Source organism: Burkholderia ubonensis subsp. mesacidophila, from assembly GCF_002097715.1.
Taxonomy (GTDB): domain Bacteria; phylum Pseudomonadota; class Gammaproteobacteria; order Burkholderiales; family Burkholderiaceae; genus Burkholderia; species Burkholderia mesacidophila.
This window is the reverse complement of the sequence record NZ_CP020737.1, coordinates 2,895,577-2,949,140: the sequence shown is the minus strand read 5'-3', so window position 1 is coordinate 2,949,140 and position 53,564 is coordinate 2,895,577. Positions and strand designations below refer to the sequence as shown.

Sequence of the window (53,564 nt, the reverse complement as noted above, 5' to 3'; positions counted from 1 at the left end):
GTGCAGATGGTCTGGATCCCGTTCTGGGCGGCGGGCGTCGTCAACGGTTTCGGCCACTTCTGGGGCTACCGCAACTTCAACTCGGCTGATGCGAGCACGAACCTGTTCCCGTGGGGCATCGTGATCGGCGGCGAGGAACTGCACAACAACCACCACACGTTCGCGACGTCCGCGAAGCTGTCGAACAAGTGGTACGAGTTCGACATCGGCTGGATGTACATCCGCATCATGTCCGCGTTCGGTCTCGCGAAGGTGAAGAAGGTCGCGCCGACGCCGCGCCTGAACAAGCCGAAGACGGTGCTCGACCAGGAAACGCTGCAGGCCGTGCTGTCGAACCGCTACGAGGTGATGGCGCGCTACGGCAAGGCCGTCAAGCGGGCGTACCGTCAGGAACTCGTGCGTCTGAAGGAACTTGGTTCGGGCGAGAAGTACCAGCTGATGCGCGGTGCGCGCAAGTGGTTCCACAAGGATGCGGACGGGCTCGACGAGCCGCAGAAGAAGCTGCTGCCGGAGATTTTCGCGAACAGCCAGAAGCTGCAGACGTACTTCCAGCTGCGCCAGGATCTCGCGGCAATCTGGGATCGTTCGACCGCGTCGCGCGAACAGCTGCTGGCCCAATTGCAGGATTGGTGCCATCGCGCCGAACAAAGCGGCATCAAGGCATTGCAGGAATTCGCGATGCGCCTGCGCCGCTACGCCTGATTCGAAATCGATTAGAATCTCAGGACGTCACAAACCCCGCGCTGGCGGGGTTTTTTCTTTTGGGCGATCGCAAAGCATGGGGCCGGAGTAAGCGCTAAAGCGCCAACTCTGGTCGACCGCGAAGGATGGGACCAGAGTAAGCGCTAAAGCACTAACTCTGGTCGACCGCGAAGCATGGGGTGGGAGTAAGTGCTAAAGCACTAACTCCCACCGACAGGAGATATGGAGATGCAATCGACGATCAAACCCGTCGAGTACGACCGGCCAGTCGCGGCAGGCGCCGTCTGCGGCGTCGGGCAGGCATGGGCCAAGGTGCCCGAGACGCCGTCCCCCGAGGAGCGCGCCGCGCTGAAGGCGCGCATCAAGGCGTTGCTGGCCCGTGAGAAGGCAGTCCTGGTCGCGCACTATTACGTGGACGCCGAATTGCAGGAACTCGCCGACGAAACCGGCGGATGCGTCGCCGATTCGCTCGAAATGGCCCGCTTCGGCCGCGACCACGACGCGCAGACGCTCGTCGTCGCGGGCGTGCGCTTCATGGGCGAAACCGCGAAGATCCTGAGCCCGGGCAAACGGATCCTGATGCCGGACCTCGACGCCACCTGTTCGCTCGATCTCGGCTGTCCGGCCGACGAATTCTCCGCGTTCTGCGATGCGCACCCGGACCGCACCGTCGTCGTCTACGCGAACACCAGCGCCGCCGTGAAGGCGCGCGCGGACTGGATGGTCACGTCGTCGATCGGCCTCGAGATCGTCGCGGATCTCCACGCCCGCGGCGAGAAAATCATCTGGGCGCCGGATCGCCATCTCGGCAGCTACATCCAGAAGAAAACCGGCGCGGACATGCTGCTGTGGCAGGGTTCGTGTCTCGTGCACGACGAATTCAAGGGCATCGAGCTCGACCTGCTGCGCGCCGAATACCCGGACGCGAAGGTGCTCGTCCATCCGGAATCGCCGGAGAACGTCGTCGCGCTGGCCGACGTCGTCGGCTCGACCACGCAGCTGATCGACGCGGCGGTGAAGCTGGACGCGACGCATTTCATCGTCGCGACCGATCTCGGCATCCTGCACAAGATGCAGCTCGCGGCGCCGGGCAAGACCTTCATCGCGGCGCCGACGGCCGGCAACAGCGCGACCTGCAAGAGCTGCGCGCACTGCCCGTGGATGGCGATGAACGGCCTCGCGAACCTCGCGGACGTGCTCGAGCGCGGCCACAACGAGATCTTCGTCGACCCGGCGATCGGCGCGCGCGCGCGCCTGCCGATCGACCGGATGCTCGAGTTCGCGGCCGCCCACAAGAAGCGCGTGCAGACGAGCGGCGACCTGCAGCGCGACCAGCAACTGTTCGCGAACGTGGGGGCGGCATGACGACCAGCGCCGTTTCCCCGCTTTTCGAAACGATCCGCGCGCAGTACGGCGCCGCGTTCGACGACGCGCTCGCGCGCAACGTCGCCGATGCGATTGCCGAGGACGTCGGCGCGGGCGACCAGACCGGGCGGCTCGTGCCGGCCGGCGAGCGCCGCCGTGCGCGCATCATCGTGCGCGAAGAGGCCGTGCTGTGCGGCGTGCCCTGGTTCGACGCGGTGATGCACCGCATCGATCCGACGATCGACGTGCGCTGGCAGTATCGCGAAGGCGACCGGATGAAGGCCGATTCGACGGTCTGCGAACTCGAAGGCCCGGCGCGCGCGCTGCTGACCGCCGAGCGCAACGGGCTGAACTTCCTGCAATTGCTGTCCGGCGTCGCGACGGCGACGCGCCGCTACGTCGACCGGGTCGAGGGCACGCGCGCGCAGATCCTCGATACGCGCAAGACGCTGCCGGGCCTGCGGCTCGCGCAGAAGTACGCGGTGCGGGTCGGCGGCGGCGCGAACCAGCGGCTCGCGCTGTACGACGGGATCCTGATCAAGGAGAACCACATTGCGGCCGCAGGCGGGGTCGGCGAAGCGCTCGACGCGGCGTTCGCGCTGAACGCGGGCGTGCCGGTGCAGGTCGAGGTCGAGACGCTCGCGCAGCTCGACACGGCGCTCGCGCACGGCGCGCAGTCGGTGCTGCTCGACAACTTCACACTCGACATGATGCGCGAGGCGGTGCGCGTGGCTGCGGCCAAGGCCGTGCTCGAAGTGTCGGGCGGCGTCAATTTCGATACGGTGCGCATGTTCGCCGAGACCGGCGTCGATCGCATCTCGATCGGCGCGCTGACGAAGGACGTGCGCGCGACCGATTATTCGATGCGCATCGTCGACTGACCGCGCGGCGCAATCCGCAGACAAAAAAGCCGTTGGCGTTCGCGCGCCAACGGCTTTTTTCCTGGTGCTGCGCGCGGCGTTATCGGCGCGCCTTCGGCATCAGCACGCTCGGCAGCGCCTTCGGCAGCGCGTGCGGCCAGTCGCGGCTGTAATGCAGCCCGCGGCTTTCGCGTCGCGACTGGGCGCTCTTGACGATCAGCATCGCGACGTCGACGAGGTTGCGCAGCTCCAGCAGGTCGCGGCTCACGCGGAAATTCGCGTAATACTCGTGGATCTCGTCGCGCAACAGCGACAGCCGGTGCTTCGCGCGTTCGAGACGCTTGTCGGTGCGCACGATGCCGACGTAGTTCCACATCAGGCGCCGCAATTCGTCCCAGTTGTGCGCGACGACGACTTCCTCGTCGGGATCCGACACGCGGCTCTCGTCCCACGCGGGCAGCGCGCCCGGCGAGTCGACCTCGAAGCCGGCCGTCTCGATCGCTCCGGCTGCCGCACGGCCGATCACGAGGCATTCGAGCAGCGAGTTGCTGGCGAGCCGGTTAGCGCCGTGCAGCCCCGTATACGACGTTTCGCCGACCGCATACAGGCCGGCGAGGTCGGTGCGGCCTGCCAGGTCGGTGACGACGCCGCCGCACGTGTAGTGCGCGGCCGGCACGACCGGAATCGGCTGCTTCGCGATGTCGATGCCGAACTCGAGGCAGCGCGCGTGGATCGTCGGGAAATGTTCGCGCAGGAACGCTTCCGGCTGGTGGCTGATGTCGAGGTACACGCAGTCGATCCCGCGCTTCTTGATCTCGAAGTCGATCGCGCGCGCGACGATGTCGCGCGGCGCCAGTTCCTCGCGCGGGTCGTGCGCGGGCATGAAGCGCGTGCCGTCCGGCAGCTTCAGCAGGCCGCCTTCGCCGCGCACCGCCTCGGAGATCAGGAACGACTTCGCGTAAGGGTGGAACAGGCAGGTCGGGTGGAACTGGATGAACTCCATGTTCGCGACGCGGCAGCCCGCGCGCCACGCCATCGCGATGCCGTCGCCGGTCGCGGTGTCCGGGTTGGTCGTGTACAGGTAGACCTTGCCGGCGCCGCCGGTAGCGAGCACCGTGTGCGGCGCCTCGATCGTGACCGTGCGGCCGCTGTCGACGTCGAGCGCGTACAGGCCGTGGCAGCGGCGGCCGGGCAGGCCGAGCCGCTCCGACGTGATCAGGTCGATCGCGTGGTGGTTCTCGAGGAACGTGATGTTCGGATGGCGGCGCGCGCGCTCGGACAGCGTCGCGAGCACCGCGTGCCCGGTCGCGTCGGCGGCGTGGATGATGCGGCGGTGGCTGTGGCCGCCTTCGCGGGTCAGGTGAAAGCCGAGCTCGGCGGCGTCGTCCTTCGTGAACGGCACGCCCTGCGAAATCAGCCATTCGATCGCTTCGCGACCATGCTCGACGATGTAGCGCGTCGCGCTCTCGTCGCACAGGCCGCCGCCGGCGACCAGCGTGTCGTCGACATGGTTCTCGATGCTGTCCGCGGAATCGAGCACGGCGGCGATGCCGCCTTGCGCGTTGTCGCTCGCGCCTTCCATCATCGAACGCTTCGCGATCAGCGCGACCCGCCGCGTGTCGGCCAGATTGAGCGCGACCGACAGGCCTGCCAGGCCGCTGCCGACGATCGCCACGTCGAATTTCATTGCTGCATCTCCATCATTGCACGCTTGATCTTGTGTATTCCGGCGGCGCAGCCGCGGAAAGGGGAGAGCATACCGCGTCGGCCAAAAGCGTGCGCGCAAAACAAAAAGCCCCGCGATTGCGGGGCTTTTTGGTCACCGTCAGGCTGGTAGAAACCGGAGATTACTTGATCTTGGTTTCTTTGTATTCCACATGCTTGCGGACGACGGGATCGAACTTCTTGATCGCCATCTTTTCCGGCATGTTGCGCTTGTTCTTCGTGGTCGTGTAGAAATGACCCGTACCAGCGGTCGACTCGAGCTTGATCTTGTCGCGTGCGCCTTTTGCCATGATTGTGCTCCTTGGGCTTAGACTTCGCCGCGTGCGCGCAGGTCAGCGAGCACGGAATCGATGCCGTTCTTGTCGATCAGGCGCAGGCCGGCGTTCGAGACGCGCAGGCGCACCCAGCGGTTTTCGCTCTCCACCCAGAACCGGCGGTTTTGCAGGTTCGGCAGGAAGCGACGCTTCGTCTTGTTGTTTGCGTGGGAAACGTTGTTGCCGCTCATCGGCGCTTTCCCAGTTACTTGGCATACGCGTGCCATGAGAGCACTCCTAATACGCTAAATTCGGGGTTCGATCGCCGGTGAAGGTTCTCATCGAGCAGCCACGTGATCCATAGCTGCACTCAGAACGCCCAAGCCCTTAACAGACAAGGCCCTTCGATGGCTAGAACTGGTTGGAAAAAAGACAGACGGCGATTCTAGCAGAAAAAGTTCAGGAAAATCAAACGTAATTTCATCGTGCCGTCGTGGCGCTCGTGCGCCGCCTGCCGGAGGCCGCTCGGTGCGGGCCCGGCGGGCCCGCCTGCGCGGCCTGGCACAGTTTATAGCAAGCCGGCGCGCGCGAACGAGAACGTTTCGGTCGCGCCGACGACGACGTGATCCAGCAGCCGCACGTCGAACAGGGCGAGCGCGTCGCGCAGCACGCGGGTCAGGCGCCGGTCCTCCGCGCTCGGCTGCACCGCGCCGGACGGGTGGTTGTGCGCGACGACCAGCGCGGCGGCGTTCACCGACAGCGCGCGGCGCACGATCTCGCGCGGGTAGACGGCCATCCGCGTCAGCGAGCCGCGCGCGCTTTCCTCGCTGTCGACGAGGCTGTGGCGCGCGTCGAGGTACAGGGTCATGAACACTTCGTACGGGCGCGTGCCGATCACGAGCCGCAGGTAGTCCTCGACCGCGCCGGGCGAATCGATCAGCAACTGCTCGCGCGCCTTCTCCGCGAGCGCGCGCCGCGCGAGCTCGGCGACCGCGGACAGCCGGGCGATGCGGGCTTCGCCGATGCCCGGGTGGCCGCGGAAATCGGCCGGGGTCGCGTCGAGCAGCCCGCGCAGCGACTTGCCGAAGTGTTCGAGCAGCGCACGCGCGCTGTCGAATACGTTGTGGCCGGGCACGCCGGTGCCGAGCAGCAGCACGATCAGCTCGTCGTCGGACAGCGCGGCCGGCCCGCGCTCGAGCAGCCGCTCGCGCGGCAGGTCGGGCCGTCGCGCGCGCTTGCGCCGCCCGGCCGCGCGCGGCGTGTCGGCGTCGGCGTCGCGGCATTCGCGGAAGGGCGACAATTGTTGCGGCATGGTTGATTCTCCATTGTGGCGGGCAGGCAGGCCTGTGCAACGTCGTCGCACTTTCCGCCTTGCGCGCTCAGGTGACTTACAATGTCGGTTTTGCGCCGGGCCTCGCGGCCGCATCGGGCGCCGACTGAACGAGTAATTCATGAGCCTCATCGATCTTTCCGAAGTGAAGCCCGGTTCGCACGTCACGCTGCACTACCGGCTGGCACTGGCCGACGGCGCCGACATCGTCAACACCTTTTCCGACAAGCCCGCGACGCTGCTGCTCGGCGCAGGGCAGCTGGCGCCTTCGCTGGAACAGATTCTCGTCGGGCTCCGGGTGGGCGACCATTCGACTTATCAGCTAGCGCCCGAGCAGGCATTCGGGCCCCGAAATCCGGACATGCTCCAGCGCGTGACGCTCAAGACGCTGCGCGAGAACGGGATGATCGGCGAGGACTTCACGCCGGGCGACCTGATCGAATTCAACGCGCCGGACGGCGGTCGATATGCAGGGGTGCTGAAGGAAGTCGGCGAAACCTCGGCGCTGTTCGACTTCAATCATCCGCTCGCGGGCCAAGCGCTCACGTTTGAAGTGAAAATCATCGGGATCCTGTAATCATGAGCACCACCGATACGCTGTCCGGACAGACCGTCGCCGCCGACGCCGAAATCCTGCTGGCCCAGCCGCGCGGCTTCTGCGCGGGGGTCGATCGCGCGATCGAGATCGTCGAGCGCGCGATCGCGATGTACGGCGCGCCGATCTACGTGCGCCACGAGATCGTCCACAACAAGTACGTGGTCGAGGACCTGAAGAAGAAGGGCGCGATTTTCGTCGAGGAACTCGAGGAAGTGCCGTCTGGCAACACCGTGATCTTCAGCGCGCACGGCGTATCGAAGGCGGTGCGCGACGAAGCCGGCGTGCGCGGGCTGCGCGTCTACGACGCGACGTGCCCGCTCGTCACGAAGGTGCACGTCGAAGTGGCGAAGATGCGCCAGGATGGCGTCGACATCGTGATGATCGGGCACAAGGGGCACCCGGAGGTCGAGGGCACGATGGGCCAGGTCGAGCGCGGCATGCACCTCGTCGAGAGCGTCGAGGACGTGCAGAAGCTCGAGCTCGCCGATCCGGAGCGCATCGCGCTCGTCACGCAGACGACGCTGTCCGTCGACGACGCGGCCGAGATCATCGCCGCGCTGAAGGCGAAATACCCGAAGATCCGCGAGCCGAAGAAGCAGGACATCTGCTATGCAACGCAGAACCGCCAGGACGCGGTGAAGTTCATGGCGCCGCAGTGCGACGTCGTGATCGTCGTCGGCAGCCCGAACAGCTCGAACTCGAGCCGGCTGCGCGAAGTGGCCGAGAAGCGCGGCGTCGCGGCATACATGGTGGATGCGCCCGACCAGATCGATCCGGCGTGGGTCGCCGGCAAGCGCCGCATCGGCGTGACGGCCGGCGCGTCGGCGCCCGAAGTGCTCGCCCAGGCGGTGATCGCGCGCCTGCGCGAACTCGGCGTGCGCAACGTCCGCGCGCTCGACGGGATCGAGGAGAGCGTGTCGTTCCCGCTGCCGCGCGGCCTGAACCTGCCGCCCGCAGCCTGATCCGCCGTACACAGAGCGGTACACCGAAGCGCGCCCCAGGGCGCGCTTTTTTTTGCACGTGGAAACCGTAATCGCAACCGATATTCCCGCAGATGGTGCAACCGGGTTGCTATTCGCCGCCAAACCCTTGTCTCAAAATTGGTTGCAATGCAGGAAAACCCCATCAAATCAGGAATATTGGCGTTCTATAAATGGAGTTACAATTCGCCCGTTTTCAGGCCTGAATGGCCGTGGAACCCGGTTTTGGCAAGGCGCAGGAGACCTATTTAATGCATGTGAAGTTGGCTTACGCCGTGTCCGTCGCCGCTGCGGTTGCAATGCTCGCCGCCTGCAGCAAAAAGAGCGACGACGGGGCGGGCAAGGAGGCTGCGGCGTCCGCGGCACCGCCGGCCAGCGACGTGCGCGTCGTCAAGATCGGTCATGCCGCCCCGTTGACGGGCAGCATCGCGCATCTCGGCAAGGACAATGAAAACGGGGCACGTTTGGCGATCGAGGAAATCAATGCGCATGGCCTGACGATCGACGCGCACCCGGTGCGGCTGGAACTGGTCGCCGAGGACGACGCGGCCGATCCGAAGACGGGCACGCAAGTTGCACAGAAGTTGGTCGACGACCGGGTCGTGGCCGTGGTGGGACACCTCAATTCGGGGGTGTCGATCCCGGCGTCGAAAATTTACAGCGACGCGGGCATCGTGCAGATTTCACCGTCCTCGACCAACCCCGACTATACGAAGCAGGGGTTCAAGACCACCTACCGCGTCGTGGCGACGGACGCGCAGCAAGGCCCTGCGCTCGCCAACTACGCGCTGCATGCGCTCCACGCGAAGCGCTTCGCGGTCGTCGACGACGCGACCGCCTACGGCAAGGGGCTTGCCGACGAATTCGAGAAGACCGTCAAGGCGGCGGGCGCGCAGATCGTCGCGCGCGAAGCGACCAACGACCGCGCGACGGACTTCAAGGCGATCCTGACGAAGATCAAGCGTGACCATCCGGACGTCATCATGTACGGCGGGATGGACGCGACGGGCGGCCCGTTTGCGAAGCAGGCGATGGCGCTCGGTATCGGAGCAAAAATCCTTGCCGGCGACGGCGTGTGTACCGACAAGGTGGCCGAGCTCGCGGGCAACGCGGTGCAGAACCTGATCTGTTCGGAGGCGGGGCTCGCCCTGTCGCGGATGGAGAAAGGAGCGGACTTCGAGAAGAAGTATGAAGACCGTTTCCACACGCCGGTGCAGATCTACGCGCCGTTCACGTATGACGCGGTCTACGTGATCGTCGATGCAATGAAGCGCGCCAACTCGATCGAGGCGTCCAAGGTGCTGGCTGCGATGCCGTCGACCGACTACCGCGGGGTGATCGGTCACATCGCATTCGCCCCGAACGGCGATCTGAAAGAGGGGGCGATTACGCTCTACGACTTCAAGGAGGCAAAGAAAACCGTCCTCGATGTCGTGACGATGTAGCGACAGGACTCGTGACGGCGCCGGAACAGTGCGGTGCCGTTTCTGTATCCGCTCCGGCGGCAGGTCCGGCCGTACAGGCCGGGCGGCGCACGCCGGGACGATCCACCCTTACCGGTCTTTTCTAGTACACGCAGTGCCGCCGAGACGACGTGATTCTCCGCTTACCCGCGGGGCGCAGCCTCATCCGGCAGCACGGGCCAAGGAGCTTTAAATGGATATTTTCGTCCAGCAGATCCTCAACGGGCTGGTGCTCGGCAGTGTCTACGCCATCATCGCGTTGGGCTACACGATGGTGTACGGCATTCTCGGCATCATCAACTTCGCGCACGGCGATGTGCTGATGATCGGCGCGATGGTCGCGCTTTCCGCGATCACCGTGCTGCAAAACCATTTCCCGCAGCTTGGCAACGTCGCGACACTGACGATCGGCCTGGGCATCGCCGCGATCGTGTGCGCCGTCGTCGGCTACACGATCGAGCGGGTCGCGTACCGGCCGCTGCGCCGTGCGCCGCGTCTCGCGCCGCTGATCACCGCGATCGGCGTGTCGATCCTGCTGCAGACCGCCGCGATGATCATCTGGTCGCGCAACCCGCTGCCGTTCCCGCAGCTGCTGCCGACCGACCCGATCAACGTGATCAAGGCCACCGACACGACGCCGGGCGCCGTGATCTCGATGACCGAAATCGTGATCATCGCCGTCGCGTTCCTCGTGATGGGCGGCCTGCTGCTGCTCGTGCACAAGACCAAGCTCGGCCGCGCGATGCGCGCGATCGCCGAAAGCCCGAACACCGCCAGCCTGATGGGCGTGAACCCGAACTTCGTGATCTCGGCGACCTTCATGATCGGCTCGGCGCTCGCGGCGCTCGCCGGCGTGATGATCGCGTCGGAGTACGGCAACGTGCACTTCTACATGGGTTTCATCCCGGGCATGAAGGCCTTCACGGCCGCGGTGCTGGGCGGCATCGGCAACCTCGCGGGCGCGATGGTCGGCGGGGTGGTGCTCGGTCTCATCGAGCAGCTGGGCGCAGGCTACATCGGCAATCTGACGGGCGGCGTGTTCGGCAGCAACTACCAGGACGTGTTTGCCTTCATCGTGCTGATCATCGTCCTCGTGTTCCGTCCGTCCGGCCTGCTGGGCGAACGTGTCGCGGACCGCGCGTAACGGAAGGGGAGCAAGAACATGACATCCATTCAACCGATCGAAACCTCGACGACGCTCGTCGAAGAACGCAACACCGCGAAGACCGTCACCATCGGCATCCTCACGGCGGCGTTCGTGATTGCCGCGCCGATCATCATCGGCGCAGCGGGCGGCAACTACTGGGTCCGCGTGCTCGACTTCGCGATGCTGTACGTGATGCTCGCGCTCGGCCTGAACGTTGTGGTCGGCTTTGCCGGCCTGCTGGACTTGGGCTACATCGCGTTCTACGCGGTGGGCGCGTACACGGCGGCGTTGTTGTCCTCGCCGCACCTGACCACGCAGTTCGAGTGGATCGCGAACCTCGCGCCCGGCGGGCTGCACGTGCCGTTCCTGCTCATCGTGCCGATCGCGATGGCGATTGCCGCGATGTTCGGGATCCTGCTCGGTGCGCCGACGCTGCGGCTGCGCGGCGACTACCTCGCGATCGTCACGCTGGGCTTCGGTGAGATCGTGCGGATCTTCATGAACAACCTCGATCGTCCGGTGAACATCACGAACGGCCCGAAGGGGATCACGGGGATCGATCCGGTGCACGCCGGCGACTTCAGCCTCGCGCAGACGCACTCGCTGTTCGGCATCCAGCTGCCGTCGGTCTACATGTACTACTACCTGTTCGTGCTGTGCGCGCTGCTGGTGATCTGGACGTGTACGCGCCTGCAGCACTCGCGCATCGGCCGCGCATGGGCGGCGATCCGCGAGGACGAGATCGCGGCGAAGGCGATGGGCATCAACACCCGCAACGTGAAGCTGCTCGCGTTCGCGATGGGCGCGTCGTTCGGCGGCCTGTCGGGCGCGATGTTCGGCTCGTTCCAGGGCTTCGTGTCGCCTGAGTCGTTCACGTTCTGGGAATCGATCGTCGTGCTGGCCTGCGTGGTGCTGGGCGGCATGGGCCACATCCCGGGCGTGATCCTCGGCGCGGTGCTGCTCGCGATCTTCCCGGAATTCCTCCGTTCGACGATGGGCCCGCTGCAGAACGCCGTGTTCGGCCATGAAGTCGTGGATACCGAAGTGATCCGCCAGGCGCTGTACGGCCTCGCGATGGTGGTCATCATGCTGTATCGCTCGGAAGGCCTGTGGCCGGCGCCGAAGCATGAGGACAAGATCGCGAAACTCGCGAAGCGCAGCGCCAAGTCGGCGCGCGCGTAACGGATCGACAGCGGAAGGAGAAACACACATGAGCGACAAGCAAATCCGACTGTCCGTGAAAGGCGTGAACAAGCGCTTCGGCGGCCTGCAGGCGCTGTCCGACGTCGGCCTCGAGATCAAGGAAGGCGAGATCTACGGCCTGATCGGCCCGAACGGCGCCGGCAAGACGACGTTCTTCAACGTGATCACGGGCCTGTACACGCCGGACTCCGGCGAATTCAGGCTGGACGGCGCGGAATACAAGCCGACCGCGGTGCACCAGGTCGCGAAGACGGGCATCGCACGCACGTTCCAGAACATCCGCCTGTTCGGCGGGATGACGGCCCTCGAGAACGTGATGGTGGGCCGCCACGTGCGCACCAAGCACGGGCTGCTCGGCGCGGTGTTCCAGACGCCGGCGGAACGCCAGGAAGAGCGCGAGATCAAGGAGCGCGCGATCGAACTGCTCGAATACGTCGGCGTGCTGCAGTATGCCGACTACACGTCGCGCAACCTGTCGTACGGCCACCAGCGCCGCCTGGAAATCGCGCGCGCGCTCGCGACCGATCCGAAGCTGCTCGCGCTCGACGAGCCGGCGGCGGGGATGAACGCAACGGAGAAAGTGGAACTGACGCGCCTGCTCGACAAGATCCGTTCGGACGGCCGCACGATCCTGCTGATCGAGCACGACGTGAAGCTCGTGATGGGATTGTGCAACCGGATGACGGTGCTCGATTACGGCAAGGTGATCGCCGAGGGTCTGCCGCAGGACGTGCAGAAGAACCCGAAGGTGATTGAGGCATATCTCGGCGCAGGGGTGCACTGATGGCAGCGGCAATGTTGAAAATCAAGGGCTTGCAGGTCAACTACGGCGGGATCCAGGCCGTCAAGGGCGTTGACATGGAAGTCCGCCAGGGCGAGCTCGTGACGCTGATCGGCGCGAACGGCGCAGGCAAGACCACGACGATGAAGGCGATCACGGGCCTGAAGCCGTACTCGGCGGGCGACATCGAGTACGACGGCAAGTCGATCAAGGGCGTGCCGACGCACGAACTGCTGAAGCACGGCCTCGCGATGGTGCCGGAAGGCCGCGGGATCTTCGCGCGGATGTCGATCATCGAGAACATGCAGATGGGCGCGTATCTGCGCAACGACACGGAGCAGATCAAGCGCGACGTCGACCGGATGTTCGGCTTCTTCCCGCGCCTGAAGGAGCGCGCGACGCAGCTCGCCGGCACGCTGTCCGGCGGCGAGCAGCAGATGCTCGCGATGTCGCGCGCGATCCTCTCCAAGCCCAAGCTGCTGCTGCTCGACGAGCCGTCGATGGGCCTGTCGCCGATCATGGTCGAGAAGATCTTCGAAGTGGTGCGCACGATCTCGAAGGAGGGCATCACGGTGCTGCTCGTCGAGCAGAACGCGCGCCTCGCGCTGCAGGCGGCCGACCGCGGCTACGTGATGGATTCGGGCACGGTCACGATGGAAGGCGACGCGAAGAAGATGCTCGACGACCCGAAGGTGCGGGCAGCGTATCTGGGCGAATGAACGGGCCCCGCGCGTCGCCGCAGGCGGCGCGCAAGGGCTTTCGAAAGGCTGTCACGGTTCGCCGTGACGGCCTTTTTTCATGGCGCGCGCCATCCGTGGGGCAAACGGCCGTCCGCAACCGGCCGTCCGCAAATCGACATGCACGCGGCGTAGCATGGGCAGCCCATCGGCACACGGAGAACACGCATGAGCCTGGATTACGGATTCGTGAAGGCGAAGGTCAAGGCGGTGGCAGGGCTGAAGGCGTTGCCGCACGGCGGCGAGATCCAGTATCACATCCACCTGACGCTCGCGCTGCCGGATGGCGACTGGGACGTCGCGATCAACGTCGGCACCAACGACGCCGACGACCTGTTGAACTACAAGCTGGTCTACGACTTCCACCACCCGATCACGCAGACGCTCGCTGACGCCACGGAGGGCTTTGCCGATCTGACGGGGCAGGCCGCGCTGCCTGCGCTCGACTACCTGCGCAGCGACATCCTGAACGAGACCGGCGCGTGGCGCGCGAGCGACGTGATGGACGGCAGCGAGCACCCGGAGCCGATTCCGTCGCTGCTGCGGCTCGTCGATGCCGCGCAGTCGCAGGGGCTCGACGTGGTCGTGTTCGGCCGCACGTACGTCGAAGGCAACGGCATCCACGACACGCACATGAACCAGGGCTCGTCGGGCCCGCACTTCCTGCGTCGCGCGGGCGACGACCACAACGACCACAACGACATCTGGCAGGACGGCGCGCTGATCGTGCGCGTGAGCGCGACGCAGTGGGCCGCGTATTTCGCCGCGTTCGAGCAGCAGGCGGTGCCGACCGACGCGCTCGGCAATCCGCTGCCGGGCGCGGAGCCGATCACGCACTGACGCCGGCCGCCGACGCTGCCGGCGTGCGCGTCACGCCGCCGGCAGCGTCTTGCCGAACGAAATGCGCTCCTCGACGCGATAGCCGAGCGCCGCGTAGAAGCGGCACGCGTCGTCGTTGCCGGGCAGTACCTGCAGGTTGACCTTCAGGCAGCCGCGCGCGGCGAGCGCGGCTTCCGCATGGGCGATCAGCGCGCGGCCGACGCCGAGCCGGCGCGCATCGTGCGCGACGCCGAACGAGTACAGCCAGCCGCGATGCCCGTCGAAGCCCGCCATCAGCGTGCCCACGACGCGTGCGCCGCTGACCGCGACGAAGAACAGCTCCGGCTGCGTCGCGACCTTCAGCTCGATCGATCGCAGCGGATCGCGGTGCAGCGGCGCGCCGGCCTCGTCGTACTGCGGAAACGCGTCATGCCACACCGCGAGTACGGCATCGGTGTCGGCGCGCTCGAACGGGCGGATAGCGACTGCATCGGCGGCGGCATCCATCGCGCGGACTCCTCAGAGCGTGTCGAGAATCGACCGCAGCATCGCCATCATCTGGTCGATTTCCTCGGTCGTCACGTTCAGCGCGGGCATGAAGCGCAGCAGGTTCGGGCGCGCCGCGTTGAGCAGCAGGCCGTCCGGCTGCATCTCGCGCGCCTTCTCGACGATCTGCGGACCGATGTCCTTGCCGAGCAGCAGCGCGCGCAGCAGGCCCTCGCCGCGCTCGCCCTCGAAGCCGCGCTCATCCGACAGATCGAGCAGCTTGCGCTTCAGGTATTCGCTGCGCGCGCGCACGCCTTCGAGGAAGCCGGGCGCGACGAGCTGCGAGATCACCGAATAGCCTGCCGCCGTCATCAGCGGGTTGCCGTTGTAGGTGCCGCCCTGGTCGCCCGCCTCGAACACCGCGACCTCGGCCTTCGACAGCAGCGCCGCGAGCGGCACGCCGCTGCCGATGCCCTTGCCGAGCGTCATGATGTCCGGCTCGATGTCGGCGAGCTCGTACGCGAACAGCGTGCCCGCGCGGCCGCAGCCGCTCTGCACTTCGTCGACGATCAGCAGCAGGTTGTGCTGCTTCGTCAGCGCGCGCAGCGCGCGCATGAATTCGCGCGTCGCGGGGATCACCCCGCCTTCGCCCTGGATCGGCTCGAGCATCACCGCGACGGTCTTCCCGTTGATCAGCTTCTCGACCGACTCGATGTTGTTCAGCTCGGCCTTCGGGAAGCCCGGCACCTGCGGCGCGTACAGCGTGTCCCAGCCCGGCTTGCCGCTCGCCGACATCGTCGCGAGCGTGCGGCCGTGGAAGCCGTGGTCGAACGTGATGATCTCGTATGCGCCGTCCTTGAACTTGCGGCCCCACTTGCGCGCGAGCTTGATCGCGCCTTCGTTCGCTTCGGCGCCGCTGTTCGTGAAGAACACCTTGTCGAACGCGCTGTGCTGCGTGAGCAGGCCCGCGAGCTTCGCCATCGGCTCGTTGTAGAACGCCGGCGACGGGTTCAGCAGCGTTTCAGCCTGCGACTTGAGCGCCTCGACGACGCCGTCGTTGCAGTGGCCGAGGCTGTTGACCGCCCAGCCCTGGATGAAATCCAGATAACGCTTGCCGGTGTGATCGTAGATCCATGAACCCTTGCCGTGCGTGAACACGATGTCGGGGCGGGTCGTGATGTACATCAGCGAGTCGATCGGATAATCGTTCAGGGGCATGGCGGCAGACTCCTGCTGGCGGTCAAAGGGAAACAGGCAATAAAAAAAGCCACGGTAGATGCCGTGGCTGGGTGGTTCGAACAGCTTGTGCGTAACCGGTGAAGCGGGGTAGGGGTTACGCGCGAGTCCGTGACGAGCCGGCGGCATCCGGGCGGAGCGGCGAGCGGCGACGTCGGAGAGTGGACAGGAAGCGGTTCATGTGCGCAAGCATACGGCATCCCGCGTCCCACTGTAAACCGCCGCGATGCAACAAATGTGTCGCGGCGGTGTGCGGGGCGCGGGCGCCGGCCGGGGCTCAGACCGGATGCGCGAGATCGGCGGCGCTCGTGAACGAGTCCGCGTAGAACTCGTCCGCGGGCAGCCCGTGATGCTGCGTGAAGTCGCGCTGCGCGGACTCGACCATCACCGGCGCGCCGCACGCGTAGACCTGGTGCGCCGACAGGTCCGGCAGGTCCTCGATCACCGCGCGATGGACGAAGCCGGTGCGGCCGGCCCACTGGTCGGCGTCGTCCGGCTCGGACAGCACCGGCACGAACTTGAAGTTCGGGATCTCGCTCGCCCATTGCTCGGCGAGCTCGGCGAGGTAGATGTCCTTCTTGCGGCGCGCGCCCCAGTAGAGCGTCATCGGCCGCGTGATGCCCCGGTGCTTCACGTGCTCGATGATCGCCTTGATCGGCGCGAAGCCGGTGCCCGACGCGAGCAGCACGATCGGCTTGTCGGAATCCTCGCGCAGGAAGAACGTGCCGAGCGGGCCCTCGAAGCGCAGGATGTCGCGCTCCTTCATCGCGCCGAACACGTGGTCGGTGAACTTGCCGCCCGGCATGTGGCGGATGTGCAGCTCGACCGGGCCTTCCTCGTGCGGCGCGTTCGCCATCGAGTAGCTGCGGCGCGAGCCGTCCTTCAGGATGAATTCGATGTACTGGCCGGCGAGGTACTGCAGGCGCTCGTTCGCCGGCAGCTGCAGCTTCAGCACCATCACGTCGTCGGCCTTGCGCTCGAGCGCGGCGATGCGGCACGGCAGCTTCTTGACCTGCACCCCGTCGACGCCGGCGATCTCGCGCACGTCGATCTCGAGATCGCATTGCGCCTTCGAGCAGCACAGCAGCGCGAGGCCGCGGGTGCGCTCGTCGTTGGACAGCGCCGACGCGGCGTGCGGGCCCTGCTCGATCTGGCCCGACACGATCTGCCCCTTGCAGGAGCCGCACGCGCCGTTCTTGCAGCCGTACGGCAGATGGACGTTCTGGCGCAGCGCGGCCGCCAGCACGGTTTCGTCCGACTCGACCTGGAATTGCCGGCCGCTTTGCTTGAGAGTGACGTTGAATGCCATAGAACCAACTAGAACAAAATGTGGGGACCGTGCAGGTTGCGCACGGCAGCTACAATGCAAGCCGTTGCGCGTTGCGCAACGGTGGCTACTGATTTCGCAAACATCATGATCGCGACACGAATCCTGCGCCGTCCGCGCGTGCTGATCGTCGGCTGCGGCGACGTCGGCCTGCGCTGCATCGCGCAATGGCGCGCGCGGCGCGGCGACCGGCGGATCGTCGCGCTGACGAGCCATCCGGCCCGGCGTGACGAACTGCGCGCCGCGGGCGCGACGCCGATCGTCGGCGACCTCGACCGGCCGTTTACGCTGGCCCGCCTCGCGGGGCTTGCCCCGCGCACGATCCTGCATCTCGCGCCGCCACAGCCTGATGGCCGCGACGACCGGCGCACGCGTGCGCTCGTTGCTGCATTGACCGTGCCCGGGCGACGGCGGCTCGCGCAGCCCGCGCCGACATCCGGCAGGCTGCGGGCCGCGCGCGCGGCGCTCCAGCAGGCCGGCGCGCCCTTGCGGGCAGCGCGTATTGTACCCGACGGTCTTCGCGCGCCCACGCTCGTCTACGCGAGCACGACCGGCGTGTACGGCGACTGCGGCGGCGCGCGCATCGACGAAACGCATCCGCTCAATCCCGCCAATCCGCGTGCGTTGCGCCGCGTGTCGGCGGAGCGGCAACTGCGCGCCGCGACCGTGCGCGGCGAGCTGTCGGCGCGCATCGTCCGCATTCCCGGCATCTACGCGGCGAACCGGCTGCCGCTCGCCCGCCTCGAACGCGGCACGCCGGCGCTCGCGCCGGCCGACGACGTCTATACGAACCACATCCACGCCGACGACCTCGCGGCGATCCTGCTGCGCGCGGCCGCGCGCGGCAGGCCGTCGCGCGCCGTGCACGCGTCGGACGACAGCGAATTGCGGATGGGGGAGTATTTCGACCGGGTTGCGCAGGCGTTCGGCCTGCCGCCGCCACCGCGCGTGAGCCGCGCCGACGCCGAGCGTCTGCTGGAGCCGACGCTCCTGTCGTTCATGCGCGAGTCGCGGCGGCTGTCCAACGCACGGCTCAAGCGCGAATTGTGCGTGACGTTGCGGTATCCGACCGTAGACGATTTCCTTCAAACGCTCGCACCTGACGGCGCGTCAGGTCAGTGCGGGTAACGCCTCGATCAGCAGGAAGCACAGCAACGCGCCGATCAGCGCGCCGATCAGGTTCGGATGATATTTGTGCGTCGCGCGCATGAAGGCCAGCAACCCGCCGATCGCCAGCGAGCCGACCACGGCGAACGCAATCATCAGGTAGGACAGGTAGATCGAATTGGTCGTATGCATGATGTCTCCCCAGCATCGCTGCTCGTAACAGCTTGTAATTCGAGTATAGCGGGGGATCGGGCGGCTGCCGCGCGGCCGATCGTCGAACGGTCGTGCGGATTTTCCCTTACAGGGTTTTGACGGTATTGCGCAGCGACGCCAGGTCGGCTTCGCTCAACCAGCGCCAGGCGCCCGGCTCGAGGTCGGCCGGCAGCGCGAATCCGCCGATGCTTTCGCGGTGCAGCGCCTCCACGCGATTGCTCGCGGCCGCGACCATCCGTTTCACCTGATGATATTTGCCTTCGAGCACGGTCAGCGCGAGCACGTGCGCGTCGCGCGCGTCGGCCGCGACCGCGGCGATCGGCTTCGGCTCGCCGTGCAGCCGGACGCCCGTGCGCAGCGCGTGCAGCTGCGCGTCGTCGAGCGGGTGGCGTACGGTCGCGACGTAGGTCTTCGGCACCTTGCGCTTCGGCGACGTGTACGTGTGCACGAACTGGCCGTCGTCGGACAGCAGCAGCAGGCCGGTCGTGTCCTGGTCGAGGCGGCCGACGCACTGCACGCCGCGCGCGACGAGCGGCGGCGGCAACAGGCTGAACACGCTCGAATGATGCTGCGGATCGCGCGAGCACTCGTAGCCGGCCGGCTTGTTGAGCGCGAGGTACGCGCGCGCGTGGAACGGCCACGCGACGCCGTCGACCGAAAAGACCAGGCCGGCGGTGTCGAATTCGGCGTCGGGGTCGGTGCAGGGCGCGCCGGCAACCGCGACGCGCGCGGCCTCGACGAGGCCGCGGCACTGGCGGCGCGAGCCGAAGCCCTGGGTGAAGAGAATGCTTTCGAGATCCATAGCGCGCGCATTCTATCAAGCGGCGCCCGGTTCCCGGCACGACGGCGCGCGCGCTGGTAAGCTGCCGGAGCGCCGCGGGCGGCTTGCGCCCCCCGGCATCCGATCCTTCATCACGAACAAGAACATGACCTTCGATCTGCTCTCCCTGGGCCGCAAGGCGGCCGCCGTCGCACTCGCCGCGACCGTGTCGACCGCCGCGTTCGCGCATGCGCGGCCGGCGAAAACCGATCCGGCGGCCAACGCCGCGCTGGCCGCCGCGCCGACCGCCGTCGCGCTCGACTTCACCGAGCCGCTCGAGCCGGCCTTCAGCTCGATCATCGTGGTCGACGGCGCCGGCAAGACGGTGTCGGACGGCAAGGCGAACATCGACGCCGCGAACCGCAAGCGGATGACGGTGCCGCTGTCCGCGCTCGGGGCGGGCGGCTATACCGTCAAATGGGTGGCCGTCGCGACGGACGGGCACCGCACGCAAGGCACGTACCGCTTCAGCGTGAAATGACCGCGGTGGCGGGGCGACGGCCGCTGCCCCGCATTCGATACGGAGACGCTCGCATGAACCCGACGACGCTTGACGCACTCGCCGATTTTCCCCGGCTGCTCGAAGCCCATTACGCGGCGGTGCCCGACGGGTACGCACGCTGGACGCCCGGCGACTGGGAGGGCATTCCGAGCGAACGGTTTTCGCCGCTCGGGCAGCTTTGCCATGTGCGGGACATCGAGATCGACGGGTATCACGTGCGCTTGCGCCGGATGCTCGAAGAAGATCGGCCGCTGCTCGTGTCGCTCGACAGCGATGCGCTCGCGGTCGAGCGGCGCTACGACGATGCCGGCGCGTCCGACGTGCTCGCCGCGTTTCGCGACGCCCGGCGCCGGACGGTCGACATCGTGTCGCGCCTCACGCCGGCCCAACTGGCCCGCACCGGCGAATTCGACGGCTACGGCGCGTTGACGGTGCGCGGGCTCGTCCATTACCTGTGCAGCCACGATCAGCAGCACCTGGCCGGGATGCAGTGGCTGCTCGGCAGGATCGACGCCGAGCGGCACGCGTGATGTGATCGACGTCGCCGGATTGGCTTGAATTTCTGGACAATCCATCCAGCCTCGACCGGCTGACCGGCGCCGCGGACCTGCCTACACTCGGAGCTTCGTTCAACGAGAAAGGAGTCAACCGTGGCCACTCACACGCTAGCAGACAAGGTCGTCCTGATCGCGGGCGGCGCCAAGAACCTCGGTGGGTTGATCGCGCGGGACCTGGCGGGCCACGGCGCGAAGGCGGTGGCGATCCATTACAACAGCGCGGCGACGCAGCCGCAGGCCGAGGAAACGGCCGCCGCGGTGCGGGCGGCGGGCGCCGACGCCGCAACGTTCCAGGCCGACCTGACGACGGCCGGCGCGGTCGAGCAGCTGTTCGACGCGGTGAAGCAGCGCTTCGGCAGGATCGACATCGCGATCAACACCGTCGGCAAGGTGCTGAAGAAGCCGATCACCGAGATCACCGAAGCCGAATACGACGAGATGTTCGCGGTCAACAGCAAGTCGGCGTTCTTCTTCATCAAGGAAGCGGGGCGGCATCTCGAGGATCACGGCAAGCTCGTCACGCTCGTGACGTCGCTGCTCGGCGCGTTCACGCCGTTCTACGCCGCTTACGAGGGCGCGAAGGCACCGGTCGAGCACTTCACGCGCGCGGCGGCGAAGGAGTACGGCGCGCGCGGGATTTCGGTGACGGCCGTCGGGCCGGGCCCGATGGACACGCCGTTCTTCTATCCGGCCGAAGGCGCCGACGCGGTTGCGTACCACAAGACGGCGGCCGCGCTGTCGCCGTTCAGCAAGACCGGCCTGACCGACGTCGAGGACGTCGTGCCGTTCATCCGCCACCTCGTGACCGACGGCTGGTGGATCACGGGCCAGACGATCCTGATCAACGGCGGCTATACGACCAAGTAATCGGCCGGGGGGGAGCCGCGCACCGCAATGGCCGGTTTGCGTGGACAATGGACAGGCGCGCGGGCATCACGGCCGCGCGCCTTTTTCGCATCCGGCACGCCGGACGACGGCGGCAGTTCGAACCTACGCTTCTTGCCGATGGACAAGCTGGACCAGGTCAGGATCTTCCTTCAGGTTGCCGAGATGGGCAGCTTCATCAAGGCGGCGCGTGCGCTCGACGTGCCGCGCGCGACCGTGTCGGCGGCCGTCCAGCAGCTCGAGGCGGGCCTCGGCACGCGGCTGCTGCATCGCACGACGCGGCAGGTGCAGCTGACCGCCGACGGCGCGCTGCTGCTCGAGCGCGGCCGGCGCCTGCTCGCCGAGGCCGACGAGCTCGACCGCCTGTTTCACGGCCGCGACCGGGACGTGGTCGGGCGGCTCAACGTCGACGTGCCGAGCCGGATCGCGCGCCGCGTGATCGCGCCCGCGCTGCCGTCGCTGTTCCGGCGTCATCCGAAGCTGCAGCTGGCGCTCGGCTCCACCGACCGCTCCATTGACCTCGTGCAGGAGGGCGTCGACTGCGCGATCCGGGTCGGGCGGCTCGCGGACAGCAGCCTCGTCGTGCGGTCGCTCGGGCAATTCGTGCTGATCAACTGCGCGAGCCCCGGCTACCTGCGCGAATGCGGCGTGCCCGAGCATCCCGATGCGCTCGCGCACGGGTACCATGCGGTCGGCTACGCATCGCCGACGACGGGGCGCGAGCTGCCGTGGGAAGTGTGCGAGCACGGCGCGACGCGTCAGTTCGCACTGCCGAGCCGCGTGATCGTCAACAACGCGGAGACCTACATCGCAAGCTGCATCGCGGGGATGGGACTGATCCAGATTCCGCGCTTCGACGTCGCGCATCTGCTTGCCGGCGGTGCGCTCGTCGAGGTGATGCCGGGCCACCGGGCCGCGCCGATGGATGTGTCGGCGGTGTATCCGCACCGCCGGCACCGGTCGCGCCGGCTCAATGCGTTCGTCGATTGGTTCGCGGAGTTGATGGGCGATGCGCTGGAGGAGCGGGCGCACGGCGGCTGACCGGCGTAATGCGGCAGGCGCGTGCGCCGCGCGCTCATTCGGTGCGATGCGGGACGTTGTCCGGGAACGGATACGGGGCGTGCGGGCCCGGCCAGTCCGGCACGGGAGGCTGGCTCAGGATGTCGCAGCCGTACAGCGCGAACCAGAGCGCGGATGCCAGCATACCCGCGCAGATCCGTTTCGAAGTTGCTCGCAGGGACATAGGCCGCCTCCGTGCTGCGTTGTGCCTGTTGCTTGGACTATCGGGCAAGCCGGTGCGTTGCGCTGCGAGCGCCTGGGACGTCACTGTCTTTCAGTGCCGCGCGCAGTGGCAGCGGAGGAGGGGCGTTTGATTTCGGTGGAAATGTGCTCTCTTACGACGCCGATCGCCTGCTTGAGCGCGTACAGGTCCCGAAAATAGCGCTTCGGCATTCGCATCTGACTGGCGTGCGCATCGATGTCATCGATTTCCTGGTTCCAGCGCGCGATCTGCTCGCGGCTTGGCTGCCGGTCGGCCCAGATTTCGTCATCCAGCAGTTTGAGCTCCCCGTAGCAGATCAGCAGCCGCTTCTTCAAATGCGCCTCCACCATGCGTGGCAATGCCTGCAACAGGGCAAGGAGCAACGCCGCGAAAGGAACCAGGACGAGCAGGCGTCGTTCGATAAAGCTGGCCAGCCAGAATGGCAGGTAGCGCTGCAGGAAGGGGCGGCCGGACTTGAAGTAGCGCGTGCTTTCGTCCGCAATCGGAAATTCCTCGGTATTCAGGTTGGGGAACGTGCCGATCGGCGTGAAGTAGTCCTCGTGGCCGTGGACCACTTTGGCGACCTCAAGCAGCAGATAGACGAAGGCAGGATGCAGCGTGTCTTTCGCGACGAGCAGCGCCGTGGCGGCCAGCAGGGTGACGTCTGCCTGCGGCCGATCGTCGGCGACGCTGGTCGAGGCGCGCGGATAGACGATCTTGGACAGGGATGGAAACTTCTGCGCGAGGGCGTCTGCCTGCGCGAAACTCATGAGCTTCAGGTCGCTGTTGAGCAAGGTCTGCTGCATCGGGGCGTCGGGTCGGCCGATGAAAAAAGCGGCATCCAGCTCCCCGTGCTCGAGGCGCCGATAGGCGGTGGCCGCATCCACTTGATCGAGGGTCGTATTGTCCCGAGTGATGCCGCTATAGCCGAGCAGGACAAGGGAGACATTGAGCAGTCCGCTGCCGGGCACACCGATGCCCACCCGTTTGCCGCGCAGTTGCGACAACCGGTTGACAGTCGTGGCGCCGCGATAGAACACCCAGATCGGCTCGTACGAGACGGCCGCGATGGTCTGCAGGTGATCCATCTCCTTCGGCGTCGTCGTGCCCGATTGAATGAAACCCACTTCGTACTCGCTGTCGGGCTTCGTCAACCGCTCGTAATTTTCGATCGAGCCGGACGAGCTGCGGATATCGAGCGTGATGCCGTCGCGCTTGAGGATCGCGGCGTAGCGATCCGCGAAGCCGCGATAGATGCCGTTGTCAGCGCCCGTTGTAATGACGATCGTATGGCGCAACGCAGGCTGGATGACGCCGACGAGCACCCATCCCAGCCCGGCCAGGATCAATGCAGTACCGGCCACGACGAGGTACCGGCGTACCGGCGACGCGGGCGGTTTCTCGTGCCGGCGCAGCGCTCCGTGATCTCTGGGCATCGTTGGGTCTTCTCTCGTCGGGCCTCGCGTGGGCCGCCTGGCCAACGTCAGAGGTCTTGAGGTTGATCGTGACGGTTTTCTTGCGCTGCGGCGCCGGACATGCCGGGCGCGCTCGCGCGGACGACGGTTCTTCAGGATGAAGGTGCGCGGGCCCAGGCGTTGCTTCGCAGGACGGCAACTACCGCTGAAATTACCACAGAAACGCGTGCTGGAAGGCTGGGAAGCCTTGGCTGATAAGGCTTTGAAGGGATTTGATGGTGCCCAGGGCCGGAATCGAACCGGCACGCCTTGCGGCGGGGGATTTTGAGTCCCCTGCGTCTACCAATTTCACCACCTGGGCTTTTCCGGACCGCGTATGCAATTGCTCGCGGCGAAAACGCAAATTATCGCTGAAAACTCGGCACCGGGCAAGCAGCCCGGTCGCCGGCCACGGGCCGACATAGAGACGAACGCGCCGTGCCGGACGATCCCCATCATGCTCGCGCGCTGGTCGAGCTCGACGTGATCCTTGTCGCAGACAAAACCCCTCGTTCCGAAAAACGACGGGTTCGTCGGCAATCCGGGGGCGCAGCGTGCGCCCCCTGTCGCGATACGCCGCTCAAAGCTCGTACGATTCGGCTTCGCCCTTGAGCGCCTGCTCGATCAGCTTGCGGTTCAGCGTCGGCGACAGCAGCTCGACGAGCGTATATACATAGCTGCGCAGGTACGCGCCCTGCTTGAGCGCGACGCGCGTGACGTTGCTGCCGAACAGGTGGCCAACCGGAATCAGCCGCAGATTGCGGTCGCGCTCCGGGTTGAACGCGATGTCGGCCATGATCCCGACGCCGAGGCCGAGCTCGACGTAGGTCTTGATCACGTCGGCGTCGATCGCCTCGAGCACGATGTCCGGCGACAGCCCGCGCAGCGCGAACGCATGGTTGATCTTCTTGCGGCCGGCGAACGCGTCGTCGTAGGTGATCAGCGGGAACTGCGCGAGATCGTCGAGCGTCGGCGTCTTGCGCTCCAGCAGCGGGTGATCGACGGGCACCACGGCCGCGTGATGCCACTGGAAGCAGGGCAGCGACACGAGTTCCTTGTAGTCGGCGATCGCCTCGGTCGCGATCGCGAGGTCGGCCTGGTCGTGGATCACCATCTCGGCGACCTGCGTCGGGCTGCCCTGCAGGATCGACAGGTGCACCTTCGGGAAGCGCTTCTTGAATTCGGCGATCGCGGCCGGCAGCGAGTAGCGGGCCTGCGTGTGGGTCGCCGCGATCGTCAGGTTGCCCTGGTCCTGCGCGGCGTAATCCTTTCCGACCCTTTTCAGGCTTTCAACCTCCTGGAGGATCCGCTCGACCGACGCGAGAATGATCCGCCCCGGTTCGGTGAGCGACCGCACGCGCTTGCCGTGCCGCGTGAAGATCTCGACGCCCAGCTCGTCTTCCAGCTCGATGATCGCCTTCGAGACCCCCGGCTGCGACGTGTACAGCGCCTTGGCGGCCTCGGTGAGGTTGAAATTCTGCCGGACGGCCTCGCGCACGAAGCGAAATTGGTGCAGGTTCATTTATAACCCTTCCGCATATCAACAGAATTTTTTAGTCGTTTGAAATATAAGGGGAGTTTATTACGATTCACCGGAGTTTTTCAAATATGGATATCTGTTTTCGTCATTAGCAATCCACCGGCCCGCGGATGGCCGGGCGCGGCGGCGAAACGGAGATTCGGGCGCGACGTGGCTAGGACGTCGCGCAGTCAACACGAAAACCCTGGGGTCCCCGAATGTATCAGTACGACCAGTACGACCAGACGATCGTCGACGAGCGTGTCGCGCAGTACCGCGATCAGGTGCGCCGCCGCTTGTCGGGCGAGTTGAGCGAAGACGAGTTCCGCCCGCTGCGCCTGCAGAACGGCCTGTACATGCAGCGTCACGCATACATGCACCGCATCGCGATTCCGTACGGCAACCTGCGCAGCGACCAGCTGCGGATGCTGGCGCGCATCGCGCGCGAGCACGACCGCGGCTACGGCCACTTCTCGACCCGCTCGAACATCCAGTTCAACTGGGTCCAGCTGGAAGACACGCCCGAGATCCTCGCGAAGCTCGCGTCGGTGCAGATGCACGCGATCCAGACCTCGGGCAACTGCATCCGCAACATCACGGCCGACCAGTTCGCGGGCGTCGCGCAGGACGAGGAGATCGATCCGCGTCCGTGGTCGGAAATCCTCCGCCAGTGGTCGACGTTCCACCCCGAATTCGCCTGGCTGCCGCGCAAGTTCAAGATCGCGGTGTCGGGCTCGCAGGCCGACCGCGCGGCCGTGCAGATCCACGACCTCGGCGTGTACCTGAAGAAGAACGCGCAGGGCGAAGTGGTCGCGAGCATCCTCGCGGGCGGCGGCCTCGGCCGCACGCCGATCGTCGGCGCGGTAATTCGCGAAGACCTACCGTGGCAGCATCTCTTGACCTACTGCGAAGCCGTGCTGCGCGTGTACAACCGCTACGGCCGCCGCGACAACCTGTACAAGGCCCGCATCAAGATTCTCGTGAAGGCGCTGTCGCCGGCGAAGTTCGCGCAGCAGGTCGAGGAAGAGTGGCAGCACCTGAAGGACGGCCCGTCGACGCTCACGCAGGCGGAGCTCGACCGCGTGTCGCAGTATTTCAAGCCGCCGGTCTACGAAAAGCTCGCCGACACCGACGCGTCGTTCGAGCAGCACCTGCTCGAGAACAAGGCGTTCGCGCGCTGGGTCGAGCGCAACGTCGCGCCGCACAAGGTGCCGGGCTATGCAGCCGTCACGCTGTCGCTGAAGAACCATCGCGTCGCGCCGGGTGACGCGACCGATGCGCAGATGGAACAGGTTGCCGACTGGGCGGACGCCTACTCGTACGGCGAGCTGCGCGTGTCGCACGAGCAGAACCTGATCCTCGCGAACGTGAAGAAGCGCGACCTGTTCGCCGTGTGGGAAAAGGCGAAGGCGGCCGGTTTCGCGACGCCGAACATCGGCCTGCTGACCGACATCATCGCGTGCCCGGGCGGCGACTTCTGCTCGCTCGCGAATGCGAAGTCGATCCCGATCGCGCTGGCCATCCAGCAGCGCTTCGACGATCTCGACTACGTGTACGACCTCGGCGACCTGTCGCTGAACATTTCCGGTTGCATGAACTCGTGCGGCCACCACCACGTCGGCAACATCGGCATCCTCGGCGTCGACAAGGACGGCGCCGAGTGGTACCAGGTGTCGCTCGGCGGCGAGCAGGGCACGGGCCACAACGGCGCGCGCCTCGGCCGCGTGATCGGCCCGTCGTTCTCGGCGGAGGAAGTGCCGGACGTGATCGCGAAGCTGATCGACACGTTCGTCGAGTCGCGCGCCGACGGCGAGCGCTTCATCGACACGTATGATCGCATCGGCATCGCGCCGTTCAAGGAGCGCGTCTACGCGGCGCGCCAGACGGTGAACGCGTAACCAACCGGGTAGAAGGAATTTGCAGATGGCTTCGATTATCAAGAACCGCGCAGTGCTCGACGACGCATGGCAGGTCGTGCGCGCGGCGGAAGACGGCGCGCTGCCCGCGGTCGACGCGTTGCCGGCCGGCAAGGTGCTGGTGCCGTTCTCGCTGTGGCAGGCCGAGCGCGCGGCGCTCGTTGCCGCGAAGACGAAGGACGAGCTCGGCGTGTGGCTCGCGCCGGACAGCGAGCCGGCGGATCTCGCCGCCGACTTCGACGCGATCGCGCTGATCGGCGTCGAATTCCCGCGCTTCGCGGACGGCCGCGGCTACAGCATCGCGCGCCTGTTGCGCGAGCGCCATGGCTGGACCGGCGAGCTGCGCGCGATCGGCGACGTGCTGCGCGACCAGCTGCTGTACATGTCGCGCTGCGGCTTCGATGCGTTCGCGGTGCGCGCGGACAAGGACATCCATGACGCGCTGAACGCGTTCGGCGAATTCTCGCAGCGCTACCAGGGCGCGTTCGACGAGCCCGCGCCGCTGTTCCGCCGCCGTGAAGCGGCCGCCGACGTAGCGACGCCCGCTGCAAAGGTGAACGCATGAGCGACGCCAACGCCACCGCGCTGACGCCGGAACTCGCCGCGAAGGTCGAGCGGCTCGACGCGCTGCTCGCGCAGATCGCCGCGCGCCATCCGAACGTGAAGTTCGCAAGCAGCCTTGCGGCGGAAGACATGCTCGTCACGCACGCGATCCTGTCGAAGGGCGTGTCGGTCGGCATCTTCTCGCTGAACACGGGCCGCCTGCACGCGGAGACGCTCGGGATGATCGACCGCGTGCGCGAACGCTACGGCTACGAGATCGAGCAGTTCCACCCGCAGCAGGACGCGGTCGACCAGTACGTCGCCGACCACGGGCTGAACGCGTTCTACGAGAGCGTCGAGCTGCGCAAGGCGTGCTGCCACATCCGCAAGGTCGAGCCGCTGAACCGCGCGCTCTCCGACGTCGATGCGTGGGTCACCGGCCAGCGCCGCGAGCAGTCGGTCACGCGCGCGGAGCTGCACGAGGAAGAGCGCGACGACGCGCGCGGCATCGCGAAGTACAACCCGCTCGCCGACTGGACGGAGAGCGAAGTGTGGGCGTACCTGAAGGCGTTCGACGTGCCGGTCAATCCGCTGCATGCGCGCGGCTACCCGAGCATCGGCTGCGAGCCCTGTACGCGGGCGATCCGCCCCGGCGAGGACAGCCGGGCTGGCCGCTGGTGGTGGGAGTCGCGCGATTCGAAGGAATGCGGGCTGCACATCACGATCACGCCGATTCCCGCGACGTCCGACGCAAGCGCCGCGCACTGAACGACACAAGACCGAATATTGCGCCGCCCGCGAAAGCGGGCGGCACGAACCCAGAAGAGAAGGACTGAAACCATGAGCACGACGCTCGAGCAATCCGCCTTTGCCCCGCCCACCGGCGACAGCAGCCGCATGGGCCACCTCGACTGGCTCGAAGCCGAGTCGATCCACATCCTGCGCGAGCTGGTCGCCGAGTGCAGCAAGCCGGCGCTGCTGTTCTCGGGCGGCAAGGATTCGGTCGTCGTGCTGCATCTCGCGCTGAAGGCGTTCGGCCTCGGCGCGAACCGCAACACGTCGCTGCCGTTCCCGCTCGTGCACATCGACACCGGCCACAACTATGACGAAGTGATCGACTTCCGCGACCGCCGCGCGAAGGAGATCGGCGCCGAGCTGGTCGTCGGCCACGTCGAGGACTCGATCAGGCGCGGCACCGTCGTGCTGCGCCGCGAGACCGATTCGCGCAACGCCGCGCAGGCCGTCACGCTGCTCGAGACGATCGAGCAGCACGGCTACACCGCGCTGATCGGCGGCGCGCGCCGCGACGAGGAGAAGGCCCGCGCGAAGGAGCGCATCTTCTCGTTCCGCGACGAGTTCGGCCAGTGGGACCCGAAGGCGCAGCGCCCGGAACTGTGGAGCCTGTACAACGCGCGCCTGCACAACGGCGAGCACCTGCGCGTGTTCCCGATCTCGAACTGGACCGAGCTCGACGTGTGGCAGTACATCGCCCGCGAGAACCTCGAGCTGCCGTCGATCTACTACGCGCACGAGCGCGAGATCGTGCGCCGCAACGGGCTGCTCGTGCCGGTCACGCCGCTTACGCCGATGCGTGAAGGCGAGACGAGCGAACTCGCGCAGGTGCGCTTCCGCACGGTGGGCGACATCAGCTGCACGTGCCCGGTCGAGAGCGACGCGGACGACGTCGAGAAGATCATCGCCGAGACGGCGGTGACCGAGATCACCGAGCGCGGCGCGACCCGGATGGACGACCAGACCTCCGAAGCCGCGATGGAACAGCGCAAGAAGCAAGGTTATTTCTGAAGCACACGAGGACATTCACATCATGAGCATCATCGAGAACAACGAAGACCTCGGCGTGCTGCGCTTCATCACCGCGGGCAGCGTCGACGACGGCAAGAGCACGCTGATCGGCCGCCTGCTGTACGACAGCAAGGCCGTGCTGTCCGACCAGCTGTCCGCGCTGTCGCGCGCGAAGAACAAGCGCACGGTCGGCGACGAGCTTGACCTCGCGCTCTTGACCGACGGCCTCGAAGCCGAGCGCGAGCAGGGCATCACGATCGACGTCGCGTACCGTTATTTCGCGACCGCGAAGCGCAAGTTCATCATCGCGGACACGCCGGGCCACGAGCAGTACACGCGCAACATGGTGACGGGCGCGTCGACGGCGCACGCGGCGATCATCCTGATCGACGCGACGCGCGTGACGGTGGAGAACGGCGTCGCCGAGCTGCTGCCGCAGACCAAGCGCCACAGCGCGATCGTCAAGCTGCTCGCGCTGCAGCACGTGATCGTCGCGATCAACAAGATGGACCTCGTCGACTACAGCGAAGCGCGCTTCAACGAGATCCGCGACGCGTACGTCACGCTCGCGCAGCAGCTCGGCCTGGCCGGCGTGCGCTTCGTGCCGGTGTCGGCGCTCAAGGGCGACAACATCGTCGGCGCGAGCGAGCGCATGCCGTGGTACGCGGGCGAGCCGCTGCTCGACGTGCTCGAGTCGCTGCCGGTCGAGACGCAGGCGCATGACGCGCTGCGCTTCCCGGTGCAGTGGGTTGCGCGCCAGGACGGCAGCTCGGCCGACGATTTCCGCGGCTACATGGGCCGCATCGAGTCGGGCGAGGTGAAGGTGGGCGACGAGATCGTCGTGCTGCCGTCGAACCGCCGCGCGACGGTCGCGGAGATCATCGCGCCGGTGCCGGGCGGCACCGCGGCCGTCGAACAGGCGTTCGCGGGCCAGGCGGTGACGATCCGAGTCGCGGAAGACGTCGACGTGTCGCGCGGCGACATGTTCGTGGCGACGGGCGAGGCGGTCGCGCCGGCGAAGAAGCTCGAGGCGGACCTGTGCTGGTTCGACGAGGCGCCGCTGTCGCCGCAGCGCAAGTACCTGCTGAAGCAGACCACGAGCACGGTGTTCGCGAAGATCGGCGCGGTCAGGCAGGTGCTCGACGTGCACACGCTGTCGCACGCGACCGACCGTCACGAGCTGAAGATGAACGATATCGGCCGCGTCGCGCTGACGCTGCAGAAGCCGATCGTGTGCGACACGTACGACGCGCATCCGGGCACGGGCGCGTTCGTGCTGATCGACGAGACGACGCATCACACGGTCGCCGCGGGCATGATCCGGGCGTTCTCGGCGTAATCGGTAAACTGCGCGGCGAACCGCGCCGCCACTCGGGCGGCGCGGGCCGATGCCGACGCACGCGGACAAGCGAAGCGACAAATATGGGCAAGGTATATCTGATCGGAGCCGGGCCGGGCGCGGCGGACCTCATCACGGTGCGCGGCGCGCGGCTGCTCGCCGAGGCCGACGTCGTGCTGCACGACGCGCTCGTCGAGCCCGCGATGCTCGACTACGCGCCGAACGCGCGCCGGATCGCAGTCGGCAAGCGCTGCGGGCAACGCTCGACCGCGCAGCAGTTCATCAACAAGCAGATCGTCGATGCGGCGCGCGAGCATGCGTGCGTCGTGCGGCTGAAGGGCGGCGACCCGATGCTGTTCGGCCGCGCGGATGAGGAAATGCGCGCGCTCGAAGCGGCGGGCATCGACTACGAGATCGTGCCGGGGATCACCGCGGCGCTGGCCGGCGCGGCGACGCTGAAGCGCTCGCTGACGCTGCGCGGCGTCGCGCGCAGCGTCGCGTTCGCGACGCACAGCCGTGCACCGGGCAGCGACGAGATCCGCGAAGCGGCGCGCGCCGATTCGATCGTCTACTACATGGGCCGCGACAGCGCGCCGGGCATCGCGCAGGAACTGATCGACGCGGGCCGCGCGCCTGCCACGCCGGTCGCGATCGTCGAGGCGTGCAGCACTACGCGCGAGCGCACGCTGACGCTGACGCTCGCCGAGATGGCGGCGGGCGCGGCGCAGGCGTGGCTCGATCCGGCGCAGCCGAGCCTGCTGATGATCGGCGACGCGTTTGCCGAGCGCGGGGCGTCCGCGAAGCAAGCCGGCGGGATGCGCGACGCGGCCTGAGCGGAGCAGGGCGTCGGAAATAAAAAAGCGCTGGCTTTCACAAGCCAGCGCTTTTTTCTCGTGCGGTTCGCGCAGCGCTTACGCGCCGTCGTCCAGCTGATCGAGGCAATAGCGCGCGATCGCGTCGAGCACGCCGTCGTCCTCGCCCACTGCGGTCGCGCAGCGGATCTCGACGCCGGGATGCGCGGCGCGGCATGCATCGACGAGCTGCGGCAGGTCGCCCCGGATGTGGCCGCCTTGGCCGAAGAACACCGGCACCACGGTGACGCGCGTGCAGCCGGCCGCCACTTGTGCGGCGACCGCGGTGTCGAGCGATGGCGTCATCAGCTCGAGGAACGCGAGCGACACGGAAGAAGCGGGCGCGCCGCGTGCGGCGCGCAGCCGCGCGGCGAGCCGCTCGAACGGCTCCGCCCAGCGCGGATCGCGGGCGCCGTGAGCGAACAGGACGATGCCGTGCGAACCCATGTCGAACTCCGTCGCGAAGCCGGCGCTCAGTGCCGGTCGACCCATTTGAGCGCGAACAGGCCGAGCCCCAGGTAGAGCAGGCCGGGGAGCGCCGCCGTCAGCGGCGCGGGCCATGTGTTCAGCGTGCCGATGTGCGAGAACAGCGTGTTGAGCAGCTGGAAGCTCATGCCGAGCATGATGCCGCCGAACACCTTCACGCCGACCACGCCCGCGCGCGTATGCAGGTACGCGAACGGCAGCGACAGCACCAGCATCACGAACACCGCGAACGGATACAGCAGCTTGCGCCACAGCGCGATGTCGTAGCGCTGCGTGTCCTGCTGGTTCTCCTTCAGGTGCTGGATGTAGCGGAACAGGTTGATCAGCGACATCCGTTCCGGCGACACGAGCAGCACCGACAGGATCTGCGGCGTCAGGTCCGAGCGCAGCCGGAACTCGGGCAGCGTGACCTGCTGTGACCGGTACACGGGGTTCAGCGCATCGGCGGGCTGGCCGCTGATCGGCTTGATCGGCGTGAGCTCGGTCTCGGTTACGCCTGTCAGCAGCCAGTGGCCGGGCGCCTCGTAGCGGCCCGTCTGCGCGATGCGCACGTTCTGCAGCTGGAATTTCGAGTCGAATTCGTAGATTCGCACGTTGCTGATCGTCGAATCCGGCGACAGGCTGCCGACGTTGACGAAGCGCGTGACCTGCTCGCCGTTGTCGCGCGCGGCGAGCGTGTCCTTCACCCACACGCCGGACTGGAAGTTCGACGACACCGACGCGCCGAGCGCCTGCAGTCGCACGCGCTCGGACAGCTGGTCGGCGTAGGGGCCGACGAACTCGCCGATCAGGTAGGTGACGATCACGAGCGGCACGCCGATTTTCAGCAGCGAGCGCAGCGCCTGGTTGGTCGCGAGGCCCGATACGCGGAAGATCGTGAATTCCGAGTTCGCGGCCATTTGCGCGAACACGTAGATCGCGCTGATCAGCGCGGCGACCGGGATGATCTCGTAGAAGCGCGACGGCGTCTGCAGCGCGACGCGCAGCACCGCGTAACCGAACTTGTAGTTGCCGTGCCCGACCGAGTTCAGCTCGCTGATCAGGTCGAAGAAGAAGAACAGGCCCGAGAACGCGAACAGGATGAAGACGAACGTGACGTAGATTTGCCGCGCGAAGTACTTTTCAAAGATCCGCATCGATCATGCTCCCGTCGAGCGGCTGAACAGCGCGCGTGTAAACAGCGGGCGGTTGCGCACCCGCAGCCAGAAGATGACGCCGACGATCGCCGCAACGATCACGTGCAGGCCGACGAGGCCGACACCGAACGACAGCTTGCCCTGCTCGATCTGCGCCTGCACGACGTTCAGCAGGTTCGAATAGGTCAGGTAGATCAGCACGGCCATCACGAGGTTGATCGTGCGGCTGCGGCGCGGGTTCTGGTACGCGAGCGGGATGCCGAGCACCATCAGGTTGATCGCGATCAGCGGCAGCCCCGCGCGCCACGCGAATTCCGCGAGCTTTTCGCGCGTCGGGTCGCGCAGCAGTTCGAGCGTCGGCGTGCTGTTGGTCGTCTGCACGTTGACGACCGGCTTGCTCGTGATCTTCACACCGTAGCGCTCGAACTCCATGATCTTGAAGTTCGGCTGGCCGGGCGAGCCGTCGTAGCGGCGGCCGTCCTCGAGCACGACGAAGCGGTCGCCGTTCTTCGTGGTTTCGGTATGGCCCGTCTGCGACACGACGACGTTGACCTTGCCGTTCTCGGTCGACGTGACGAACACGTTCTGCACCTTGCTCTGGTCTGGCGTCATCTTCTCGATGAAGAACACGCGGTGGCTCGCCGCCGATTCGCGGAACTGGCCGGGCGCGAGCAGCGAGATTTCGTCGCGCTGCTGGAAGCGCGCCTTGATCATCTTGCTCTGCTGGTTCGACCACGGCCAGCCGACGAACGCGAAGAACGCGATCAGCAGGATGATCGGCGTCGCGAACACGCCGATCGGCTTGATGAGGCGGGTCAGGCTCACGCCGGACGCGAGCCAGACGACCATTTCGGAGTCCCGGTACCACCGGGTCAGCACGAACAGGATCGATACGAACAGCGTGACGACGAGCATCACGGCGAGGTAGCCGATCACGGTGAGGCCGATCAGCACGAGCACGTCCTTCGGATCGATTTCGCCGGACGCGGCATAGCCGACGATGCGGATCATCATCGTCGTGAGCATGATCGTGAGCAGCACCATGAACACGGCGCCAGCCGTATACGCAAGCTCGCGCTGGAGGGAGCGTTCGAAGATCATTCTTGAAGAGAAGAGGGCGGGACGCTGCGCACGCGTGGGCAGGCGCTCGCGCCGCCACGGGAAAAATAGCGGATAATTGCGGCTTTCATCCTTAGCCCAGATTTTATCCGAGGACAAGCGCGATGGACTTTAGCATAAAAGGCTGTGATTGGAGCAAGGGCGAGTCGAAGGGGTTCCTGACCGGCAAGTCGGACTGCATCGTGCTCGGCATCTTCGAGGCGCAGACGCTGTCGGGCGCCGCGCTCGACATCGACACGGCCACCAAGGGGCTGATCTCGCGCGTCGTGAAGGCCGGCGACATGGACGGCAAGCGCGGCAAGACGCTGTTCCTGCACGAGGTGCAAGGCATCGGCGCGTCGCGCGTGCTGCTGGTCGGCCTCGGCAAGCAGGATGCTTTCAATCAGAAAGCCTATAACGACGCGGTCACCGCCGCATGGCGCGCGCTGCTCGCGACCAAGGTCGTTCAGGTCACCTTCACGCTGGCCCAGCTGCCGGTCGACGAGCGCGGCTCCGACTGGGGCGTGCGCGCGGCGATCCTCGCGCTGCGCAACGAGACCTACCGCTTCACGCAGATGAAGAGCAAGCCGGAGCCGGCGTCGCATGCGCTCAAGCGCATCGTGTTCAGCGTCGATCCGGCCGACGAGAAGACCGCGAAGGTCGCGGTCAAGCAGGCCGTCGCGCTCGCGAACGGGATGGATCTGACCCGCGATCTCGGCAACCTGCCGGGCAACGTCTGCACGCCGACCTATCTCGCGAACACCGCGAAGCAGCTCGCGAAGGACTGGGGCCTGAAGGCCGAGGTGCTCGGGCTCAAGCAGGTCCAGGCGCTCAAGATGGGCTCGTTCCTGTCGGTCGCGCGCGCGTCGGTCGAGCCGGCGCAGTTCATCGTGCTGCACTACCAGGGCGCCGCGGCGAAGGCCAAGCCGGTCGTGCTGGTCGGCAAGGGCATCACGTTCGACACGGGCGGCATCTCGCTGAAGCCGGGCGAGGGCATGGACGAGATGAAGTACGACATGTGCGGCGCGGGCTCGGTGCTCGGCACGATCCGCGCGGTCGCCGAGATGGGCCTGAAGATCAACGTCGTCGCGATCGTCCCGACCTGCGAGAACATGCCGGGCGGCAACGCGACCAAGCCGGGCGACATCGTCACCAGCATGAAGGGGCTGACGATCGAGGTGCTGAACACCGACGCCGAGGGCCGCCTGATCCTGTGCGACGCACTGACCTACGCGGAGCGCTTCAAGCCGGCCGCGGTGATCGACGTCGCGACGCTGACGGGCGCCTGCGTGATCGCGCTCGGCGGCCACAACAGCGGCCTGTTCTCGAAGGACGACGCGCTCGCGGGCGAACTGCTCGACGCGTCGCGCGAGGCGAACGATCCGGCATGGCGCATGCCGCTCGACGACGAATACCAGGACCAGCTGAAGTCGAACTTCGCGGATCTCGCGAACATCGGCGGGCGTCCGGCCGGCGCCGTGACGGCCGCGTGCTTCCTGTCGCGCTTCACCGACAGCTACCCGTGGGCGCACCTCGACATCGCGGGCACCGCGTGGAAGGGCGGCGCGGCGAAGGGCGCGTCCGGCCGTCCGGTGCCGCTGCTCACGCAGTTCCTGATCGACCGCGCCGGCCAGTGATGGCACAGTGGTCGACACTGCGGGTGTGCGGGCGATGACGCGGATCGATTTCCACTCGAACGTCGGCGATTCGCTCGCTTACGCGTGCCGGTTGCTGCGCAAGGCCTACCAGGCGGGGCAGCCGGTCGTCGTGCTCGCGGAGCCCGCGCGCCTGCGGGCGCTCGACGAGCAGCTCTGGACGTTCTCGCCGCTCGATTTCATCCCGCATTGCGGGATCGACAGCCAGCACGCGGCCGACACGCCGATCGTGCTGGCCGCCGATCTCGACAAGGCGCCGCATCACCAGGTGCTGCTGAATCTCGGCGCGGCGGTGCCGGCGCAGTTCGCGCGCTTCGAGCGGCTGCTCGAGGTGGTCGGCAACGAGCCGGCCGAACTGGCCGCGGGCCGCGAGCGCTACCGCTTCTATCGCGATCGCGGCTATGCGCTGAACAACTACAAGCAGGGCAGCTAGCCCGGCAGTCGACGGAGTATCACCGTGGGACAAGCCGAAACCTCCTCCATCCCGATGCTGACGGACGTGCTGGTGCCGGGCCATCCGGCGCCCGCGCGCCGGCCTGAGGCCGGGTTGCCGCAGGACGACGTGGCGATTCCGGTGCTTACCGACGTGATCGCGCCGGGCAAGCCGGCCGTGGCGACGCCGGAGGGTGCGGCGGAGACGGCCGAAGAGGCCGAAGCGGCCGCGCCTGCTGAAATCGAAGCCGACCCCGCGACGGTCGTGGTCCAGCCGGTGCCGACGCCCGAGGTGCCGGTCGTCGAGCTGGCGCCGGTCCAGCGGGAGGCGGATGCGCCCGGGATGGCTGCGGTATCGTTGACGCCGGAAGACGCGCAGCATATTGCCGAGCGATTGCGCGATCGTCTGACGAATTATCTGACCGGGGAAGGGCGGGAAGCGATCGAGGCGCGCTGCCGCGACGCGCTGCACGACCATACGGCGTGGCTCGTCAGCCAGATCACGCGCGAAGTGGCGCTGGCGCTCGAGACCGAAGTGATGGATTGGGTGCGGGACGCGGTCGACGACGAGATCGCGCGCCGCCGCACCGGACATGCGGGCTAAGGGGCCTGCGCGCCTTATTTCAGCGACATCACCCAGTTGGCCAGTGCGTGCGCTTCGGCGCCCGTCAGCTGGGTATTGGCGGGCATCGGTACACCGCCCCACACGCCGACGCTGCCCTTCACGATCGTCTGCGCGAGGTAGTCGCTCGCATCGCCGCGCGGCGCGTACTTGCTCGCGATATCGTGGAATGACGGGCCCATCAGCGGCTTGCTGACCGCATGGCAGGCCATGCAGTTCTTGCGCTGCGCGAGCGCGAGGCCGTCCGCCTCAGCGGCGCGCACAGCCGTGCCACCGAGCAGCAGGGCCAGGAGCGTCGTGCGCAAAATCATCTGTTTCATGCCGTTCTCCGCCGGCAGGCACCGCCGGCTTGACTCCCGGGCATTATAAAAGCAAAGGGAGCGCGAGTTTTTCGCGCTCCCTTTGCGTGCGGTCAATCAGGGCCGCATCGCGGCCCGGCCGGGCGTCAGCCGGTGACGGCGCCCTGGTTCGCCGGGCGGGCGAGCGCGGCGAACTTCGCGAGCACGCCGCGCGTGTAGCGCGGCGCCGGCTGCTTCCACGCGGCGCGGCGGCGCGCCAGTTCGGCGTCGTCGACATTGAGCTGCAACAGCAGCTTGTGTGCGTCGATCGTGATCGAGTCGCCTTCCTGCACGAGCGCGATCGTGCCGCCGACGAACGCTTCCGGTGCGACGTGGCCGACCACCATCCCCCAGGTGCCGCCCGAGAAGCGGCCGTCGGTGATGAAGCCGACCGACTCGCCGAGGCCTTTGCCGATGATCGCCGAGGTCGGCGCGAGCATCTCCGGCATCCCCGGGCCGCCCTGCGGACCGAGGTAGCGCAGCACGAGGATGTCGCCCGCGTGGATCCGGTCGCCGAGGATCGCCTCCAGCGCGCTTTGCTCGTCGTCGAACACGCGCGCCGGGCCCGTGATGACCGGGTTCTTCAGGCCGCTGATCTTCGCGACCGCGCCGTCTTCCGCGAGGTTGCCCTTCAGGATCGCGAGGTGGCCTTCCTTGTACAGCGCCTGCCCGATCGGGTAGATCACCTTCTGGTCCGCGCGCGGCGTGCTCGACACGTCCTTCAGCTCCTCGGCGAGCGTGCGGCCCGTGATCGTCATGCAGTCGCCATGCAGCAGGCCGGCGTCGAGCAGGATCTTCAGCACCTGCGGAATGCCGCCGGCCTGGTGCAGGTCGGTCGCGACGTACTGGCCCGACGGCTTCAGGTCGCAGATCACCGGCACGCGCTTGCGGATGCGCTCGAAATCGTCGATCGTCCAGTCGACCTCGGCCGCGTGCGCGATCGCCAGGTAGTGCAGCACCGCGTTGGTCGAGCCGCCCGTCGCCATGATCAGCGACACCGCGTTTTCGATCGACTGCTTCGTGATGATGTCGCGCGGCTTCAGGTCCCGCTTGACCGCTTCGACCAGCACGCGCGCCGATTCGGCGGCGGAGTCGACCTTTTCCTCGTCGGGGTTCGCCATCGTCGACGAATACAGCAGCGACATGCCGAGCGCCTCGAACGACGAGCTCATCGTGTTCGCGGTGTACATGCCGCCGCACGAGCCCGTCGTCGGGCACGCGTTCTGCTCGACCCCTTCGAAATCCTCCTGCGACATCCGGCCCGCGGTGAACTCGCCGACCGCCTCGAACGACGACACGATCGTCAGGTCCTTGCCTTTCCAGTGGCCCGGGCGGATCGTGCCGCCGTACACGTAGATGCCCGGCACGTTCAGGCGCGCGAGCGCGATCATCCCGCCCGGCATGTTCTTGTCGCAGCCGCCGACGACGACCACGCCGTCCATCCACTGGCCCTGCACGCAGGTCTCGATGCAGTCGGCGATCACTTCGCGCGATACGAGCGAGTACTTCATCCCCTCGGTGCCCATCGACATGCCGTCCGAGATCGTCGGCGTGCCGAAGATCTGCGGATTCGCGTCGGCGGCCTTCACGGCCGCGACCGCCGCGTCCGACAGGCGCTGCAGGCCCGCGTTGCACGGCGTGATCGTCGAATGGCCGTTGGCGATGCCGATCATCGGCTTGTCGAAATCTTCCTTCCGGTAGCCGAGCGCGTAATACATCGAGCGGTTCGGCGAACGGGCCACGCCCTGCGTGACGTTCTTCGAGCGACGGTTGTATGACATGGGGGACTCCATCCTTGTTGGTGGGGACGTCGGCGGGTGCGTCCGACGGCGACGCATCGACGCGGCTGAGGCAAGAATGCAATGTCCGTTTGAGCGTGTCCAATATATTATTCATCGCCTATTAGGTCGATTCTTATATCACTGATCGATGCCTGACCTGACCCCCGATCTGCGCCAGTGGCGCTATTTCATGACCGTCGCCGAGGAACGCCATTTCGGCCGCGCGGCGGCGCGCCTGTCGATGACGCAGCCGCCGCTGTCGCAGGCGATCCGCGCGCTCGAGGAGCTGCTCGGCGTCGCGCTGTTCGTGCGCACCAAGCGCTCGGTCGCGCTGACCGCGGTCGGCGCGGCGCTGCTGCCGGACGTGCGCAAGCTGCTCGAAGCGGCCGATGCGCTGCCGCCGCGCGCGCAGAGCCTCGCGCGCGGCGAGACCGGCTCGCTCGCGCTCGCGTTCGTGTCGACCGCCGACTACGGGCTCTTGCCATCCCTGCTGCGCGCGTTCGGCGCGCGCTATCCGCAGGTGCGGCTGCAGCTCGAGGAAGCGACGAGCGACGTGCAGATCGAGGAGCTCGCCGCGGGCCGGATCGACGCCGGGCTGATCATTCCGCCGGTGCCGCCGCGTCATGCAGCCGAGCTGTCGTACCTGCCGGTCGTGCGCGAGCCGCTCGTGCTGGCGATGCCGGCCGCCGGAGCGCCGGCCGACACGCCCGAGGACGCGCCGGTGCGGCTCGCCGACGTCGCCCCGCTGCCGCTCGTGATCTTCCCGCGTCGTTTGGCGCCCGGCTTTTATGACATCATTACGGGCTGCTACGGCGCGGCGGGGGTGACCCCGCGCATCGGCCAGGAAGCGATCCAGATGCAGACGATCGTGAGCCTCGTGTCGGCCGGCATGGGCGTCGCACTGGTGCCGCAATCGCTGCGTAACCTGCGGCGCACCGGCGTGGTCTACCGGCCGCTCGCGGACGTCGCGCCCGTCGTCGAGACGGGCCTCGTGTGGCGCACCGGCGACGTCAGTCCTGTGCTGGCCGGCTTCATCGACATCGTGCGCGCACGGGCGTTCGTCCGCGCATGACGCGAACGATGGCGCGCCGGCGCCGTCCAATGCGCGACGCGACGCAGGTGTGCGCGCCGTGCCGAATTCGAAAACTTCACCGCTAACCCATGATCATTCACCCGAATTTCGACCCCGTTGCGATCCATCTCGGGCCGCTGGCCGTGCGCTGGTACGGGCTCATGTATCTCGTCGCGTTCATCGCGGCGATCGTCGTCGGCCGGCTGCGCCTGAAGCTGCCGCATGTGGCCGCGCAGGGCTGGACCGCGAAGGACATCGACGACATGATGTTCTACGGCGTGCTCGGCACGGTGCTCGGCGGCCGGCTCGGCTACGTGCTGTTCTACAAGGCGGGCTACTACATCTCGCACCCGCTCGACGTCTTCAAGGTATGGGAAGGCGGGATGTCGTTTCACGGCGGCTTTCTCGGCGTGACGCTCGCGATGATGCTGTTCGCATGGCAGCGCAAGCGCCACTGGCTGCAGGTCACCGACTTCGTCGCGCCGATGGTGCCGACGGGGCTGGCGGCGGGCCGGCTCGGCAACTTCATCAACGGCGAGCTGTGGGGCCGCGTGACCGATCCGAATTCGCCGTGGGCGATGCTGTTCCCGGGCGCGATGCGCGACGATGCGGCCTGGCTGCCCGCGCATCCGGAGCTCGTCGCGAAGTGGCATCTGGCCGATGTGTTCATGCAATACCAGATGCTGCCGCGCCATCCTTCGCAGCTCTATGAAATCGCGCTCGAAGGCGTCGTGCTGTTCTTCGCGCTGTTCTTCTTCTCGCGCAAGTCGCGGCCGATGGGCGCGATCTCCGCGCTGTTCCTGATCGGCTACGGTCTCGCGCGCTTCACGGTCGAGTTCGCGCGCGAACCGGACGACTTCCTCGGGCTGCTTGCGCTCGGCCTGTCGATGGGGCAGTGGCTGTCGCTGCCGATGATCCTCGCGGGCGTCGCGCTGATGGTCTGGGCCTACCGCCGCCGCGCGGCGACCTCGGCCGCGTGATGCGATCGCGCGACTGACGCACCAACGAAAAACGCCGGCCACTGGGCCGGCGTTTTCGCATCCGATGTGCTCGAGCGTCGTGCGTTACTTCATCTGCACCGAGCCGTTGACCGTGACCGACACGGTCGCCTTGCCGCCTTCGACCGCGATCGGTGCACTCATCTTCGCGCTGTCCATCGGTGCCGCCGCCATCGCCATCATGCGCGGGTACGGCTGCACGTTGCGGCCGCTGCCGACATTCACGTCGCGAATCGAATAGTTGTTGTAGCCGAACGCCTTCGCGGCTTCGTCCGCGCGCACGCGGAACGACTTGATCGCTTCGGTCGTGAGCTTCTGCTCGGCCGCGCGCTGCGCTTCCGGCGACAGCGAGAACTCGACGTTCGCGACCTGCATCTGGTTCGACAGCTGGCCCGCGAGCTTCGACGCCGCGGCGAAATCGCGCGATTCGAGCACGACCTCGGTGCGGCCGCGCCATGCGGAGATCTTGCCGTCGCGATCGGTGCTCGGATAAACGGAGAACGCGCCCGTGTGCGCGGTGACGCCCGACACGCCCTTCGCCTGCGCGAGCGCGGCGTCGGCGCGCTGGTTCAGCGCCGACGTCAGGCTGCCCGGGTCCTTCGCCTGCTGCTCGTAGAACAGCGTGATGTGGATGATGTCCTGCGGCACCTCGGCGCTCGCCTGCGACGACAGCGACAGCACGCCCGACGGTTCCGGAAAGTGCGGGTTGACGGCTTGCGCGCGCGCGGCGGGCGACGCGAGCGTCAGCGCGACGGGAACTGCGGCGGCGAGAACGAGCGACAGCGCGAGTGCGGATTTCTTGGTCATTGTTGGACTCCTTGTGCGAGGGCGCGCACGCTGATCACGCGTGCGCGACGCGGGCGGGCCGCGCGACGAAAAAACGACAGCCGGCCCGATTGGCCGGCAGCGGTTGCTTAGGCTGCGCGACCGCGCCGCGAGTTCCGGACGGGCGGTCGCGTGTTGACCAAATTTGACGTTCGCCCGTTTATGCTCACTTCATCAGCCGTTCGGTGATGAAGCGCCATTCGGCGCGCGTGACGGGCGTGATCGACAGCCGGTTGCCTTTCGCGAGCACGCGCATGTCGGCGAGCTCGTCGTATTCGCGCAGCGCGGCGAGCGGCACGAGCGACGCCTTCTTCACGAAGCGCACGTCGACGAGCAGCCAGCGCGGCGTTTCCTGCGTCGACTTCGGATCGTAATAGGGGCTCTTCGGATCGAACTGCGTGGGATCGGGGTAGGGTGTCGACGACACTTCGGCGAGGCCCGCGATGCCGGGCTCAGGGCAGCTCGAGTGATAGAACAGCACGCCGTCGCCGATCTGCATCGTATCGCGCATGAAATTGCGCGCCTGATAGTTGCGCACGCCGGTCCACGGCAGCGTGCGCTGCGGCGCGCTCGCGAGATCGTCGATGCTCGCTTCGTCCGGTTCGGACTTCATCAGCCAGTATTGCATGGATCGTGATCGACGCAGAAAGAGGCTGCTGCAAAAGGAAACGGCATCGGGTCATGTACCCGATGCCGTTGGATAGGCCCCCGCCTTAGCCGCTAGGCCGGCATCCTGAACCTGGGGTTCAGAATTGGTCGCAGTTAGCAGCACTTCGGGTACATCAGACAGAGTGACGCGCGCGCCCGTGCTACAAATTTCCGCAACCGTGCACATGGCATTGGTTCAAGGAATATATGACCTTGGCGAACCAGGCAGGGAAGCTGACAAAGCTGTGAAACAGTGAATCTATGCGTCCAATTTGACCACTGTTGACCGTGGAGATCAAGGGAAATCGACGCATCGATTCGGGTTACTGTGTCTCGTGCTGTGCGAGCACCGCACCGAGCTGTTCATTCATCTGGCGCATTGTACGCCGGATTTCTTCCGCGGGAAATGCTTCACCGTGACGCACGCTCTGCTGCAGCCGCAGCAACTCCGACGCGAGCGACAGCGCCGCCATCACCGCGATGCGGTCGGTGCCGCGCACCGAGCTGTTCGAGCGGATCTTCGTCATTTCCGCATCGACGCGCGCGACCGCCTCGAGCAGCGCCGCTTCGGTCTCGGCCGAACAGGCGAGCCGGTAGGCCTGGCCGAGAATCGAGACTTCGATCTGCTTGGTGCTCATGCATGTTCTCCGTGGCTGGCCGCGTCGTTGCTATCGGCGCGCGACTGCGCATCCAGCAGGTCCAGCTGGTTGTCGGCTTCGGCCGCGCTCTTCGTGCGCGGCAGCTTCTCGAGAATCGCGTTCAGCTTGACCTGTGCGTCGTCGATCTTCGCCGACAGCGTATCGCGTTCTTCCGCGAGCGCGTTGCGTTCCTCGCGCAGCTGCGTGAGCTCGCCGCGCACCGTGTCCGCTTCCGCGCGCAGTTGCGCGACCTGCTCCTCGAGCGCGAGCCGTTCCGAGTGATAGCGCTGGTTCAGCGCAATCAGTCGGCCAATATTTTGAGATAAGGTTTCGAGTTCGTTGAGCATCTGCTGCGTCCTCTAAAGACCCAGCATTTTAGCGCGGAATAACGCACATTCCGACATATGTAACGTTTCCAGTCGTAACACCCCCGCTTCATGCCGCGAATGCGCGGGTCGCGCGCCGCGCGGACCGCTTTCTTGACGCTCTTGCGGCCCGCTCCTAAACTACGCGCCGCCTCGGTGCTCGCGCGTGCAACGCGCGGTTAAACGGGAAGCAGGGCGCGGGCTCCGCCAGGAGCCGCCAACCTGCGCTGCCCCCGCAACGGTAAGCGGCCGCATCGAACGATGCAGGCCGGCTCGGATGCGCTCGGCGTGTGCGGTTCGCACGCGGGCGCAGGCCACTGCGCATGTCGCGCGGGAAGGCGAGCCGGAACGCCGCCAGCCCGGATACCGGCCGAGGCGGGGAGCCCGTGCGCGGGCTTCGTGACGCGCGGCCTGCGGGGAAGCGGGGCGCGCTGCGGTTCACAGGACTTTCTTCGATGCTGACCCCAATCGCTCGCACGGCGCTCGGCGCGCTTTGCGGGCTGCCGCTCGCCGCCGCCGCGCAGACGGCCGCTGCCGACGGCAAGGCCCCCGCTGCACCCACGGCCGCATCCGCCGGCCATACCGTCGACGACGCCGCGCCGCTCGCGCCGGTCGTCGTCACCGCGCAGCGCGCGCCGCAGGCGCTCGCCGACGCGGTCCCGCAAACCACCGTGTTCGATGCGCAGGACATCGCCGCGCATCCCGGCGCCGATTTGCCGACGCTGCTCGCGCTCGCGCCGGGCGCGCAGATCGTGCGCAACGGCGGCCCGGGCGCGACCGCGACACTGTTCCTGCGTGGCGCGCAATCGACGCAGTCGCTCGTGCTGATCGACGGCGTGCGGGTCGATTCCGCGAGCCTCGGCGCCGCGCAACTGAGCCAGTTGCCGCTCGACCAGATCGAGCGCGTCGAGGTCGTGAACGGCAACGTGTCGTCGCTGTACGGCTCCGGCGCGATCGGCGGCGTCGTGCAGGTGTTCACGAAGCACGGCGGCAATCATCCGCCGCGGTTCAATTTCGCGGTCGGCCTCGGCAGCTACGGCACGCAGACGCAGCAGGCGGGCGTGTCGGGCCGGCTCGACGGCGACGGCAGGACGACCTTCAGCGTGTCGGTCGCGCGCGAGAAGGACAACGGTTTCTCCGCGCTCGATCCGGCGAAGCGGCCGAATGCGAACCCGAACGCGAACGGCTATCTGAACGAGAGCGTCACCGCGTCGCTGCGGCACCGCTTCGATGCCCGCTGGGACGCGGGCGTCAGCTATTTCCAGTCGAACGGCAACAACAGCTACGACAACGCGTCCGGTGCGCCGACCGACCTGAACAACCTGTATTCGCGCGTGCAGCAGGCGCGCGCATTCGCGAACGGCAAGCTGTTCGACTGGTGGACGACGCACGTGAGCGTCGCGATCGGCAACGATCGCAGCCAGCCGGAACTGAACGGTGCTTACACCGACCACTTCAATACCGACAGCCGTCAGTACACGTGGCAGAACGATTTCCGGATCGCGCCGGACCACGTGATCCAGGCCGGCTACGAGCGGCTCGACCAGCAGTTCATGTCGAACGTCTATTCGGCGCCGCAGCGTCACGTGAATTCCGGTTGGCTCGGCTACACGGGGCGCGTCGGCCGCCAGCAGTTCCAGGCGAACGCGCGGCGCGACCAGTATTCTGATTTCGGCGGCGCGAACTCGTACTATCTCGGTTACGGTCTCGATCTCACCGACCGGTGGAAAGTCACGGCGAGCTATTCGAGCGCGTTTCGCGCACCGACCTTTAACGACCTCTACTACCCAATTTTCGGTAATCCGTCGATCCAGCCCGAACGAAGTCATTCGGTTGAGGCCGCGTTGCAGTATGCGTCCGACGCGGTGGGCGTCATGCGCTTGACTGCATTTCAGACTCGTTACTCGAACCTCATCGACTATGCGGTCGTCGCGGGCAGCGCCTTGCCCGTCGCCCAGAACGTCGGCCGTGCAAAGGTGCAGGGGCTCGAAGCATCGTGGCAAGGGCGCGTGGGCGCGACCGACGTGCGGGTGGCTGGCACCTTGCAGAACCCGGTCAACGAATCGCAGAATCAGGACCTGGACCGTCGCGCGCGGCGTTTCGCGTCGGCTGCGGTGAGCCGCGCGTTCGGTCCAGTGCGTGTCGGCGGCGAGTGGTTCGTCAGCGGCGCGCGCAACGATCGGTACGGCGGGCGGCTCGGCGGCTACGGGCTCGTCAACCTGTCCGCGCGCTACAACATCACGAAGGCGTGGTACGTCAGCGCGCGCATCGACAACCTCTTCGACAAGGACTACGAGCTTGCCTACGCCTACAACACGCCGCGTCGCGGCGCCTATGTCACGCTCGGCTGGCAGCAGCAGTAAGCGGCCGGGCGGCGCAGCCGCGCGCGCGGGACGGGCCGCCGCATGAGCCCGGCGCGCGCCGCCGCGATCTGGGCCGCGCTCGCGGCCGCGGTCGCCGCGCTGTTCGTCGCGTCGCTGACGATCGGCAGCGTGCCGATCTCGCCGCTGCAGGCGCTCGCGTCGCTCGTGCCGCACGGCGGCGACGCGTCGGGCGGCGCGGCGCTGTTCGCCGACATCGTCCGTACGCTGCGCCTGCCGCGCGCGCTCGCGGGCTTTGCGTGCGGCGCGCTGCTCGCGCTTGCGGGTGCGCTGCTGCAGGTGCTGCTGCGCAATCCGCTCGCCGAGCCGTACGTGCTCGGCGTGTCGGGCGGCGCGGCTGGCTTCGCGCTGGTCGCGATGATCGCGGGCGGCGCATGGTGGCTCGTCGACGCGTCGGCGTTCGCCGGCGCGCTCGTGTCGGTGGGGCTCGTGCTCGGCCTTGCGCGCCGCGAGCTGTGGCGCGGCGAGCTGCGCGACGCGTCGCCGCGGCTGCTGCTCACCGGCGTCGTGATCGCTGCCGGGTGGGGTGCGCTCGTCACGCTGCTGCTGTCGCTCGCGCCCGATGCGAGGCTGCGCGGCATCATCTTCTGGCTGACGGGCGACCTGAACGGCGTCGCGACGCCGTGGTTCGCGTGGGCCGCGCTCGCGCTCGCCACGGGCGTCGCGCTGCCGGCCGCGCCGCAACTGAACGTGCTGCTGCGCGGCGACGCGACCGCGCTCGCGCTCGGCGTGCCGGTCGCGCGGCTGCGCATGCGAATCTATCTCGTCGCGTCGCTGGCCGCCGCGGCCGCGGTGACGACCGCCGGCACGATCGGCTTCGTCGGGCTCGTCGTCCCGCACGCGCTGCGCCTCGCGTTCGGCAACGACCAGCGCATGCTGCTGCCCGCCGCGATGCTCGCGGGCGGCGGCGGCGTGATGGCGGCCGACCTGCTCGCGCGCACCGTGATCGCGCCCGCGCAACTGCCGGTCGGCGTGATGACCGCGCTGATCGGCGTGCCGGTGTTCCTGTGGATGTTGCTGAGGAGACCGATGCGATGAGCGCGATCGAATTCGATCGTTTCGGCGGCGCCGCGTATGCGGCCGTCGACCTGACGCTGCGAGCCGGCGCGCGCACGCTGCTGAGCGGTTTCACGCACACGTTCCGGCCTGGCGAGATCTGGTGCGTCGCGGGGCCGAACGGCGCAGGCAAGACGACGCTGCTCGCGGCGCTCGCGGGGCTTGCCGCGCCGTCGGGCGGCCACGTCGAAGCCGACGGCCGGCCGCTCGCCGCGTGGCCGTCGGCACAGCTCGCGCAGCGGCGCGCGCTGATGCCGCAGCAACTGCACGACGCGTTCAGCGCGACCGTGTTCGATACGGTGCTGCTGAGCCGCTTCCCATATCTGGGTGGCTGGGGCTGGGAGCGCGACGGCGATCGCGCGGCCGCGCGCGACGCGCTGGAAACCTTCGGCCTGGCGGCGTTCGCCGGGCGCGACGTGCTGTCGCTGTCCGGCGGCGAACGGCAGCGCGTCGCGCTGGCCGCGACGCTGTGCCAGGGCGCGCCGCTGCTGCTGCTCGACGAGCCGCTCGCGCATCTCGACCTGCATCACCAGACCGATTGCCTGACCGCACTGGCCGCGTGGCTCGACGCCGGCCAGCGCACCGTGCTGTTTTCGTGCCACGATCTGAATCTCGCGCGGCGCTTCGCGACGCATGCGCTGCTGCTCGACGGACGCGGCAGCGCATGGGCGGGGCCCGTGCACGATGTGCTGACGCCCGAGCGCGCGAGCGACGCGTTCGGCTATCCGCTGGTGCTGATCCGCCAGGACGGCCGCGATGCGCTGCTGCCCGCATGGCCGGAGCGGCGATGAATGCCATACTTTCGACGCGCGGCGGTTGCCGCGCCCATGAGGTGAACTCCCGATGACACCGACCGACTTCCTGCCCGAGATCGCGCCGCTCGACGCTTCGCTGCGCGCGCGCCTGCAACATGTGATCGACCACAAGACCAAGCCGCCCGGCAGTCTCGGCCAGCTCGAGGCGCTGGCGTTGCAGCTCGGCATGATCCAGCGCACCGAGCGTCCGCTCGTGCAGCGTCCGGTGACGATCGTGTTCGCCGCCGACCACGGGATCGCGGCCGAAGGCGTGAGCCCGTATCCGCAGGCCGTGACCGCGCAGATGGTCGCGAACTTCCTCGCCGGCGGCGCGGCGATCAACGCGTTCTCGAGCGTCGTGCAGAGCACGCTCGAGATCGTCGACGCGGGCGTCGCGTCGCCGCTGCCCGCGTCCGACCGGCTGATCGCGCTGCCGATCGCGCGCGGCACGCGCAACTTCGCGCACGAGCCCGCGATGACGCGCGACGAGGCCGTCGCCGCGCTCGCGGCCGGCGCGGCGCGCGTGCGTCATCACGCGGCGCTCGGCACCAACGTGATCGGCTTCGGCGAGATGGGCATCGCGAACACGTCGTCCGCCGCGTGCCTGATGAGCCGCCTGCTCGACGTGCCGATCGACGCCTGCGTCGGGCGCGGCACCGGCCTCGACGACAAGGGGCTCGCGCACAAGCGCGCGGTGCTCGGGCACGCGCTCGCGCGGCATTCGCACGCGATCACGCCGCTCGACGTGCTCGCGACGTTCGGCGGTTTCGAGATCGCGATGATGACGGGCGCGTTTCTCGCGGCGGCGAGCGAGCGGATGACGATCCTCGTCGACGGCTTCATCGCGACGTCCGCGCTGCTGGTCGCCGAGCGGCTCGCGCCGGCCGTGCGCGACTACTGCGTGTTCTCGCACACGTCGCACGAGGCGGGGCATCGCCGGATGCTCGAGCATTTCGGCGCGAAGCCGCTGCTCGCACTCGACCTGCGGCTCGGCGAGGGCACCGGCGCGGCGCTCGCGTTGCCGCTCGTGTGCGCGGCGGCGGCGTTCATGCGCGAGATGGCGAGCTTCGAATCCGCGGGCGTCGACGATCGTGACGCCTGAACGTGTGACCGGCATGCGCGCCGAGCTGCGTTACTTCTTCGTCGCGCTCGGCTATTTCACGCGCGTGCCGGTGCCGCGCGCGATCGGCTATGCGGCGGGCGATCTCGATCAGGCCGCGCGCTACTTTCCGCTGGTCGGCGCATGCGTCGGCGCATGGGGCGCGCTCGTCTACCTGGCCGCGCTGCGCGTGTTCCCGGCGTCGATCGCGGTCGGCCTGTCGATCGCCGCGACGCTGCTCGCGACCGGCGCGTTCCATGAGGACGGGCTCGCCGACAGCTGCGACGCGTTCGGCGGCGGCTACACGCGCGACGACGTGCTGCGGATCATGCACGACTCGCGGATCGGCACGTTCGGCGCCGCTGCGCTCGTGATCGCGCTCGGCCTGAAGTGGCAGGCGCTCGCCGCGCTGCCGCCGCTGCGCGCCGCATGGACGATGATCGCCGCGCACGCGGCGAGCCGTGCGGCGGCGGTGAGCCTGCTGATGTCGCTCGACTACGTGCGGGCGGAAGGCAAGGCCAAGCCGGTCGCGCAGCGGATGGGGCCGCGCGCCGCGCTGGTTGCGGCGGCGTTCGGGCTGCCGTGGCTGTTCTGGCCGGACTGGCGCATCGGCGTCGCCGCGCTCGGCGCGCTCGTGCTGCTGCGCGCGTGGCTCGCGCGCTATCTGGTCCGGCGGATCGGCGGCTATACCGGCGATTGCCTGGGCTTCGCGCAGCAACTGAGCGAATTGACGATCTATCTCGTGGCGCTCGGATGGATGTCGTCCTGATTCGTCATCCGGCGGTCGCGGTCGATCCAGGCGTGTGCTACGGACGCAGCGACGTGCCGCTCGCGGCGTCGGCGCAGGCTGGCGCACAAGCGGTGCGCGAGCGGCTCGACGCATTGCGCGCGCCATTGCCGCAGCGCATCTGGTCGAGCCCGCTTACGCGTTGCGCGTCGGTCGGCGAACGGCTCGCGCAGGCGCTCGGCGTGCCGTTGCAGTACGACGGGTGCTGGCAGGAGATGGACTTCGGCGCGTGGGAGATGCGGCGCTGGGACGACATCGACCGCGCGGCGCTCGATGCGTGGGCCGCCGATCTGATGCATGCCTGTGCGCATGGCGGCGAGAGCGTCGCGCGCTTCGCCGCGCGGGTCGCGCAGGGCGTCGACGCGACCGTGCACGCCGGCGCGCCGCAATGGGCGGTCACGCATTCGGGCGTGATCCGCGCGTTTGCGGCGCAGGTGCTGCGCGTGCCGCTCGACACGCTGTTGTCGCGGCCGGTGCCGTTCGGCGGCATCGTGTGGCTGCGCATGCGCGATGCCGCCAGCGCGTGGGAGATCGTGCACTGGGATGCGTGAGCGTCACGTGTCCGTCAGCGTGCGGGCCGTCGCGTGCGCGCCGCGTCGAGGTCCTCGCACAGCGCGGCCGCGCCCTGCGCAAGGCGCGGCGATGCGCGGGTCAGCAGGTCGCCGTCGATCGCGAACAGGTTGCCGTGCGCGACGGCCGTCAGCGCCGGCCACGCGCGCCAGCGCGCGAGGCTCGGCAACGCGTCGTTCGACGGCGTCGCACCGGCGCTCGTCGTCACGATCGCTTCGGGATTGGCCGCGAGCACGGCCTCGTCGGTCACCGTCGGCACGAGCGGCCTGAGCGATGCGAACACGTTGCGGCCGCCGCATAGCGCGATCACGTCGCTGATCAGATGCGCGCCGTTGAGCGTCATCAGCGGCCGGTCCCACACCTGGAAGAACACCGTGACGGGCGGGCGCGCCGCATAGCGCGTGCGCAGCGCATCGACGTCGCGCGTGAACGATGCCGCCGCGGCGTCGGCCGCGGGCTGCGTGCCGAGCAGCGCGCCGAGCTGGCGCAGCGACGTCGCGATGTCGTCGAGACGTTTCGGTTCGCTGTAGAACAGCGGGATGTGCAACGCGCGCAGCGCATCCGTCTGCCGTTCGGCGTTGCCGTGACGCCAGACGACGATCAGGTCGGGCTTCAGCGCGGCGATGCGTTCGAGATCGAGCGACTTGTTGTCGCCGACGCGCGGCACCGATTTCGCGGCGCTCGGGTAGTCGCTGTACGTGACCGTGCCGACGAGCTTCGCACCGCCGCCTGCCGCGTAGATCAGCTCGGTCGCGTGCGGCGCGAGGCTGACCACGCGCTGCGCGGGGACGGGGAGCGCGACCGTGTTGCCGGCGTCGTCGCGCGCGCTGACGTTCGCGTGCGCGAGCGGGGCGGCGCCGAGCGCGACCAGCGCAGCGAGCGCCGGCAGGCAGCGGCGCGCATCTTTCGTCATCGCGGCTGCGCGTGCAATGCCGGCACGCATTGCGCAAGCGCGCGCTCGAGACGCTGCCATTCGCCGTCGTTGCCCGGCAAGCCGAAGCGCACGCTCGACGGCTGCGCGAAATGGCGCGTCCAGATGCCGTGTCGTGCCAGCGCCGCATGCAAGGCCGCCGCGCGCGGATCGGCGCTCCAGCTGAACAGCGGCGTTGCGTGCACGACGAAGCCGTGTGCGCGCAGCAACGCCGCGAGCCGCTCGCCGTCGGCGGCGAGCCGTTCGCGGGCGGCCGCCTGCCACGCGCGGTCGACGAACGCGGCGGCCACCGCGTGACGCGCGGGGCCGCCGACCGTCCACGCGCCAAGCGTGTCGCGCAGTGACCCGATCAGCTCGGGATGCGCCAGCACGAAACCGGCGCGGATGCCGGCGAGGCCGAAGAACTTGCCGACCGAGCGCAGGACGACGAGACCCGGGCGATTCACGCAGGCGGCGAGCGAGCCGGTCGCGCCCGTATCGGCGAACGCCTCGTCGACGATCAGCGTGCCGCCGCGCGCCGCCAGCTGCGCGTGCCAGTCGAGCAGGCGCTCGGCGGCGACGCGCTCGGCGGTCGGGTTGTTCGGATTCCCGACGATCACGTGACGCAGCGTCGCGGGCAGCGTGTCGACGGCGATGTCGAGCGGTGCGATGCGATGGCTGCGCCGCGCGAAGGCGGGCCCGTACTCGCCGTACGCGAGCGGTGCGACGCCCACGTCGCCGTCGGGCAGCAGCGCGGGCAGCGCGCGGATCGCGGCCTGGCTGCCGGCCACCGGCAGCACGTGCGCCGGGTCCGGCGCGCCGTAGTAATCGGCCGCGCACGCGGCGAGCCCGTCGCCGTCGTCGGGCAGCCGCCGCCACGCGTCGGCGGGCACGGGCGGCACCGGATAGCCGACCGGGTTGATGCCGGTCGACAGGTCGAGCCACGCATCGTACGGAATGCCGTGGCGGCGCGCGGCGGCGTGCAGGTTGCCGCCGTGCGCGATTCGGGTGTCAGACATGTTGGGTGCCCATGACGAGGATGGCGCTCGCGACCAGCAGCGCGAGCCAGAGCGCGAGCGTGCGCGTGACGAGCGACAGCGCGGCGACGATGTGCGTGGCGCTCGCGGGCGAACCCGCGCCGAGCACCGGGCGATGCTCGAGCTCGCCGTGATAGACGGCCGGGCCGCCGAGCTGCACGTTCAGGCTGCCGGCGCCGGCAGCCATCACCGGGCCCGCGTTCGGGCTGTCCCAGTGCCGCGCCTGCGTGCGCCAGCAGCGCCAGGCCGACGCGGTGTCGCCGAGCAGCGCGTAGCTCGCGGCCGTGAGGCGCGCGGGCACCCAGTTCAGCGCGTCGTCGATCCGCGCGGCGGCCCAGCCGAAGGTCAGGAAGCGCGGCGTGCGGTAGCCCCACATCGCGTCGAGCGTGTTCGCGAGCCGGAACATCAGCGCGCCGGGGCCGCCGGCGATGACGAACCAGAAGAGGGCGCCGAAGATCGCGTCGTTGCCGTTCTCGAGCGCCGATTCGACGGCCGCGCGCGACAGCGCGCCCTCGTCGGCGGCGCTGGTGTCGCGCGACACGATGCGCGCGGTCAGCGCGCGCGCGCCCGGCAGGTCGTGCCGGAGCAGCGCGGCGGCGATCGGCGCGAGGTGGTCCGCGAGGCTCTTCGCGCCGAGCGCGAACCACAGCAGCGCGACATGCAGCGCGGCCGCGAGCGGCGTGGGCAGCGCGGCGGCCAGCCACGCGGCGATCAAGACCGGCGGCGCGACGGCCGCGAGCCACGCGGCGATGCCCGTCAGGCGGCCGCGCCGGCCGGTGTTCAGTGCAGCCTCGATGCGCGCGGCGAGCCGCCCGAACGCGACGAGCGGATGCGCGGCCGACGACGGCTCGCCGACCACGCGGTCGACGATCACCGCGATGACTGCGAGCATCGCGACCGTGGGCAACGACAGCATCAGCATGACGCGGGCTCCGTCTTGATCGCGACCGGCAGCCCGGCGACGAGCAGCGTGACGCGCGTCGCGAGCGCGGCGACGCGCTGGTTCAGGCGGCCGAGCTCGTCGACGTAGCGGCGCGTGAGCGCGCCGAGCGG

58 protein-coding genes, 1 tRNA gene, 1 other RNA gene and 1 riboswitch (2 of these 61 only partly in view) are annotated in these 53,564 nt (G+C 67.8%); of the genes, 33 read left to right on the top strand and 27 right to left on the bottom strand.

Features of this window, described 5'->3' with window-relative positions; genetic code table 11:
* The 3 genes from B7P44_RS13845 to nadC all read left to right on the top strand — a co-directional run.
* Positions 1–702 carry the 3' portion of a DesA family fatty acid desaturase gene (locus B7P44_RS13845; RefSeq protein ID WP_084905053.1) on the top strand. The gene continues 495 nt to the left of window position 1, outside the view, so 702 of the gene's 1,197 nt are visible here — the last part of the coding sequence; the start codon falls outside the window, past its left edge; its stop codon occupies positions 700–702.
* Between the two features lie 228 nt (positions 703–930).
* On the top strand, positions 931–2,067 hold the full coding sequence (nadA, locus tag B7P44_RS13840; protein ID WP_084906680.1) for a quinolinate synthase NadA: 1,137 nt from the start codon (positions 931–933) through the stop codon (positions 2,065–2,067).
* Complete coding sequence (gene nadC / locus B7P44_RS13835; protein WP_084905051.1) at positions 2,064–2,948, top strand: carboxylating nicotinate-nucleotide diphosphorylase; 885 nt, start codon at positions 2,064–2,066, stop codon at positions 2,946–2,948. Before nadA ends, nadC begins: the two co-directional genes overlap by 4 nt.
* 79 nt (positions 2,949–3,027) lie before the next feature.
* Here the strand turns inward: nadC and nadB are convergent, their stop codons facing one another.
* The 4 genes from nadB to radC all read right to left on the bottom strand — a co-directional run bounded on the left by nadB (position 3,028) and on the right by radC (position 6,218).
* The gene (gene nadB, locus B7P44_RS13830) at positions 3,028–4,614 is read right to left on the bottom strand and encodes an L-aspartate oxidase (protein ID WP_084905049.1); all 1,587 of its coding nucleotides are present in this window, start codon (positions 4,612–4,614) and stop codon (positions 3,028–3,030) included.
* A 160-nt stretch (positions 4,615–4,774) separates the two neighbouring features.
* The gene (rpmG, locus tag B7P44_RS13825) at positions 4,775–4,942 is read right to left on the bottom strand and encodes a 50S ribosomal protein L33 (protein WP_006478046.1); all 168 of its coding nucleotides are present in this window, start codon (positions 4,940–4,942) and stop codon (positions 4,775–4,777) included.
* Between the two features lie 17 nt (positions 4,943–4,959).
* Entirely contained in the window at positions 4,960–5,193 is a 234-nt protein-coding gene (gene rpmB / locus B7P44_RS13820) for a 50S ribosomal protein L28 (RefSeq protein ID WP_034208178.1), read from the bottom strand.
* Positions 5,194–5,474: 281 nt separating this feature from the next.
* Positions 5,475–6,218: a RadC family protein gene (gene radC, locus B7P44_RS13815; RefSeq protein ID WP_084905046.1), complete on the bottom strand. Its 744-nt coding sequence runs from the start codon at positions 6,216–6,218 to the stop codon at positions 5,475–5,477.
* Between the two features lie 139 nt (positions 6,219–6,357).
* Between radC and B7P44_RS13810 the strand changes: the two genes are divergently transcribed.
* From B7P44_RS13810 to B7P44_RS13775, 8 genes are all read left to right on the top strand, one after another.
* A complete protein-coding gene (locus B7P44_RS13810; RefSeq protein WP_010090945.1) occupies positions 6,358–6,813 on the top strand; it encodes an FKBP-type peptidyl-prolyl cis-trans isomerase in 456 nt (151 codons plus the stop codon).
* Between the two features lie 2 nt (positions 6,814–6,815).
* Positions 6,816–7,796, top strand: a complete 981-nt coding sequence (gene ispH / locus B7P44_RS13805; RefSeq protein WP_010090946.1) for a 4-hydroxy-3-methylbut-2-enyl diphosphate reductase — start codon at positions 6,816–6,818, stop codon at positions 7,794–7,796.
* 269 nt (positions 7,797–8,065) lie between these two features.
* On the top strand, positions 8,066–9,259 hold the full coding sequence (locus tag B7P44_RS13800) for a branched-chain amino acid ABC transporter substrate-binding protein (protein WP_084906678.1): 1,194 nt from the start codon (positions 8,066–8,068) through the stop codon (positions 9,257–9,259).
* 211 nt (positions 9,260–9,470) lie between these two features.
* Positions 9,471–10,421 (top strand): branched-chain amino acid ABC transporter permease, encoded by a 951-nt coding sequence (locus B7P44_RS13795; protein WP_010090948.1) that lies wholly within the window; start codon positions 9,471–9,473, stop codon positions 10,419–10,421.
* Positions 10,422–10,439: 18 nt separating this feature from the next.
* Complete coding sequence (locus B7P44_RS13790) at positions 10,440–11,606, top strand: branched-chain amino acid ABC transporter permease (RefSeq protein WP_084905044.1); 1,167 nt, start codon at positions 10,440–10,442, stop codon at positions 11,604–11,606.
* 28 nt (positions 11,607–11,634) lie between these two features.
* Entirely contained in the window at positions 11,635–12,411 is a 777-nt protein-coding gene (locus B7P44_RS13785) for an ABC transporter ATP-binding protein (RefSeq protein ID WP_084905042.1), read from the top strand.
* Positions 12,411–13,127, top strand: a complete 717-nt coding sequence (locus tag B7P44_RS13780; protein WP_084905040.1) for an ABC transporter ATP-binding protein — start codon at positions 12,411–12,413, stop codon at positions 13,125–13,127. The genes B7P44_RS13785 and B7P44_RS13780 overlap by 1 nt, the downstream gene beginning before the upstream one ends.
* Before the next feature lie 186 nt (positions 13,128–13,313).
* Positions 13,314–13,985: a DUF2278 family protein gene (locus B7P44_RS13775; protein ID WP_084905038.1), complete on the top strand. Its 672-nt coding sequence runs from the start codon at positions 13,314–13,316 to the stop codon at positions 13,983–13,985.
* Between the two features lie 30 nt (positions 13,986–14,015).
* Here the strand turns inward: B7P44_RS13775 and B7P44_RS13770 are convergent, their stop codons facing one another.
* The 3 genes from B7P44_RS13770 to B7P44_RS13760 form a co-directional block, all read right to left on the bottom strand.
* Positions 14,016–14,471 (bottom strand): GNAT family acetyltransferase, encoded by a 456-nt coding sequence (locus B7P44_RS13770; protein WP_084905036.1) that lies wholly within the window; start codon positions 14,469–14,471, stop codon positions 14,016–14,018.
* Positions 14,472–14,483: 12 nt separating this feature from the next.
* On the bottom strand, positions 14,484–15,668 hold the full coding sequence (locus B7P44_RS13765) for an acetylornithine transaminase (protein ID WP_084905034.1): 1,185 nt from the start codon (positions 15,666–15,668) through the stop codon (positions 14,484–14,486).
* A gap of 295 nt (positions 15,669–15,963) precedes the next feature.
* On the bottom strand, positions 15,964–16,995 hold the full coding sequence (locus B7P44_RS13760; protein WP_084905032.1) for a CDP-6-deoxy-delta-3,4-glucoseen reductase: 1,032 nt from the start codon (positions 16,993–16,995) through the stop codon (positions 15,964–15,966).
* A 105-nt stretch (positions 16,996–17,100) separates the two neighbouring features.
* Between B7P44_RS13760 and B7P44_RS13755 the strand changes: the two genes are divergently transcribed.
* Positions 17,101–18,141, top strand: coding sequence for an NAD-dependent epimerase/dehydratase family protein (locus B7P44_RS13755; protein WP_084905030.1), 1,041 nt, complete (start codon positions 17,101–17,103; stop codon positions 18,139–18,141).
* On the opposite strand, the gene B7P44_RS13750 is transcribed toward B7P44_RS13755, so the two are convergent.
* Positions 18,124–18,312, bottom strand: a complete 189-nt coding sequence (locus B7P44_RS13750) for a hypothetical protein (RefSeq protein ID WP_084905028.1) — start codon at positions 18,310–18,312, stop codon at positions 18,124–18,126. The two genes, B7P44_RS13755 and B7P44_RS13750, sit on opposite strands and share 18 nt — an antisense overlap.
* Positions 18,313–18,418: 106 nt before the next feature.
* Positions 18,419–19,135: a pseudouridine synthase gene (locus tag B7P44_RS13745; protein WP_084905026.1), complete on the bottom strand. Its 717-nt coding sequence runs from the start codon at positions 19,133–19,135 to the stop codon at positions 18,419–18,421.
* A 124-nt stretch (positions 19,136–19,259) separates the two neighbouring features.
* Here B7P44_RS13745 and copC point away from each other — a divergent pair, with 124 nt between their 5' ends.
* The 4 genes from copC to B7P44_RS13725 all read left to right on the top strand — a co-directional run bounded on the left by copC (position 19,260) and on the right by B7P44_RS13725 (position 22,138).
* Positions 19,260–19,634: a copper homeostasis periplasmic binding protein CopC gene (gene copC, locus B7P44_RS13740; RefSeq protein ID WP_084905024.1), complete on the top strand. Its 375-nt coding sequence runs from the start codon at positions 19,260–19,262 to the stop codon at positions 19,632–19,634.
* A 53-nt stretch (positions 19,635–19,687) separates the two neighbouring features.
* Positions 19,688–20,185, top strand: a complete 498-nt coding sequence (locus B7P44_RS13735) for a DinB family protein (RefSeq protein WP_084905022.1) — start codon at positions 19,688–19,690, stop codon at positions 20,183–20,185.
* Between the two features lie 120 nt (positions 20,186–20,305).
* Positions 20,306–21,079: an SDR family oxidoreductase gene (locus B7P44_RS13730; protein WP_084905020.1), complete on the top strand. Its 774-nt coding sequence runs from the start codon at positions 20,306–20,308 to the stop codon at positions 21,077–21,079.
* 138 nt (positions 21,080–21,217) lie between these two features.
* The gene (locus B7P44_RS13725; RefSeq protein ID WP_084905019.1) at positions 21,218–22,138 is read left to right on the top strand and encodes a LysR family transcriptional regulator; all 921 of its coding nucleotides are present in this window, start codon (positions 21,218–21,220) and stop codon (positions 22,136–22,138) included.
* A 34-nt stretch (positions 22,139–22,172) separates the two neighbouring features.
* Here the strand turns inward: B7P44_RS13725 and B7P44_RS37725 are convergent, their stop codons facing one another.
* The 4 genes from B7P44_RS37725 to B7P44_RS13710 form a co-directional block, all read right to left on the bottom strand.
* Positions 22,173–22,301, bottom strand: a complete 129-nt coding sequence (locus B7P44_RS37725) for a hypothetical protein (RefSeq protein WP_265341368.1) — start codon at positions 22,299–22,301, stop codon at positions 22,173–22,175.
* Positions 22,302–22,420: 119 nt separating this feature from the next.
* Positions 22,421–23,794: a TAXI family TRAP transporter solute-binding subunit gene (locus B7P44_RS13720; RefSeq protein ID WP_084905017.1), complete on the bottom strand. Its 1,374-nt coding sequence runs from the start codon at positions 23,792–23,794 to the stop codon at positions 22,421–22,423.
* Positions 23,795–24,049: 255 nt separating this feature from the next.
* Positions 24,050–24,134: transfer RNA gene (locus tag B7P44_RS13715), tRNA-Leu, on the bottom strand.
* Positions 24,135–24,392: 258 nt separating this feature from the next.
* Complete coding sequence (locus B7P44_RS13710; protein WP_084905015.1) at positions 24,393–25,334, bottom strand: CysB family HTH-type transcriptional regulator; 942 nt, start codon at positions 25,332–25,334, stop codon at positions 24,393–24,395.
* A gap of 215 nt (positions 25,335–25,549) precedes the next feature.
* Here B7P44_RS13710 and B7P44_RS13705 point away from each other — a divergent pair, with 215 nt between their 5' ends.
* The 6 genes from B7P44_RS13705 to cobA all read left to right on the top strand — a co-directional run bounded on the left by B7P44_RS13705 (position 25,550) and on the right by cobA (position 31,765).
* Positions 25,550–27,229: a nitrite/sulfite reductase gene (locus B7P44_RS13705; protein WP_084905013.1), complete on the top strand. Its 1,680-nt coding sequence runs from the start codon at positions 25,550–25,552 to the stop codon at positions 27,227–27,229.
* A gap of 25 nt (positions 27,230–27,254) precedes the next feature.
* Complete coding sequence (locus B7P44_RS13700) at positions 27,255–27,812, top strand: DUF934 domain-containing protein (RefSeq protein ID WP_084905011.1); 558 nt, start codon at positions 27,255–27,257, stop codon at positions 27,810–27,812.
* Positions 27,809–28,558 carry a phosphoadenylyl-sulfate reductase gene (locus tag B7P44_RS13695; protein WP_084905009.1) on the top strand — a complete coding sequence of 250 codons (750 nt, stop codon included), beginning with the start codon at positions 27,809–27,811 and terminating at the stop codon, positions 28,556–28,558. Before B7P44_RS13700 ends, B7P44_RS13695 begins: the two co-directional genes overlap by 4 nt.
* A gap of 72 nt (positions 28,559–28,630) precedes the next feature.
* Entirely contained in the window at positions 28,631–29,593 is a 963-nt protein-coding gene (gene cysD / locus B7P44_RS13690) for a sulfate adenylyltransferase subunit CysD (RefSeq protein ID WP_084905008.1), read from the top strand.
* A 22-nt stretch (positions 29,594–29,615) separates the two neighbouring features.
* Positions 29,616–30,932, top strand: coding sequence for a sulfate adenylyltransferase subunit 1 (locus B7P44_RS13685; RefSeq protein WP_084905006.1), 1,317 nt, complete (start codon positions 29,616–29,618; stop codon positions 30,930–30,932).
* Positions 30,933–31,015: 83 nt separating this feature from the next.
* Positions 31,016–31,765, top strand: coding sequence for a uroporphyrinogen-III C-methyltransferase (gene cobA / locus B7P44_RS13680; RefSeq protein ID WP_084905004.1), 750 nt, complete (start codon positions 31,016–31,018; stop codon positions 31,763–31,765).
* A 78-nt stretch (positions 31,766–31,843) separates the two neighbouring features.
* On the opposite strand, the gene B7P44_RS13675 is transcribed toward cobA, so the two are convergent.
* Genes B7P44_RS13675 through lptF form a run of 3 tightly spaced genes read right to left on the bottom strand, consistent with a single transcriptional unit; the run spans position 31,844 to position 34,506 of the window.
* On the bottom strand, positions 31,844–32,230 hold the full coding sequence (locus B7P44_RS13675) for a sirohydrochlorin chelatase (protein WP_084906676.1): 387 nt from the start codon (positions 32,228–32,230) through the stop codon (positions 31,844–31,846).
* A 26-nt stretch (positions 32,231–32,256) separates the two neighbouring features.
* On the bottom strand, positions 32,257–33,405 hold the full coding sequence (gene lptG, locus B7P44_RS13670) for an LPS export ABC transporter permease LptG (protein WP_084905002.1): 1,149 nt from the start codon (positions 33,403–33,405) through the stop codon (positions 32,257–32,259).
* A gap of 3 nt (positions 33,406–33,408) precedes the next feature.
* Positions 33,409–34,506, bottom strand: a complete 1,098-nt coding sequence (gene lptF, locus B7P44_RS13665; RefSeq protein WP_084905000.1) for an LPS export ABC transporter permease LptF — start codon at positions 34,504–34,506, stop codon at positions 33,409–33,411.
* Positions 34,507–34,628: 122 nt separating this feature from the next.
* Here lptF and B7P44_RS13660 point away from each other — a divergent pair, with 122 nt between their 5' ends.
* From B7P44_RS13660 to B7P44_RS13650, 3 genes are read left to right on the top strand one after another with little or no spacing between them, the layout of a single operon-like run.
* The gene (locus tag B7P44_RS13660) at positions 34,629–36,140 is read left to right on the top strand and encodes a leucyl aminopeptidase (protein WP_084904998.1); all 1,512 of its coding nucleotides are present in this window, start codon (positions 34,629–34,631) and stop codon (positions 36,138–36,140) included.
* Between the two features lie 34 nt (positions 36,141–36,174).
* Positions 36,175–36,591 (top strand): DNA polymerase III subunit chi, encoded by a 417-nt coding sequence (locus B7P44_RS13655; RefSeq protein ID WP_084906674.1) that lies wholly within the window; start codon positions 36,175–36,177, stop codon positions 36,589–36,591.
* A gap of 24 nt (positions 36,592–36,615) precedes the next feature.
* The gene (locus B7P44_RS13650; protein ID WP_084904996.1) at positions 36,616–37,194 is read left to right on the top strand and encodes a DUF2486 family protein; all 579 of its coding nucleotides are present in this window, start codon (positions 36,616–36,618) and stop codon (positions 37,192–37,194) included.
* 14 nt (positions 37,195–37,208) lie between these two features.
* On the opposite strand, the gene B7P44_RS13645 is transcribed toward B7P44_RS13650, so the two are convergent.
* The gene (locus B7P44_RS13645; RefSeq protein ID WP_084904994.1) at positions 37,209–37,532 is read right to left on the bottom strand and encodes a c-type cytochrome; all 324 of its coding nucleotides are present in this window, start codon (positions 37,530–37,532) and stop codon (positions 37,209–37,211) included.
* 125 nt (positions 37,533–37,657) lie between these two features.
* Positions 37,658–39,331 carry a dihydroxy-acid dehydratase gene (ilvD, locus tag B7P44_RS13640; protein ID WP_084904992.1) on the bottom strand — a complete coding sequence of 558 codons (1,674 nt, stop codon included), beginning with the start codon at positions 39,329–39,331 and terminating at the stop codon, positions 37,658–37,660.
* 148 nt (positions 39,332–39,479) lie between these two features.
* Here ilvD and B7P44_RS13635 point away from each other — a divergent pair, with 148 nt between their 5' ends.
* Positions 39,480–40,403 carry a LysR family transcriptional regulator gene (locus B7P44_RS13635; RefSeq protein WP_084904990.1) on the top strand — a complete coding sequence of 308 codons (924 nt, stop codon included), beginning with the start codon at positions 39,480–39,482 and terminating at the stop codon, positions 40,401–40,403.
* Between the two features lie 89 nt (positions 40,404–40,492).
* Positions 40,493–41,383, top strand: a complete 891-nt coding sequence (gene lgt / locus B7P44_RS13630; RefSeq protein ID WP_084904988.1) for a prolipoprotein diacylglyceryl transferase — start codon at positions 40,493–40,495, stop codon at positions 41,381–41,383.
* Between the two features lie 84 nt (positions 41,384–41,467).
* On the opposite strand, the gene B7P44_RS13625 is transcribed toward lgt, so the two are convergent.
* From B7P44_RS13625 to B7P44_RS13605, 5 genes are all read right to left on the bottom strand, one after another.
* Entirely contained in the window at positions 41,468–42,208 is a 741-nt protein-coding gene (locus B7P44_RS13625; RefSeq protein WP_084904986.1) for an SIMPL domain-containing protein, read from the bottom strand.
* A 184-nt stretch (positions 42,209–42,392) separates the two neighbouring features.
* On the bottom strand, positions 42,393–42,854 hold the full coding sequence (locus B7P44_RS13620; protein ID WP_084904984.1) for an EVE domain-containing protein: 462 nt from the start codon (positions 42,852–42,854) through the stop codon (positions 42,393–42,395).
* Between the two features lie 73 nt (positions 42,855–42,927).
* Positions 42,928–43,109, bottom strand: a non-coding RNA gene (ssrS, locus tag B7P44_RS13615) — 6S RNA.
* Between the two features lie 88 nt (positions 43,110–43,197).
* Positions 43,198–43,512 (bottom strand): cell division protein ZapA, encoded by a 315-nt coding sequence (locus B7P44_RS13610; protein WP_010090984.1) that lies wholly within the window; start codon positions 43,510–43,512, stop codon positions 43,198–43,200.
* Complete coding sequence (locus tag B7P44_RS13605) at positions 43,509–43,859, bottom strand: ATPase (protein ID WP_084904982.1); 351 nt, start codon at positions 43,857–43,859, stop codon at positions 43,509–43,511. The genes B7P44_RS13610 and B7P44_RS13605 overlap by 4 nt, the downstream gene beginning before the upstream one ends.
* Before the next feature lie 155 nt (positions 43,860–44,014).
* Positions 44,015–44,266, top strand: a riboswitch (cobalamin riboswitch).
* A 66-nt stretch (positions 44,267–44,332) separates the two neighbouring features.
* On the opposite strand from B7P44_RS13605, the gene B7P44_RS13600 reads away from it, so the two are divergent.
* Genes B7P44_RS13600 through cobC form a run of 6 tightly spaced genes read left to right on the top strand, consistent with a single transcriptional unit; the run spans position 44,333 to position 50,545 of the window.
* On the top strand, positions 44,333–46,240 hold the full coding sequence (locus tag B7P44_RS13600; RefSeq protein WP_084904980.1) for a TonB-dependent receptor domain-containing protein: 1,908 nt from the start codon (positions 44,333–44,335) through the stop codon (positions 46,238–46,240).
* Positions 46,241–46,282: 42 nt separating this feature from the next.
* The gene (locus B7P44_RS13595) at positions 46,283–47,296 is read left to right on the top strand and encodes a FecCD family ABC transporter permease (RefSeq protein WP_084904979.1); all 1,014 of its coding nucleotides are present in this window, start codon (positions 46,283–46,285) and stop codon (positions 47,294–47,296) included.
* Positions 47,293–48,105, top strand: a complete 813-nt coding sequence (locus tag B7P44_RS13590) for an ABC transporter ATP-binding protein (RefSeq protein ID WP_084904977.1) — start codon at positions 47,293–47,295, stop codon at positions 48,103–48,105. Before B7P44_RS13595 ends, B7P44_RS13590 begins: the two co-directional genes overlap by 4 nt.
* A gap of 52 nt (positions 48,106–48,157) precedes the next feature.
* Positions 48,158–49,210 carry a nicotinate-nucleotide--dimethylbenzimidazole phosphoribosyltransferase gene (cobT, locus tag B7P44_RS13585; protein ID WP_084904975.1) on the top strand — a complete coding sequence of 351 codons (1,053 nt, stop codon included), beginning with the start codon at positions 48,158–48,160 and terminating at the stop codon, positions 49,208–49,210.
* A gap of 13 nt (positions 49,211–49,223) precedes the next feature.
* Entirely contained in the window at positions 49,224–49,976 is a 753-nt protein-coding gene (locus B7P44_RS13580) for an adenosylcobinamide-GDP ribazoletransferase (RefSeq protein WP_084906672.1), read from the top strand.
* Complete coding sequence (cobC, locus tag B7P44_RS13575; protein WP_084904973.1) at positions 49,961–50,545, top strand: alpha-ribazole phosphatase; 585 nt, start codon at positions 49,961–49,963, stop codon at positions 50,543–50,545. The genes B7P44_RS13580 and cobC overlap by 16 nt, the downstream gene beginning before the upstream one ends.
* Positions 50,546–50,559: 14 nt before the next feature.
* Here the strand turns inward: cobC and B7P44_RS13570 are convergent, their stop codons facing one another.
* The 4 genes in view from B7P44_RS13570 to cobU are tightly spaced (each overlapping or abutting the next) and all read right to left on the bottom strand, a layout consistent with a single transcriptional unit that may run on beyond the window.
* Positions 50,560–51,477, bottom strand: coding sequence for a cobalamin-binding protein (locus tag B7P44_RS13570; protein WP_084906670.1), 918 nt, complete (start codon positions 51,475–51,477; stop codon positions 50,560–50,562).
* Complete coding sequence (gene cobD / locus B7P44_RS13565) at positions 51,474–52,493, bottom strand: threonine-phosphate decarboxylase CobD (protein ID WP_084904971.1); 1,020 nt, start codon at positions 52,491–52,493, stop codon at positions 51,474–51,476. The genes B7P44_RS13570 and cobD overlap by 4 nt, the downstream gene beginning before the upstream one ends.
* Complete coding sequence (cbiB, locus tag B7P44_RS13560; protein ID WP_084904969.1) at positions 52,486–53,433, bottom strand: adenosylcobinamide-phosphate synthase CbiB; 948 nt, start codon at positions 53,431–53,433, stop codon at positions 52,486–52,488. The genes cobD and cbiB overlap by 8 nt, the downstream gene beginning before the upstream one ends.
* A protein-coding gene (gene cobU / locus B7P44_RS13555; RefSeq protein WP_084906668.1) for a bifunctional adenosylcobinamide kinase/adenosylcobinamide-phosphate guanylyltransferase crosses the window boundary here: on the bottom strand, positions 53,427–53,564 show its 3' portion. The gene runs 417 nt beyond the window's last position; the window shows 138 of its 555 coding nt (coding positions 418–555); its start codon lies beyond the right edge, outside the window — the gene reads right to left on this strand; it ends in the stop codon at positions 53,427–53,429. The genes cbiB and cobU overlap by 7 nt, the downstream gene beginning before the upstream one ends.

What these genes read in the sequence shown, in the direction of transcription:
- nadA (WP_084906680.1), top strand. Translation starts at nt 931, where the DNA reads ATGCAATCGACGATCAAACCCGTCGAGTACGACCGGCCAGTCGCGGCA.
- nadC (WP_084905051.1), top strand. Translation starts at nt 2,064, where the DNA reads ATGACGACCAGCGCCGTTTCCCCGCTTTTCGAAACGATCCGCGCGCAG.
- nadB (WP_084905049.1), bottom strand. Translation starts at nt 4,614, where the DNA reads ATGAAATTCGACGTGGCGATCGTCGGCAGCGGCCTGGCAGGCCTGTCG.
- rpmG (WP_006478046.1), bottom strand. Translation starts at nt 4,942, where the DNA reads ATGGCAAAAGGCGCACGCGACAAGATCAAGCTCGAGTCGACCGCTGGT.
- rpmB (WP_034208178.1), bottom strand. Translation starts at nt 5,193, where the DNA reads ATGGCACGCGTATGCCAAGTAACTGGGAAAGCGCCGATGAGCGGCAAC.
- radC (WP_084905046.1), bottom strand. Translation starts at nt 6,218, where the DNA reads ATGCCGCAACAATTGTCGCCCTTCCGCGAATGCCGCGACGCCGACGCC.
- B7P44_RS13810 (WP_010090945.1), top strand. Translation starts at nt 6,358, where the DNA reads ATGAGCCTCATCGATCTTTCCGAAGTGAAGCCCGGTTCGCACGTCACG.
- ispH (WP_010090946.1), top strand. Translation starts at nt 6,816, where the DNA reads ATGAGCACCACCGATACGCTGTCCGGACAGACCGTCGCCGCCGACGCC.
- B7P44_RS13800 (WP_084906678.1), top strand. Translation starts at nt 8,066, where the DNA reads ATGCATGTGAAGTTGGCTTACGCCGTGTCCGTCGCCGCTGCGGTTGCA.
- B7P44_RS13795 (WP_010090948.1), top strand. Translation starts at nt 9,471, where the DNA reads ATGGATATTTTCGTCCAGCAGATCCTCAACGGGCTGGTGCTCGGCAGT.
- B7P44_RS13790 (WP_084905044.1), top strand. Translation starts at nt 10,440, where the DNA reads ATGACATCCATTCAACCGATCGAAACCTCGACGACGCTCGTCGAAGAA.
- B7P44_RS13785 (WP_084905042.1), top strand. Translation starts at nt 11,635, where the DNA reads ATGAGCGACAAGCAAATCCGACTGTCCGTGAAAGGCGTGAACAAGCGC.
- B7P44_RS13780 (WP_084905040.1), top strand. Translation starts at nt 12,411, where the DNA reads ATGGCAGCGGCAATGTTGAAAATCAAGGGCTTGCAGGTCAACTACGGC.
- B7P44_RS13775 (WP_084905038.1), top strand. Translation starts at nt 13,314, where the DNA reads ATGAGCCTGGATTACGGATTCGTGAAGGCGAAGGTCAAGGCGGTGGCA.
- B7P44_RS13770 (WP_084905036.1), bottom strand. Translation starts at nt 14,471, where the DNA reads ATGGATGCCGCCGCCGATGCAGTCGCTATCCGCCCGTTCGAGCGCGCC.
- B7P44_RS13765 (WP_084905034.1), bottom strand. Translation starts at nt 15,668, where the DNA reads ATGCCCCTGAACGATTATCCGATCGACTCGCTGATGTACATCACGACC.
- B7P44_RS13760 (WP_084905032.1), bottom strand. Translation starts at nt 16,995, where the DNA reads ATGGCATTCAACGTCACTCTCAAGCAAAGCGGCCGGCAATTCCAGGTC.
- B7P44_RS13755 (WP_084905030.1), top strand. Translation starts at nt 17,101, where the DNA reads ATGATCGCGACACGAATCCTGCGCCGTCCGCGCGTGCTGATCGTCGGC.
- B7P44_RS13750 (WP_084905028.1), bottom strand. Translation starts at nt 18,312, where the DNA reads ATGCATACGACCAATTCGATCTACCTGTCCTACCTGATGATTGCGTTC.
- B7P44_RS13745 (WP_084905026.1), bottom strand. Translation starts at nt 19,135, where the DNA reads ATGGATCTCGAAAGCATTCTCTTCACCCAGGGCTTCGGCTCGCGCCGC.
- copC (WP_084905024.1), top strand. Translation starts at nt 19,260, where the DNA reads ATGACCTTCGATCTGCTCTCCCTGGGCCGCAAGGCGGCCGCCGTCGCA.
- B7P44_RS13735 (WP_084905022.1), top strand. Translation starts at nt 19,688, where the DNA reads ATGAACCCGACGACGCTTGACGCACTCGCCGATTTTCCCCGGCTGCTC.
- B7P44_RS13725 (WP_084905019.1), top strand. Translation starts at nt 21,218, where the DNA reads ATGGACAAGCTGGACCAGGTCAGGATCTTCCTTCAGGTTGCCGAGATG.
- B7P44_RS37725 (WP_265341368.1), bottom strand. Translation starts at nt 22,301, where the DNA reads ATGCTGGCATCCGCGCTCTGGTTCGCGCTGTACGGCTGCGACATCCTG.
- B7P44_RS13720 (WP_084905017.1), bottom strand. Translation starts at nt 23,794, where the DNA reads ATGCCCAGAGATCACGGAGCGCTGCGCCGGCACGAGAAACCGCCCGCG.
- B7P44_RS13710 (WP_084905015.1), bottom strand. Translation starts at nt 25,334, where the DNA reads ATGAACCTGCACCAATTTCGCTTCGTGCGCGAGGCCGTCCGGCAGAAT.
- B7P44_RS13705 (WP_084905013.1), top strand. Translation starts at nt 25,550, where the DNA reads ATGTATCAGTACGACCAGTACGACCAGACGATCGTCGACGAGCGTGTC.
- B7P44_RS13700 (WP_084905011.1), top strand. Translation starts at nt 27,255, where the DNA reads ATGGCTTCGATTATCAAGAACCGCGCAGTGCTCGACGACGCATGGCAG.
- B7P44_RS13695 (WP_084905009.1), top strand. Translation starts at nt 27,809, where the DNA reads ATGAGCGACGCCAACGCCACCGCGCTGACGCCGGAACTCGCCGCGAAG.
- cysD (WP_084905008.1), top strand. Translation starts at nt 28,631, where the DNA reads ATGAGCACGACGCTCGAGCAATCCGCCTTTGCCCCGCCCACCGGCGAC.
- B7P44_RS13685 (WP_084905006.1), top strand. Translation starts at nt 29,616, where the DNA reads ATGAGCATCATCGAGAACAACGAAGACCTCGGCGTGCTGCGCTTCATC.
- cobA (WP_084905004.1), top strand. Translation starts at nt 31,016, where the DNA reads ATGGGCAAGGTATATCTGATCGGAGCCGGGCCGGGCGCGGCGGACCTC.
- B7P44_RS13675 (WP_084906676.1), bottom strand. Translation starts at nt 32,230, where the DNA reads ATGGGTTCGCACGGCATCGTCCTGTTCGCTCACGGCGCCCGCGATCCG.
- lptG (WP_084905002.1), bottom strand. Translation starts at nt 33,405, where the DNA reads ATGCGGATCTTTGAAAAGTACTTCGCGCGGCAAATCTACGTCACGTTC.
- lptF (WP_084905000.1), bottom strand. Translation starts at nt 34,506, where the DNA reads ATGATCTTCGAACGCTCCCTCCAGCGCGAGCTTGCGTATACGGCTGGC.
- B7P44_RS13660 (WP_084904998.1), top strand. Translation starts at nt 34,629, where the DNA reads ATGGACTTTAGCATAAAAGGCTGTGATTGGAGCAAGGGCGAGTCGAAG.
- B7P44_RS13655 (WP_084906674.1), top strand. Translation starts at nt 36,175, where the DNA reads ATGACGCGGATCGATTTCCACTCGAACGTCGGCGATTCGCTCGCTTAC.
- B7P44_RS13645 (WP_084904994.1), bottom strand. Translation starts at nt 37,532, where the DNA reads ATGAAACAGATGATTTTGCGCACGACGCTCCTGGCCCTGCTGCTCGGT.
- ilvD (WP_084904992.1), bottom strand. Translation starts at nt 39,331, where the DNA reads ATGTCATACAACCGTCGCTCGAAGAACGTCACGCAGGGCGTGGCCCGT.
- B7P44_RS13635 (WP_084904990.1), top strand. Translation starts at nt 39,480, where the DNA reads ATGCCTGACCTGACCCCCGATCTGCGCCAGTGGCGCTATTTCATGACC.
- lgt (WP_084904988.1), top strand. Translation starts at nt 40,493, where the DNA reads ATGATCATTCACCCGAATTTCGACCCCGTTGCGATCCATCTCGGGCCG.
- B7P44_RS13625 (WP_084904986.1), bottom strand. Translation starts at nt 42,208, where the DNA reads ATGACCAAGAAATCCGCACTCGCGCTGTCGCTCGTTCTCGCCGCCGCA.
- B7P44_RS13620 (WP_084904984.1), bottom strand. Translation starts at nt 42,854, where the DNA reads ATGCAATACTGGCTGATGAAGTCCGAACCGGACGAAGCGAGCATCGAC.
- B7P44_RS13610 (WP_010090984.1), bottom strand. Translation starts at nt 43,512, where the DNA reads ATGAGCACCAAGCAGATCGAAGTCTCGATTCTCGGCCAGGCCTACCGG.
- B7P44_RS13605 (WP_084904982.1), bottom strand. Translation starts at nt 43,859, where the DNA reads ATGCTCAACGAACTCGAAACCTTATCTCAAAATATTGGCCGACTGATT.
- B7P44_RS13600 (WP_084904980.1), top strand. Translation starts at nt 44,333, where the DNA reads ATGCTGACCCCAATCGCTCGCACGGCGCTCGGCGCGCTTTGCGGGCTG.
- B7P44_RS13595 (WP_084904979.1), top strand. Translation starts at nt 46,283, where the DNA reads ATGAGCCCGGCGCGCGCCGCCGCGATCTGGGCCGCGCTCGCGGCCGCG.
- B7P44_RS13590 (WP_084904977.1), top strand. Translation starts at nt 47,293, where the DNA reads ATGAGCGCGATCGAATTCGATCGTTTCGGCGGCGCCGCGTATGCGGCC.
- cobT (WP_084904975.1), top strand. Translation starts at nt 48,158, where the DNA reads ATGACACCGACCGACTTCCTGCCCGAGATCGCGCCGCTCGACGCTTCG.
- B7P44_RS13580 (WP_084906672.1), top strand. Translation starts at nt 49,224, where the DNA reads ATGCGCGCCGAGCTGCGTTACTTCTTCGTCGCGCTCGGCTATTTCACG.
- cobC (WP_084904973.1), top strand. Translation starts at nt 49,961, where the DNA reads ATGGATGTCGTCCTGATTCGTCATCCGGCGGTCGCGGTCGATCCAGGC.
- B7P44_RS13570 (WP_084906670.1), bottom strand. Translation starts at nt 51,477, where the DNA reads ATGACGAAAGATGCGCGCCGCTGCCTGCCGGCGCTCGCTGCGCTGGTC.
- cobD (WP_084904971.1), bottom strand. Translation starts at nt 52,493, where the DNA reads ATGTCTGACACCCGAATCGCGCACGGCGGCAACCTGCACGCCGCCGCG.
- cbiB (WP_084904969.1), bottom strand. Translation starts at nt 53,433, where the DNA reads ATGCTGATGCTGTCGTTGCCCACGGTCGCGATGCTCGCAGTCATCGCG.